Origin of the sequence: Enterobacter cloacae complex sp. 309I3, from assembly GCF_050031595.1 — a bacterium.
Lineage (GTDB): Bacteria > Pseudomonadota > Gammaproteobacteria > Enterobacterales > Enterobacteriaceae > Enterobacter > Enterobacter cloacae.
The window spans coordinates 55,522-112,250 of sequence record NZ_JBLGWI010000002.1 but is presented as its reverse complement, the minus strand read 5'-3'; the positions used below and the strand labels follow the sequence as shown (position 1 = coordinate 112,250).

52 protein-coding genes and 15 pseudogenes (2 of these 67 only partly in view) are annotated in these 56,729 nt (G+C 51.0%); 35 read left to right on the top strand and 32 right to left on the bottom strand.

The features are described from left to right. Positions 1-250, bottom strand: a pseudogene (gene aadA1, locus ACQG22_RS24330) (ANT(3'')-Ia family aminoglycoside nucleotidyltransferase AadA1); it reaches 589 nt to the left of the window's first position. 145 nt (positions 251-395) lie between these two features. On the opposite strand from aadA1, the gene intI1 (ACQG22_RS24325) reads away from it, so the two are divergent. From intI1 (ACQG22_RS24325) to ACQG22_RS24310, 4 genes and pseudogenes are all read left to right on the top strand, one after another. After that, positions 396-1,409, top strand: coding sequence for a class 1 integron integrase IntI1 (gene intI1 / locus ACQG22_RS24325; protein WP_426711618.1), 1,014 nt, complete (start codon positions 396-398; stop codon positions 1,407-1,409). Between the two features lie 70 nt (positions 1,410-1,479). Beyond that, complete coding sequence (locus ACQG22_RS24320) at positions 1,480-2,184, top strand: IS6-like element IS26 family transposase (protein ID WP_001067855.1); 705 nt, start codon at positions 1,480-1,482, stop codon at positions 2,182-2,184. 51 nt (positions 2,185-2,235) lie between these two features. Beyond that, a pseudogene (locus tag ACQG22_RS24315) lies at positions 2,236-4,002 on the top strand (Tn3 family transposase); the annotation flags it as partial. 78 nt (positions 4,003-4,080) lie between these two features. Next, positions 4,081-5,085, top strand: coding sequence for an IS110-like element IS5075 family transposase (locus tag ACQG22_RS24310; RefSeq protein ID WP_000427619.1), 1,005 nt, complete (start codon positions 4,081-4,083; stop codon positions 5,083-5,085). A gap of 253 nt (positions 5,086-5,338) precedes the next feature. Here the strand turns inward: ACQG22_RS24310 and ACQG22_RS24305 are convergent. Beyond that, positions 5,339-5,443: pseudogene (locus ACQG22_RS24305) on the bottom strand (Arm DNA-binding domain-containing protein); the annotation flags it as partial. 329 nt (positions 5,444-5,772) lie between these two features. Between ACQG22_RS24305 and sul2 the strand changes: the two are divergent. The 3 genes from sul2 to ACQG22_RS24290 are packed head-to-tail and all read left to right on the top strand — an operon-like array spanning position 5,773 to position 8,288. Next, on the top strand, positions 5,773-6,588 hold the full coding sequence (gene sul2 / locus ACQG22_RS24300; protein ID WP_001043260.1) for a sulfonamide-resistant dihydropteroate synthase Sul2: 816 nt from the start codon (positions 5,773-5,775) through the stop codon (positions 6,586-6,588). A gap of 60 nt (positions 6,589-6,648) precedes the next feature. After that, a complete protein-coding gene (gene aph(3'')-Ib, locus ACQG22_RS24295) occupies positions 6,649-7,452 on the top strand; it encodes an aminoglycoside O-phosphotransferase APH(3'')-Ib (RefSeq protein ID WP_001082319.1) in 804 nt (267 codons plus the stop codon). Continuing rightward, positions 7,452-8,288, top strand: coding sequence for an aminoglycoside O-phosphotransferase APH(6)-Id (locus ACQG22_RS24290; protein WP_000480968.1), 837 nt, complete (start codon positions 7,452-7,454; stop codon positions 8,286-8,288). Before aph(3'')-Ib ends, ACQG22_RS24290 begins: the two co-directional genes overlap by 1 nt. 106 nt (positions 8,289-8,394) lie before the next feature. Here ACQG22_RS24290 and ACQG22_RS24285 read toward each other — a convergent pair. From ACQG22_RS24285 to ACQG22_RS24275, 3 genes and pseudogenes are all read right to left on the bottom strand, one after another. Continuing rightward, positions 8,395-8,799: pseudogene (locus ACQG22_RS24285) on the bottom strand (IS91 family transposase); the annotation flags it as partial. Between the two features lie 209 nt (positions 8,800-9,008). Beyond that, entirely contained in the window at positions 9,009-9,869 is an 861-nt protein-coding gene (locus ACQG22_RS24280; protein WP_000027057.1) for a broad-spectrum class A beta-lactamase TEM-1, read from the bottom strand. 182 nt (positions 9,870-10,051) lie between these two features. Then, on the bottom strand, positions 10,052-10,609 hold the full coding sequence (locus ACQG22_RS24275) for a recombinase family protein (RefSeq protein ID WP_001235713.1): 558 nt from the start codon (positions 10,607-10,609) through the stop codon (positions 10,052-10,054). A 163-nt stretch (positions 10,610-10,772) separates the two neighbouring features. On the opposite strand from ACQG22_RS24275, the pseudogene ACQG22_RS24270 reads away from it, so the two are divergent. From ACQG22_RS24270 to ACQG22_RS24260, 3 genes and pseudogenes are all read left to right on the top strand, one after another. Beyond that, a pseudogene (locus tag ACQG22_RS24270) lies at positions 10,773-10,979 on the top strand (DUF4158 domain-containing protein); the annotation flags it as partial. Between the two features lie 193 nt (positions 10,980-11,172). Then, entirely contained in the window at positions 11,173-12,435 is a 1,263-nt protein-coding gene (locus tag ACQG22_RS24265; protein WP_000608644.1) for an IS1380-like element ISEcp1 family transposase, read from the top strand. Positions 12,436-12,690: 255 nt separating this feature from the next. Next, positions 12,691-13,566, top strand: coding sequence for an extended-spectrum class A beta-lactamase CTX-M-15 (locus ACQG22_RS24260; RefSeq protein ID WP_000239590.1), 876 nt, complete (start codon positions 12,691-12,693; stop codon positions 13,564-13,566). 46 nt (positions 13,567-13,612) lie between these two features. On the opposite strand, the gene ACQG22_RS24255 is transcribed toward ACQG22_RS24260, so the two are convergent. After that, on the bottom strand, positions 13,613-13,906 hold the full coding sequence (locus ACQG22_RS24255; protein WP_116961751.1) for a WbuC family cupin fold metalloprotein: 294 nt from the start codon (positions 13,904-13,906) through the stop codon (positions 13,613-13,615). A gap of 64 nt (positions 13,907-13,970) precedes the next feature. Here ACQG22_RS24255 and ACQG22_RS24250 point away from each other — a divergent pair. Both ACQG22_RS24250 and ACQG22_RS24245 read left to right on the top strand, forming a co-directional pair. Beyond that, positions 13,971-16,199: pseudogene (locus tag ACQG22_RS24250) on the top strand (Tn3-like element Tn3 family transposase); the annotation flags it as partial. Between the two features lie 67 nt (positions 16,200-16,266). Continuing rightward, positions 16,267-16,971, top strand: a complete 705-nt coding sequence (locus ACQG22_RS24245) for an IS6-like element IS26 family transposase (RefSeq protein WP_001067855.1) — start codon at positions 16,267-16,269, stop codon at positions 16,969-16,971. On the opposite strand, the gene ACQG22_RS24240 is transcribed toward ACQG22_RS24245, so the two are convergent. The 3 genes from ACQG22_RS24240 to aac(3)-IIe form a co-directional block, all read right to left on the bottom strand. Beyond that, a protein-coding gene (locus ACQG22_RS24240) for an IS3 family transposase (protein ID WP_369700724.1) occupies positions 16,917-18,073 on the bottom strand; the annotation gives its coding sequence in 2 pieces (ribosomal slippage) (positions 16,917-17,806 and positions 17,806-18,073; 1,158 coding nt in all). The two genes, ACQG22_RS24245 and ACQG22_RS24240, sit on opposite strands and share 55 nt — an antisense overlap. Positions 18,074-18,164: 91 nt before the next feature. Continuing rightward, positions 18,165-18,707 (bottom strand): AAA family ATPase, encoded by a 543-nt coding sequence (locus ACQG22_RS24235; protein ID WP_002063889.1) that lies wholly within the window; start codon positions 18,705-18,707, stop codon positions 18,165-18,167. Positions 18,708-18,719: 12 nt separating this feature from the next. After that, positions 18,720-19,580 (bottom strand): aminoglycoside N-acetyltransferase AAC(3)-IIe, encoded by an 861-nt coding sequence (gene aac(3)-IIe / locus ACQG22_RS24230; RefSeq protein ID WP_000557452.1) that lies wholly within the window; start codon positions 19,578-19,580, stop codon positions 18,720-18,722. Positions 19,581-19,686: 106 nt separating this feature from the next. On the opposite strand from aac(3)-IIe, the gene ACQG22_RS24225 reads away from it, so the two are divergent. Further along, a complete protein-coding gene (locus tag ACQG22_RS24225; protein WP_001067855.1) occupies positions 19,687-20,391 on the top strand; it encodes an IS6-like element IS26 family transposase in 705 nt (234 codons plus the stop codon). Positions 20,392-20,444: 53 nt separating this feature from the next. Here ACQG22_RS24225 and ACQG22_RS24220 read toward each other — a convergent pair. The 5 genes and pseudogenes from ACQG22_RS24220 to ACQG22_RS24200 form a co-directional block, all read right to left on the bottom strand. Continuing rightward, positions 20,445-20,885: pseudogene (locus tag ACQG22_RS24220) on the bottom strand (CatB-related O-acetyltransferase); the annotation flags it as partial. A 137-nt stretch (positions 20,886-21,022) separates the two neighbouring features. Then, positions 21,023-21,853: an oxacillin-hydrolyzing class D beta-lactamase OXA-1 gene (locus tag ACQG22_RS24215; protein ID WP_001334766.1), complete on the bottom strand. Its 831-nt coding sequence runs from the start codon at positions 21,851-21,853 to the stop codon at positions 21,023-21,025. 130 nt (positions 21,854-21,983) lie between these two features. Further along, positions 21,984-22,538, bottom strand: a complete 555-nt coding sequence (locus tag ACQG22_RS24210) for a fluoroquinolone-acetylating aminoglycoside 6'-N-acetyltransferase AAC(6')-Ib-cr5 (RefSeq protein WP_063840321.1) — start codon at positions 22,536-22,538, stop codon at positions 21,984-21,986. A 143-nt stretch (positions 22,539-22,681) separates the two neighbouring features. Then, positions 22,682-23,386, bottom strand: coding sequence for an IS6-like element IS26 family transposase (locus ACQG22_RS24205; RefSeq protein ID WP_001067855.1), 705 nt, complete (start codon positions 23,384-23,386; stop codon positions 22,682-22,684). A gap of 35 nt (positions 23,387-23,421) precedes the next feature. After that, positions 23,422-23,637 (bottom strand): annotated as a pseudogene (locus ACQG22_RS24200) (NAD(P)-dependent dehydrogenase); the annotation flags it as partial. Between the two features lie 248 nt (positions 23,638-23,885). On the opposite strand from ACQG22_RS24200, the gene ACQG22_RS24195 reads away from it, so the two are divergent. From ACQG22_RS24195 to ACQG22_RS24180, 4 genes and pseudogenes are all read left to right on the top strand, one after another. Continuing rightward, entirely contained in the window at positions 23,886-24,239 is a 354-nt protein-coding gene (locus ACQG22_RS24195) for a hypothetical protein (protein ID WP_022631167.1), read from the top strand. Positions 24,240-24,264: 25 nt separating this feature from the next. After that, the gene (locus tag ACQG22_RS24190) at positions 24,265-27,282 is read left to right on the top strand and encodes a Tn3-like element IS3000 family transposase (protein WP_004199413.1); all 3,018 of its coding nucleotides are present in this window, start codon (positions 24,265-24,267) and stop codon (positions 27,280-27,282) included. A 75-nt stretch (positions 27,283-27,357) separates the two neighbouring features. After that, positions 27,358-27,759 (top strand): annotated as a pseudogene (locus tag ACQG22_RS24185) (helix-turn-helix domain-containing protein); the annotation flags it as partial. Positions 27,760-27,854: 95 nt separating this feature from the next. Further along, entirely contained in the window at positions 27,855-28,499 is a 645-nt protein-coding gene (locus ACQG22_RS24180) for a quinolone resistance pentapeptide repeat protein QnrB1 (protein WP_014386481.1), read from the top strand. A gap of 91 nt (positions 28,500-28,590) precedes the next feature. Here the strand turns inward: ACQG22_RS24180 and ACQG22_RS24175 are convergent. The 4 genes and pseudogenes from ACQG22_RS24175 to ACQG22_RS24160 all read right to left on the bottom strand — a co-directional run. Next, a pseudogene (locus ACQG22_RS24175) lies at positions 28,591-29,322 on the bottom strand (SDR family oxidoreductase); the annotation flags it as partial. A 49-nt stretch (positions 29,323-29,371) separates the two neighbouring features. After that, positions 29,372-30,076, bottom strand: a complete 705-nt coding sequence (locus ACQG22_RS24170) for an IS6-like element IS26 family transposase (protein WP_001067855.1) — start codon at positions 30,074-30,076, stop codon at positions 29,372-29,374. A gap of 48 nt (positions 30,077-30,124) precedes the next feature. Then, positions 30,125-31,972 (bottom strand): annotated as a pseudogene (locus ACQG22_RS24165) (Tn3 family transposase); the annotation flags it as partial. A gap of 54 nt (positions 31,973-32,026) precedes the next feature. Next, a complete protein-coding gene (locus tag ACQG22_RS24160) occupies positions 32,027-32,731 on the bottom strand; it encodes an IS6-like element IS26 family transposase (protein ID WP_001067855.1) in 705 nt (234 codons plus the stop codon). A gap of 254 nt (positions 32,732-32,985) precedes the next feature. Here ACQG22_RS24160 and ACQG22_RS24155 point away from each other — a divergent pair. Further along, positions 32,986-33,162, top strand: a pseudogene (locus ACQG22_RS24155) (DDE-type integrase/transposase/recombinase); the annotation flags it as partial. Between the two features lie 390 nt (positions 33,163-33,552). Here ACQG22_RS24155 and tetR read toward each other — a convergent pair. After that, a complete protein-coding gene (gene tetR, locus ACQG22_RS24150; RefSeq protein ID WP_013851373.1) occupies positions 33,553-34,194 on the bottom strand; it encodes a tetracycline resistance transcriptional repressor TetR in 642 nt (213 codons plus the stop codon). A gap of 127 nt (positions 34,195-34,321) precedes the next feature. Here tetR and tet(A) point away from each other — a divergent pair, with 127 nt between their 5' ends. The 5 genes from tet(A) (at position 34,322) to ACQG22_RS24125 (ending at position 38,017) form a co-directional block, all read left to right on the top strand. Next, positions 34,322-35,521 carry a tetracycline efflux MFS transporter Tet(A) gene (gene tet(A) / locus ACQG22_RS24145; protein ID WP_031942321.1) on the top strand — a complete coding sequence of 400 codons (1,200 nt, stop codon included), beginning with the start codon at positions 34,322-34,324 and terminating at the stop codon, positions 35,519-35,521. 514 nt (positions 35,522-36,035) lie between these two features. Further along, positions 36,036-36,539: a shikimate dehydrogenase family protein gene (locus ACQG22_RS24140; RefSeq protein WP_013851371.1), complete on the top strand. Its 504-nt coding sequence runs from the start codon at positions 36,036-36,038 to the stop codon at positions 36,537-36,539. A 36-nt stretch (positions 36,540-36,575) separates the two neighbouring features. Further along, the gene (locus ACQG22_RS24135; protein WP_001067855.1) at positions 36,576-37,280 is read left to right on the top strand and encodes an IS6-like element IS26 family transposase; all 705 of its coding nucleotides are present in this window, start codon (positions 36,576-36,578) and stop codon (positions 37,278-37,280) included. Between the two features lie 88 nt (positions 37,281-37,368). Continuing rightward, positions 37,369-37,806 carry a restriction endonuclease gene (locus ACQG22_RS24130; RefSeq protein ID WP_020325134.1) on the top strand — a complete coding sequence of 146 codons (438 nt, stop codon included), beginning with the start codon at positions 37,369-37,371 and terminating at the stop codon, positions 37,804-37,806. A gap of 4 nt (positions 37,807-37,810) precedes the next feature. Beyond that, entirely contained in the window at positions 37,811-38,017 is a 207-nt protein-coding gene (locus ACQG22_RS24125; protein WP_001749967.1) for a hypothetical protein, read from the top strand. Between the two features lie 10 nt (positions 38,018-38,027). Here ACQG22_RS24125 and ACQG22_RS24120 read toward each other — a convergent pair. Next, positions 38,028-38,300, bottom strand: a pseudogene (locus ACQG22_RS24120) (IS1 family transposase); the annotation flags it as partial. A 98-nt stretch (positions 38,301-38,398) separates the two neighbouring features. Between ACQG22_RS24120 and ACQG22_RS24115 the strand changes: the two are divergent. Next, entirely contained in the window at positions 38,399-39,832 is a 1,434-nt protein-coding gene (locus ACQG22_RS24115) for a DNA cytosine methyltransferase (RefSeq protein ID WP_001288432.1), read from the top strand. 33 nt (positions 39,833-39,865) lie between these two features. On the opposite strand, the gene ACQG22_RS24110 is transcribed toward ACQG22_RS24115, so the two are convergent. The 4 genes from ACQG22_RS24110 to dfrA14 all read right to left on the bottom strand — a co-directional run bounded on the left by ACQG22_RS24110 (position 39,866) and on the right by dfrA14 (position 43,208). After that, a complete protein-coding gene (locus ACQG22_RS24110; protein WP_001749969.1) occupies positions 39,866-41,074 on the bottom strand; it encodes a type II site-specific deoxyribonuclease in 1,209 nt (402 codons plus the stop codon). Positions 41,075-41,340: 266 nt separating this feature from the next. Then, a complete protein-coding gene (locus tag ACQG22_RS24105) occupies positions 41,341-42,105 on the bottom strand; it encodes an IS6-like element IS6100 family transposase (protein ID WP_001389365.1) in 765 nt (254 codons plus the stop codon). Between the two features lie 142 nt (positions 42,106-42,247). Next, positions 42,248-42,514, bottom strand: coding sequence for a plasmid mobilization relaxosome protein MobC (gene mobC / locus ACQG22_RS24100; protein WP_001144737.1), 267 nt, complete (start codon positions 42,512-42,514; stop codon positions 42,248-42,250). Between the two features lie 220 nt (positions 42,515-42,734). Then, positions 42,735-43,208, bottom strand: a complete 474-nt coding sequence (dfrA14, locus tag ACQG22_RS24095) for a trimethoprim-resistant dihydrofolate reductase DfrA14 (protein ID WP_004201280.1) — start codon at positions 43,206-43,208, stop codon at positions 42,735-42,737. 155 nt (positions 43,209-43,363) lie between these two features. Here dfrA14 and intI1 (ACQG22_RS24090) point away from each other — a divergent pair, with 155 nt between their 5' ends. From intI1 (ACQG22_RS24090) to ACQG22_RS24080, 3 genes and pseudogenes are all read left to right on the top strand, one after another. Further along, positions 43,364-44,377 (top strand): class 1 integron integrase IntI1, encoded by a 1,014-nt coding sequence (gene intI1 / locus ACQG22_RS24090; protein WP_000845048.1) that lies wholly within the window; start codon positions 43,364-43,366, stop codon positions 44,375-44,377. A 545-nt stretch (positions 44,378-44,922) separates the two neighbouring features. Further along, positions 44,923-45,627, top strand: coding sequence for an IS6-like element IS26 family transposase (locus ACQG22_RS24085; protein ID WP_001067855.1), 705 nt, complete (start codon positions 44,923-44,925; stop codon positions 45,625-45,627). Positions 45,628-45,666: 39 nt separating this feature from the next. Further along, a pseudogene (locus tag ACQG22_RS24080) lies at positions 45,667-46,748 on the top strand (Tn3 family transposase); the annotation flags it as partial. Positions 46,749-46,784: 36 nt separating this feature from the next. Here ACQG22_RS24080 and ACQG22_RS24075 read toward each other — a convergent pair. After that, a pseudogene (locus tag ACQG22_RS24075) lies at positions 46,785-46,955 on the bottom strand (TnsA endonuclease N-terminal domain-containing protein); the annotation flags it as partial. Positions 46,956-47,709: 754 nt separating this feature from the next. Here ACQG22_RS24075 and ACQG22_RS24070 point away from each other — a divergent pair. The 8 genes from ACQG22_RS24070 to ACQG22_RS24035 all read left to right on the top strand — a co-directional run bounded on the left by ACQG22_RS24070 (position 47,710) and on the right by ACQG22_RS24035 (position 51,706). Further along, positions 47,710-48,090 carry a hypothetical protein gene (locus ACQG22_RS24070; RefSeq protein WP_001371925.1) on the top strand — a complete coding sequence of 127 codons (381 nt, stop codon included), beginning with the start codon at positions 47,710-47,712 and terminating at the stop codon, positions 48,088-48,090. A 57-nt stretch (positions 48,091-48,147) separates the two neighbouring features. Further along, positions 48,148-48,771, top strand: coding sequence for a hypothetical protein (locus tag ACQG22_RS24065; RefSeq protein WP_000490639.1), 624 nt, complete (start codon positions 48,148-48,150; stop codon positions 48,769-48,771). Positions 48,772-48,816: 45 nt separating this feature from the next. After that, complete coding sequence (locus ACQG22_RS24060) at positions 48,817-49,797, top strand: IS5-like element ISKpn26 family transposase (protein ID WP_000019450.1); 981 nt, start codon at positions 48,817-48,819, stop codon at positions 49,795-49,797. Continuing rightward, positions 49,779-49,997: a hypothetical protein gene (locus ACQG22_RS24055; RefSeq protein WP_306307795.1), complete on the top strand. Its 219-nt coding sequence runs from the start codon at positions 49,779-49,781 to the stop codon at positions 49,995-49,997. Before ACQG22_RS24060 ends, ACQG22_RS24055 begins: the two co-directional genes overlap by 19 nt. A gap of 75 nt (positions 49,998-50,072) precedes the next feature. Beyond that, complete coding sequence (locus ACQG22_RS24050) at positions 50,073-50,528, top strand: hypothetical protein (RefSeq protein ID WP_000916941.1); 456 nt, start codon at positions 50,073-50,075, stop codon at positions 50,526-50,528. Beyond that, the gene (locus ACQG22_RS24045; protein ID WP_223152485.1) at positions 50,500-50,805 is read left to right on the top strand and encodes a hypothetical protein; all 306 of its coding nucleotides are present in this window, start codon (positions 50,500-50,502) and stop codon (positions 50,803-50,805) included. Before ACQG22_RS24050 ends, ACQG22_RS24045 begins: the two co-directional genes overlap by 29 nt. A gap of 25 nt (positions 50,806-50,830) precedes the next feature. After that, positions 50,831-51,124: a hypothetical protein gene (locus ACQG22_RS24040; RefSeq protein WP_001100635.1), complete on the top strand. Its 294-nt coding sequence runs from the start codon at positions 50,831-50,833 to the stop codon at positions 51,122-51,124. Between the two features lie 177 nt (positions 51,125-51,301). After that, the gene (locus ACQG22_RS24035; protein WP_001287391.1) at positions 51,302-51,706 is read left to right on the top strand and encodes an H-NS family nucleoid-associated regulatory protein; all 405 of its coding nucleotides are present in this window, start codon (positions 51,302-51,304) and stop codon (positions 51,704-51,706) included. Positions 51,707-52,312: 606 nt separating this feature from the next. Here ACQG22_RS24035 and ACQG22_RS24030 read toward each other — a convergent pair. From ACQG22_RS24030 to ACQG22_RS24000, 7 genes are all read right to left on the bottom strand, one after another. After that, positions 52,313-53,170: an HNH endonuclease signature motif containing protein gene (locus ACQG22_RS24030; protein WP_000784387.1), complete on the bottom strand. Its 858-nt coding sequence runs from the start codon at positions 53,168-53,170 to the stop codon at positions 52,313-52,315. Between the two features lie 15 nt (positions 53,171-53,185). Further along, positions 53,186-53,494 (bottom strand): hypothetical protein, encoded by a 309-nt coding sequence (locus tag ACQG22_RS24025; protein WP_001224686.1) that lies wholly within the window; start codon positions 53,492-53,494, stop codon positions 53,186-53,188. 548 nt (positions 53,495-54,042) lie between these two features. After that, a complete protein-coding gene (locus ACQG22_RS24020) occupies positions 54,043-54,468 on the bottom strand; it encodes a hypothetical protein (protein ID WP_000278471.1) in 426 nt (141 codons plus the stop codon). Between the two features lie 252 nt (positions 54,469-54,720). After that, entirely contained in the window at positions 54,721-55,536 is an 816-nt protein-coding gene (locus tag ACQG22_RS24015) for an HNH endonuclease signature motif containing protein (protein ID WP_001641519.1), read from the bottom strand. Positions 55,537-55,548: 12 nt separating this feature from the next. Then, complete coding sequence (locus tag ACQG22_RS24010; RefSeq protein WP_000985909.1) at positions 55,549-55,959, bottom strand: hypothetical protein; 411 nt, start codon at positions 55,957-55,959, stop codon at positions 55,549-55,551. Between the two features lie 100 nt (positions 55,960-56,059). Next, positions 56,060-56,266, bottom strand: coding sequence for a hypothetical protein (locus ACQG22_RS24005; RefSeq protein ID WP_000134171.1), 207 nt, complete (start codon positions 56,264-56,266; stop codon positions 56,060-56,062). Positions 56,267-56,326: 60 nt separating this feature from the next. Continuing rightward, a protein-coding gene (locus tag ACQG22_RS24000) for a type II toxin-antitoxin system HipA family toxin (RefSeq protein WP_000088044.1) crosses the window boundary here: on the bottom strand, positions 56,327-56,729 show its final stretch. Its footprint extends 923 nt past the window's final position; 403 of the gene's 1,326 nt are visible here — the last part of the coding sequence; its start codon lies off the right edge, out of view; its stop codon occupies positions 56,327-56,329.

Genomic DNA, 56,729 nt, shown 5'->3' with positions numbered 1-56,729 from the left:
GGAGAATCTCGCTCTCTCCAGGGGAAGCCGAAGTTTCCAAAAGGTCGTTGATCAAAGCTCGCCGCGTTGTTTCATCAAGCCTTACGGTCACCGTAACCAGCAAATCAATATCACTGTGTGGCTTCAGGCCGCCATCCACTGCGGAGCCGTACAAATGTACGGCCAGCAACGTCGGTTCGAGATGGCGCTCGATGACGCCAACTACCTCTGATAGTTGAGTCGATACTTCGGCGATCATCGCTTCCCTCATGATGTTTAACTTTGTTTTAGGGCGACTGCCCTGCTGCGTAACATCGTTGCTGCTCCATAACATCAAACATCGACCCACGGCGTAACGCGCTTGCTGCTTGGATGCCCGAGGCATAGACTGTACAAAAAAACAGTCATAACAAGCCATGAAAACCGCCACTGCGCCGTTACCACCGCTGCGTTCGGTCAAGGTTCTGGACCAGTTGCGTGAGCGCATACGCTACTTTCATTACAGCTTACCAACCGAACAGGCTTATGTCCACTGGGTTCGTGCCTTCATCCGTTTCCACGGTGTGCGTCACCCGGCAACCTTGGGCAGCAGCGAAGTCGAGGCATTTCTGTCCTGGCTGGCGAACGAGCGCAAGGTTTCGGTCTCCACGCATCGTCAGGCATTGGCGGCCTTGCTGTTCTTCTACGGCAAGGTGCTGTGCACGGATCTGCCCTGGCTTCAGGAGATCGGAAGACCTCGGCCGTCGCGGCGCTTGCCGGTGGTGCTGACCCCGGATGAAGTGGTTCGCATCCTCGGTTTTCTGGAAGGCGAGCATCGTTTGTTCGCCCAGCTTCTGTATGGAACGGGCATGCGGATCAGTGAGGGTTTGCAACTGCGGGTCAAGGATCTGGATTTCGATCACGGCACGATCATCGTGCGGGAGGGCAAGGGCTCCAAGGATCGGGCCTTGATGTTACCCGAGAGCTTGGCACCCAGCCTGCGCGAGCAGCTGTCGCGTGCACGGGCATGGTGGCTGAAGGACCAGGCCGAGGGCCGCAGCGGCGTTGCGCTTCCCGACGCCCTTGAGCGGAAGTATCCGCGCGCCGGGCATTCCTGGCCGTGGTTCTGGGTTTTTGCGCAGCACACGCATTCGACCGATCCACGGAGCGGTGTCGTGCGTCGCCATCACATGTATGACCAGACCTTTCAGCGCGCCTTCAAACGTGCCGTAGAACAAGCAGGCATCACGAAGCCCGCCACACCGCACACCCTCCGCCACTCGTTCGCGACGGCCTTGCTCCGCAGCGGTTACGACATTCGAACCGTGCAGGATCTGCTCGGCCATTCCGACGTCTCTACGACGATGATTTACACGCATGTGCTGAAAGTTGGCGGTGCCGGAGTGCGCTCACCGCTTGATGCGCTGCCGCCCCTCACTAGTGAGAGGTAGGGCAGCGGGCACTGTTGCAAATAGTCGGTGGTGATAAACTTATCATCCCCTTTTGCTGATGGAGCTGCACATGAACCCATTCAAAGGCCGGCATTTTCAGCGTGACATCATTCTGTGGGCCGTACGCTGGTACTGCAAATACGGCATCAGTTACCGTGAGCTGCAGGAGATGCTGGCTGAACGCGGAGTGAATGTCGATCACTCCACGATTTACCGCTGGGTTCAGCGTTATGCGCCTGAAATGGAAAAACGGCTGCGCTGGTACTGGCGTAACCCTTCCGATCTTTGCCCGTGGCACATGGATGAAACCTACGTGAAGGTCAATGGCCGCTGGGCGTATCTGTACCGGGCCGTCGACAGCCGGGGCCGCACTGTCGATTTTTATCTCTCCTCCCGTCGTAACAGCAAAGCTGCATACCGGTTTCTGGGTAAAATCCTCAACAACGTGAAGAAGTGGCAGATCCCGCGATTCATCAACACGGATAAAGCGCCCGCCTATGGTCGCGCGCTTGCTCTGCTCAAACGCGAAGGCCGGTGCCCGTCTGACGTTGAACACCGACAGATTAAGTACCGGAACAACGTGATTGAATGCGATCATGGCAAACTGAAACGGATAATCGGCGCCACGCTGGGATTTAAATCCATGAAGACGGCTTACGCCACCATCAAAGGTATTGAGGTGATGCGTGCACTACGCAAAGGCCAGGCCTCAGCATTTTATTATGGTGATCCCCTGGGCGAAATGCGCCTGGTAAGCAGAGTTTTTGAAATGTAAGGCCTTTGAATAAGACAAAAGGCTGCCTCATCGCTAACTTTGCAACAGTGCCAGCTGCGGGCCGCTCCCGCCGCGAAGGACGTGCTCGACGCCATCGAGGTGCTGCGCGGCATGAACAGCGACAACGCCCGCAAGGTGCCCGCCGACGCGCCGACCGAGTTCATCAAGCCGCGCTGGCAGAAGCTGGTCATGACCGACACCGGCATCGACCGGCGCTACTACGAACTGTGCGCGCTGTCGGAGATGAAGAACGCGTTGCGTTCCGGCGACATCTGGGTGCAGGGGTCGCGCCAGTTCAAGGACTTCGAGGACTACCTGGTGCCGCCCGCGAAATTCGCCAGCCTCAAGCAGGCCAGCGAATTGCCGCTGGCCGTGGCCACCGACTGCAACCGGTACCTGAACGACCGGCTGACGCTGCTGGAAACACAGCTTGCCACCGTCAACCGTATGGCGACGGCCAACGAGCTGCCGGACGCCATCATCACCGAGTCAGGCTTGAAGATCACGCCGCTCGACGCGGCGGTACCCGACACCGCCCAAGCGCTGATCGACCAGACGGCAATGATCCTGCCGCACGTCAAGATCACCGAACTGCTGCTGGAGGTGGACGAATGGACGGGCTTCACTCGGCATTTCGCGCATCTGAAATCGGGCGACCCGGCCAAAGACAAGAACCTGTTGCTGACCACGATCCTCGCCGACGCGATCAACCTGGGCCTGACCAAGATGGCGGAGTCTTGCCCCGGCACGACCTACGCCAAGCTGGCTTGGCTGCAAGCCTGGCACATCCGCGACGAAACCTACGGGGCGGCGCTGGCCGATCTGGTCAACGCACAGTTCCGCCATCCCTTCGCCGAGCACTGGGGCGACGGCACCACCTCATCGTCGGACGGCCAGAACTTCCGCACCGGCAGCAAGGCCGAGAGCACCGGCCACATCAACCCGAAATACGGGAGCAGCCCAGGGCGGACGTTCTACACCCACATTTCTGACCAGTACGCGCCATTTCACACCAAGGTCGTGAACGTCGGCGTGCGCGATTCGACCTACGTGCTCGACGGCCTGCTGTACCACGAGTCCGACTTGCGGATCGAGGAGCATTACACCGACACGGCGGGCTTCACCGATCACGTCTTCGCCCTGATGCACCTCCTGGGCTTCCGCTTCGCGCCGCGCATCCGCGACCTGGGCGACACCAAGCTCTACATCCCGAAGGGCGACGCCGCCTATGACGCGCTGAAACCCATGATCGGCGGCACGCTCAACATCAAGCACGTCCGCGCCCATTGGGACGAAATCCTGCGGCTGGCCACCTCGATCAAGCAGGGCACGGTGACGGCCTCCCTGATGCTCCGAAAGCTCGGCAGCTACCCACGCCAGAACGGCCTGGCCGTGGCGCTCCGCGAGCTGGGCCGCATCGAGCGCACGCTGTTCATCCTGGACTGGCTGCAAAGCGTGGAACTGCGCCGCCGCGTGCATGCCGGCCTGAACAAGGGCGAGGCGCGCAATGCGCTGGCCAGGGCAGTGTTTTTCAACCGCCTGGGTGAAATCCGCGACCGCAGTTTCGAGCAGCAGCGCTACCGGGCTAGCGGCCTCAATCTGGTAACGGCTGCCGTCGTGTTGTGGAACACGGTCTATCTGGAACGGGCTGCGCACGCGCTGCGTGGCAACGGCCATGCCGTTGATGACGCGCTGTTGCAGTACCTGTCGCCGCTCGGTTGGGAGCACATCAACCTCACCGGCGATTACCTCTGGCGCAGCAGCGCCAAGATCGGCGCGGGCAAGTTCAGGCCGCTACGACCGCTGCAACCGGCTTAGCGTGCTTTATTTAATGAGATGGTCACTCCCTCCTTCCCAGTACTATGCTGAGGACAGGCTTTCATTCGGAGAACCATCATGGAAAACATTGCGCTTATTGGTATCGATCTGGGTAAGAACTCTTTCCATATTCATTGTCAGGATCATCGTGGGAAGGCCGTTTACCGTAAAAAATTCACCCGACCAAAGCTAATCGAATTTCTGGCGACATGCCCGGCAACAACCATCGCGATGGAAGCCTGTGGCGGTTCTCACTTTATGGCACGCAAGCTGGAAGAGTTAGGGCATTTTCCAAAGCTGATATCACCGCAATTTGTCCGCCCATTCGTTAAAAGCAACAAAAATGACTTCGTTGATGCTGAAGCTATCTGTGAAGCAGCATCACGTCCATCTATGCGTTTCGTGCAGCCCAGAACCGAATCTCAGCAGGCAATGCGAGCTCTGCATCGTGTCCGTGAATCCCTGGTTCAGGATAAGGTGAAAACAACTAATCAGATGCATGCTTTTCTGCTGGAATTTGGTATCAGCGTTCCGCGAGGTGCTGCCGTTATTAGTCGACTGAGTACCCTTCTTGAGGACAGTAGTTTGCCTCTTTATCTCAGCCAGTTACTGCTGAAATTACAACAGCATTATCACTATCTTGTTGAGCAGATTAAAGATCTGGAATCTCAGTTGAAACGAAAGTTGGACGAAGATGAGGTTGGACAGCGCTTGCTGAGTATTCCCTGCGTTGGAACGCTGACTGCCAGTACTATTTCAACTGAGATTGGCGACGGGAAGCAGTACGCCAGCAGCCGTGACTTTGCGGCGGCAACAGGGCTGGTACCCCGACAGTACAGCACGGGAGGTCGGACGACATTGTTAGGGATTAGCAAGCGGGGCAACAAAAAGATCCGAACTTTGTTGGTTCAGTGTGCCAGGGTATTCATACAAAAACTGGAACACCAGTCTGGCAAGTTGGCCGACTGGGTCAGGGAGTTGTTGTGTCGGAAAAGCAACTTTGTCGTCACCTGTGCTCTGGCAAACAAGCTGGCCAGAATAGCCTGGGCACTGACGGCGCGACAGCAAACTTACGAAGCATAAAGGCAGAAATACACCAGTTTAAACAATCATTCATCTGGTTTTGCGAATACTGATATTGATGATACTAACGGCCCACCGGCCTGTTGAGGAACCTGTAAAACGGAAAGGCTCATTGAAGCCGTATATTTTCTGGAGGTTCATCAGGCGCGGAACTCATCGAGGCGCGGGAATAAAATCCCATTCAGACGCCGGATAGATTCAAGCAAGCCAACTTGTCGTCAAAATCGGTGTTGCAAAAACGGGAGTGACCATAGATTCCGTTTTCTGAGGCGACCCCCACATAGAGACCTTCCCGGTCATTCACTTTGTAGAGTTTGTCCCTGGGCTTGAGATTGCGCAGCTTGGTATCGGTCAGCATGTACCTTGTCCTTCTTCGTCTCCGATACCCACTCTATTGTAAACAAGACATTTTTATCTTTTATATTCAATGGCTTATTTTCCTGCTAATTGGTAATACCATGAAAAATACCATGCTCAGAAAAGGCTTAACAATATTTTGAAAAATTGCCTACTGAGCGCTGCCGCACAGCTCCATAGGCCGCTTTCCTGGCTTTGCTTCCAGATGTATGCTATTCTGCTCCTGCAGCTAATGGAGCACCGCAAACAGGTTACTCGCCTGGGGATTCCCTTTCGACCCGAGCATCCGTATGAGACTCATGCTCGATTATTATTATTATAGAAGCCCCCATGAATAAATCGCTCATCATTTTCGGCATCGTCAACATAACCTCGGACAGTTTCTCCGATGGAGGCCGGTATCTGGCGCCAGACGCAGCCATTGCGCAGGCGCGTAAGCTGATGGCCGAGGGGGCAGATGTGATCGACCTCGGTCCGGCATCCAGCAATCCCGACGCCGCGCCTGTTTCGTCCGACACAGAAATCGCGCGTATCGCGCCGGTGCTGGACGCGCTCAAGGCAGATGGCATTCCCGTCTCGCTCGACAGTTATCAACCCGCGACGCAAGCCTATGCCTTGTCGCGTGGTGTGGCCTATCTCAATGATATTCGCGGTTTTCCAGACGCTGCGTTCTATCCGCAATTGGCGAAATCATCTGCCAAACTCGTCGTTATGCATTCGGTGCAAGACGGGCAGGCAGATCGGCGCGAGGCACCCGCTGGCGACATCATGGATCACATTGCGGCGTTCTTTGACGCGCGCATCGCGGCGCTGACGGGTGCCGGTATCAAACGCAACCGCCTTGTCCTTGATCCCGGCATGGGGTTTTTTCTGGGGGCTGCTCCCGAAACCTCGCTCTCGGTGCTGGCGCGGTTCGATGAATTGCGGCTGCGCTTCGATTTGCCGGTGCTTCTGTCTGTTTCGCGCAAATCCTTTCTGCGCGCGCTCACAGGCCGTGGTCCGGGGGATGTCGGGGCCGCGACACTCGCTGCAGAGCTTGCCGCCGCCGCAGGTGGAGCTGACTTCATCCGCACACACGAGCCGCGCCCCTTGCGCGACGGGCTGGCGGTATTGGCGGCGCTGAAAGAAACCGCAAGAATTCGTTAACTGCACATTCGGGATATTTCTCTATATTCGCGCTTCATCAGAAAACTGAAGGAACCTCCATTGAATCGAACTAATATTTTTTTTGGTGAATCGCATTCTGACTGGTTGCCTGTCAGAGGCGGAGAATCTGGTGATTTTGTTTTTCGACGTGGTGACGGGCATGCCTTCGCGAAAATCGCACCTGCTTCCCGCCGCGGTGAGCTCGCTGGAGAGCGTGACCGCCTCATTTGGCTCAAAGGTCGAGGTGTGGCTTGCCCCGAGGTCATCAACTGGCAGGAGGAACAGGAGGGTGCATGCTTGGTGATAACGGCAATTCCGGGAGTACCGGCGGCTGATCTGTCTGGAGCGGATTTGCTCAAAGCGTGGCCGTCAATGGGGCAGCAACTTGGCGCTGTTCACAGCCTATCGGTTGATCAATGTCCGTTTGAGCGCAGGCTGTCGCGAATGTTCGGACGCGCCGTTGATGTGGTGTCCCGCAATGCCGTCAATCCCGACTTCTTACCGGACGAGGACAAGAGTACGCCGCAGCTCGATCTTTTGGCTCGTGTCGAACGAGAGCTACCGGTGCGGCTCGACCAAGAGCGCACCGATATGGTTGTTTGCCATGGTGATCCCTGCATGCCGAACTTCATGGTGGACCCTAAAACTCTTCAATGCACGGGTCTGATCGACCTTGGGCGGCTCGGAACAGCAGATCGCTATGCCGATTTGGCACTCATGATTGCTAACGCCGAAGAGAACTGGGCAGCGCCAGATGAAGCAGAGCGCGCCTTCGCTGTCCTATTCAATGTATTGGGGATCGAAGCCCCCGACCGCGAACGCCTTGCCTTCTATCTGCGATTGGACCCTCTGACTTGGGGTTGATGTTCATGCCGCCTGTTTTTCCTGCTCATTGGCACGTTTCGCAACCTGTTCTCATTGCGGACACCTTTTCCAGCCTCGTTTGGAAAGTTTCATTGCCAGACGGGACTCCTGCAATCGTCAAGGGATTGAAACCTATAGAAGACATTGCTGATGAACTGCGCGGGGCCGACTATCTGGTATGGCGCAATGGGAGGGGAGCAGTCCGGTTGCTCGGTCGTGAGAACAATCTGATGTTGCTCGAATATGCCGGGGAGCGAATGCTCTCTCACATCGTTGCCGAGCACGGCGACTACCAGGCGACCGAAATTGCAGCGGAACTAATGGCGAAGCTGTATGCCGCATCTGAGGAACCCCTGCCTTCTGCCCTTCTCCCGATCCGGGATCGCTTTGCAGCTTTGTTTCAGCGGGCGCGCGATGATCAAAACGCAGGTTGTCAAACTGACTACGTCCACGCGGCGATTATAGCCGATCAAATGATGAGCAATGCCTCGGAACTGCGTGGGCTACATGGCGATCTGCATCATGAAAACATCATGTTCTCCAGTCGCGGCTGGCTGGTGATAGATCCCGTCGGTCTGGTCGGTGAAGTGGGCTTTGGCGCCGCCAATATGTTCTACGATCCGGCTGACAGAGACGACCTTTGTCTCGATCCTAGACGCATTGCACAGATGGCGGACGCATTCTCTCGTGCGCTGGACGTCGATCCGCGTCGCCTGCTCGACCAGGCGTACGCTTATGGGTGCCTTTCCGCAGCTTGGAACGCGGATGGAGAAGAGGAGCAACGCGATCTAGCTATCGCGGCCGCGATCAAGCAGGTGCGACAGACGTCATACTAGATATCAAGCGACTTCTCCTATCCCCTGGGAACACATCAATCTCACCGGAGAATATCGCTGGCCAAAGCCTTAGCGTAGGATTCCGCCCCTTCCCGCAAACGACCCCAAACAGGAAACGCAGCTGAAACGGGAAGCTCAACACCCACTGACGCATGGGTTGTTCAGGCAGTACTTCATCAACCAGCAAGGCGGCACTTTCGGCCATCCGCCGCGCCCCACAGCTCGGGCAGAAACCGCGACGCTTACAGCTGAAAGCGACCAGGTGCTCGGCGTGGCAAGACTCGCAGCGAACCCGTAGAAAGCCATGCTCCAGCCGCCCGCATTGGAGAAATTCTTCAAATTCCCGTTGCACATAGCCCGGCAATTCCTTTCCCTGCTCTGCCATAAGCGCAGCGAATGCCGGGTAATACTCGTCAACGATCTGATAGAGAAGGGTTTGCTCGGGTCGGTGGCTCTGGTAACGACCAGTATCCCGATCCCGGCTGGCCGTCCTGGCCGCCACATGAGGCATGTTCCGCGTCCTTGCAATACTGTGTTTACATACAGTCTATCGCTTAGCGGAAAGTTCTTTTAGGGGTCTGACGCTCAGTGGAACGAAAACTCACGTTAAGGGATTTTGGTCATGAGATTATCAAAAAGGATCTTCACCTAGATCCTTTTAAATTAAAAATGAAGTTTTAAATCAATCTAAAGTATATATGAGTAAACTTGGTCTGACAGTTACCAATGCTTAATCAGTGAGGCACCTATCTCAGCGATCTGTCTATTTCGTTCATCCATAGTTGCCTGACTCCCCGTCGTGTAGATAACTACGATACGGGAGGGCTTACCATCTGGCCCCAGTGCTGCAATGATACCGCGAGACCCACGCTCACCGGCTCCAGATTTATCAGCAATAAACCAGCCAGCCGGAAGGGCCGAGCGCAGAAGTGGTCCTGCAACTTTATCCGCCTCCATCCAGTCTATTAATTGTTGCCGGGAAGCTAGAGTAAGTAGTTCGCCAGTTAATAGTTTGCGCAACGTTGTTGCCATTGCTGCAGGCATCGTGGTGTCACGCTCGTCGTTTGGTATGGCTTCATTCAGCTCCGGTTCCCAACGATCAAGGCGAGTTACATGATCCCCCATGTTGTGCAAAAAAGCGGTTAGCTCCTTCGGTCCTCCGATCGTTGTCAGAAGTAAGTTGGCAGCAGTGTTATCACTCATGGTTATGGCAGCACTGCATAATTCTCTTACTGTCATGCCATCCGTAAGATGCTTTTCTGTGACTGGTGAGTACTCAACCAAGTCATTCTGAGAATAGTGTATGCGGCGACCGAGTTGCTCTTGCCCGGCGTCAACACGGGATAATACCGCACCACATAGCAGAACTTTAAAAGTGCTCATCATTGGAAAACGTTCTTCGGGGCGAAAACTCTCAAGGATCTTACCGCTGTTGAGATCCAGTTCGATGTAACCCACTCGTGCACCCAACTGATCTTCAGCATCTTTTACTTTCACCAGCGTTTCTGGGTGAGCAAAAACAGGAAGGCAAAATGCCGCAAAAAAGGGAATAAGGGCGACACGAAAATGTTGAATACTCATACTCTTCCTTTTTCAATATTATTGAAGCATTTACCAGGGTTATTGTCTCATGAGCGGATACATATTTGAATGTATTTAGAAAAATAAACAAATAGGGGTTCCGCGCACATTTCCCCGAAAAGTGCCACCTGACGTCTAAGAAACCATTATTATCATGACATTAACCTATAAAAATAGGCGTATCACGAGGCCCTTTCGTCTTCAAGAATTTTATAAACCGTGGAGCGGGCAATACTGAGCTGATGAGCAATTTCCGTTGCACCAGTGCCCTTCTGATGAAGCGTCAGCACGACGTTCCTGTCCACGGTACGCCTGCGGCCAAATTTGATTCCTTTCAGCTTTGCTTCCTGTCGGCCCTCATTCGTGCGTTCTAGGATCCTCCGGCGTTCAGCCTGTGCCACAGCCGACAGGATGGTGACCACCATTTGCCCCATATCACCGTCGGTACTGATCCCGTCATCAATGAACCGGACTGCCACGCCCTGAGCGTCAAATTCCTTTATCAGTTGGATCATATCGGCAGTGTCGCGGCCAAGACGGTCGAGCTTCTTAACCAGAATGACATCACCTTCCTCCACCTTCATCCTCAGCAAATCCAGCCCTTCCCGGTCTGTTGAACTGCCGGATGCCTTATCGGTAAATATACGGTTTGCTTTCACACCTGCGTCTTTGAGTGCTCTGACCTGAAGATCAAGAGACTGCTGACTGGTTGAGACCCGAGCGTAACCAAAAAGTCGCATAAAAATGTACCTTAAATCGAATATCGGACAACTCATGTCTATTATTACAAATTTACGATTTAATAGACATATTAATGTAACAGTTTTACGATGTCCGATAATTTATAACATTTCGTACGGTTGGAAAAATGTTACTAAATGCCCGTCAGGCAGGGAGGCCGATATGCCCGTTGACTTTCTGACCACTGAGCAGACTGAAAGCTATGGCAGATTCACCGGTGAACCGGATGAGCTTCAGCTGGCACGATATTTTCACCTTGATGAAGCAGACAAGGAATTTATCGGAAAAAGCAGAGGTGATCACAACCGTCTGGGCATTGCCCTGCAAATTGGATGTGTCCGTTTTCTGGGCACCTTCCTCACCGATATGAATCATACCTAGATTCTACGTCAGTACTTCAAAAAGCATAATCAAAGCCTTGATAAATATGCATTCCTTCGAAATTCAGCTTTCACCCATTGGGTGAAAGAAAAGTGCTCAAAAATATGTTAAATTATCAGCTTTTATGACTCGATATATGGTAAAATAATAGTAAGAAAAGTAGTAAAAAGGGGTTCTAATTATGATTAATAAAATTGATTTCAAAGCTAAGAATCTAACATCAAATGCAGGTCTTTTTCTGCTCCTTGAGAATGCAAAAAGCAATGGGATTTTTGATTTTATTGAAAATGACCTCGTATTTGATAATGACTCAACAAATAAAATCAAGATGAATCATATAAAGACCATGCTCTGCGGTCACTTCATTGGCATTGATAAGTTAGAACGTCTAAAGCTACTTCAAAATGATCCCCTCGTCAACGAGTTTGATATTTCCGTAAAAGAACCTGAAACAGTGTCACGGTTTCTAGGAAACTTCAACTTCAAGACAACCCAAATGTTTAGAGACATTAATTTTAAAGTCTTTAAAAAACTGCTCACTAAAAGTAAATTGACATCCATTACGATTGATATTGATAGTAGTGTAATTAACGTAGAAGGTCATCAAGAAGGTGCGTCAAAAGGATATAATCCTAAGAAACTGGGAAACCGATGCTACAATATCCAATTTGCATTTTGCGACGAATTAAAAGCATATGTTACCGGATTTGTAAGAAGTGGCAATACTTACACTGCAAACGGTGCTGCGGAAATGATCAAAGAAATTGTTGCTAACATCAAATCAGACGATTTAGAAATTTTATTTCGAATGGATAGTGGCTACTTTGATGAAAAAATTATCGAAACGATAGAATCTCTTGGATGCAAATATTTAATTAAAGCCAAAAGTTATTCTACACTCACCTCACAAGCAACGAATTCATCAATTGTATTCGTTAAAGGAGAAGAAGGTAGAGAAACTACAGAACTGTATACAAAATTAGTTAAATGGGAAAAAGACAGAAGATTTGTCGTATCTCGCGTACTGAAACCAGAAAAAGAAAGAGCACAATTATCACTTTTAGAAGGTTCCGAATACGACTACTTTTTCTTTGTAACAAATACTACCTTGCTTTCTGAAAAAGTAGTTATATACTATGAAAAGCGTGGTAATGCTGAAAACTATATCAAAGAAGCCAAATACGACATGGCGGTGGGTCATCTCTTGCTAAAGTCATTTTGGGCGAATGAAGCCGTGTTTCAAATGATGATGCTTTCATATAACCTATTTTTGTTGTTCAAGTTTGATTCCTTGGACTCTTCAGAATACAGACAGCAAATAAAGACCTTTCGTTTGAAGTATGTATTTCTTGCAGCAAAAATAATCAAAACCGCAAGATATGTAATCATGAAGTTGTCGGAAAACTATCCGTACAAGGGAGTGTATGAAAAATGTCTGGTATAATAAGAATATCATCAATAAAATTGAGTGTTGCTCTGTGGATAACTTGCAGAGTTTATTAAGTATCATTGCAGCAAAGATGAAATCAATGATTTATCAAAAATGATTGAAAGGTGGTTGTAAATAATGTTACAATGTGTGAGAAGCAGTCTAAATTCTTCGTGAAATAGTGATTTTTGAAGCTAATAAAAAACACACGTGGAATTTAGGGACTATTCATGTTGTTGTTATTTCGTATCTTCCAGAATAAGGAATCCCATGGTTAAAAAATCACTGCGCCAGTTCACGCTGATGGCGACGGCAACCGTCACGCTGTTGTTAGGAAGTGTGCCGCTGTATGCGCAAACGGCGGACGTACAGCAAAAACTTGCCGAATTAGAGCGGCAGTCGGGAGGCAGACTGGGTGTGGCATTGATTAACACAGCAGATAATTCGCAAATACTTTATCGTGCTGATGAGCGCTTTGCGATGTGCAGCACCAGTAAAGTGATGGCCGCGGCCGCGGTGCTGAAGAAAAGTGAAAGCGAACCGAATCTGTTAAATCAGCGAGTTGAGATCAAAAAATCTGACCTTGTTAACTATAATCCGATTGCGGAAAAGCACGTCAATGGGACGATGTCACTGGCTGAGCTTAGCGCGGCCGCGCTACAGTACAGCGATAACGTGGCGATGAATAAGCTGATTGCTCACGTTGGCGGCCCGGCTAGCGTCACCGCGTTCGCCCGACAGCTGGGAGACGAAACGTTCCGTCTCGACCGTACCGAGCCGACGTTAAACACCGCCATTCCGGGCGATCCGCGTGATACCACTTCACCTCGGGCAATGGCGCAAACTCTGCGGAATCTGACGCTGGGTAAAGCATTGGGCGACAGCCAACGGGCGCAGCTGGTGACATGGATGAAAGGCAATACCACCGGTGCAGCGAGCATTCAGGCTGGACTGCCTGCTTCCTGGGTTGTGGGGGATAAAACCGGCAGCGGTGGCTATGGCACCACCAACGATATCGCGGTGATCTGGCCAAAAGATCGTGCGCCGCTGATTCTGGTCACTTACTTCACCCAGCCTCAACCTAAGGCAGAAAGCCGTCGCGATGTATTAGCGTCGGCGGCTAAAATCGTCACCGACGGTTTGTAATAGCGGAAACGGAATGGGGAAACTCATTCCGTTTTTGTTTATCGCCTTAGACGGCAAAAGTGCTGTCGCCCACCTGCGCTTGCGCATACCAGGCCATAAGCTCCGTGGTTCCTGGTTCTCCTTCCGCTGGAGCCCAGTGCGCATAGTCATCGGCAGCCACGGGTTGATAGCCACCGTGTTTTACTTCAAAAATTATGCCACCGGTATCCAGCGACAGCACGGCATGCCAGGTTCCTGCGGCCATCTCCAGCACCGTACAGGTTTCCCCCAATATCGCCCGATGGGTGACGGTACCCCGATCGTCAAAATTCAGCACCACGAAACGACCCCTTAATGGCAACAGTAGCTCGAAGGTGTGAGGGTGTCGGTGCGGGCGCACGTAGGTCCCAGGTCATATTCCTTCCGGCGTCCGGCATTTTACCGCCAGACAGCTCGGGATTCGTGATATCACCGTTCTTGCAGAATACGGTCAGAGGGAAAATACCCGCCGTGAGCATGCAGCGCTGATACGTCAGCACTATCAGTATCGTGAATTTGCCTGGCCCTGGACATTTCGCCTTACCCGTCTTTTATATACCCGGAGCTGGATAAGCAACGAACGTCCTGGCCTGCTTTTCGATCTGGCGACAGGGTGGCTTATGCAACATCGTATTATTCTCCCCGGAGCCACTACGCTGACCCGGTTGATTTCAGAGGTAAGGGAAAAGGCGACGTTGCGCCTGTGGAACAAACTGGCACTGATACCGTCAGCCGAACAGCGTTCACAGCTGGAGATGCTGCTGGGGCCAACTGATTGCAGCCGCCTGTCTTTACTGGAATCACTGAAAAAGGGCCCTGTGACCATCAGTGGTCCGGCGTTTAATGAAGCAATTGAACGCTGGAAAACTCTGAACGATTTTGGCCTGCATGCTGAAAACCTGAGTACACTCCCGGCTGTGCGCCTGAAAAATCTCGCACGTTATGCTGGTATGACTTCGGTGTTCAATATTGCCAGGATGTCACCGCAGAAAAGGATGGCGGTTCTGGTTGCCTTTGTCCTTGCATGGGAAACGCTGGCGCTGGATGATGCATTGGACGTTCTGGACGCCATGCTGGCCGTTATCATCCGTGACGCCAGAAAGATTGGGCAGAAAAAACGGCTCCGCTCGCTGAAGGATCTGGATAAATCTGCATTGGCGCTCGCCAGCGCATGTTCGTACCTGCTGAAAGAAGAAACACCGGACGAATCGATTCGTGCTGAGGTGTTCAGCTACATCCCAAGGCAAAAGCTGGCTGAAATCATCACGCTTGTCCGTGAAATTGCCCGGCCCTCAGACGATAATTTTCATGAAGAAATGGTGGAGCAGTACGGGCGCGTTCGTCGTTTCCTGCCCCATCTGCTGAATACCGTTAAATTTTCATCCGCACCTGCCGGGGTTACCACTCTGAATGCCTGTGACTACCTCAGCCGGGAGTTCAGCTCACGGCGGCAGTTTTTTGACGACGCACCAACGGAAATTATCAGTCGGTCATGGAAACGGCTGGTGATTAACAAGGAAAAACATATCACCCGCAGGGGATACACGCTCTGCTTTCTCAGTAAACTGCAGGATAGTCTGAGGCGGAGGGATGTCTACGTTACCGGCAGTAACCGGTGGGGAGATCCTCGTGCAAGATTACTACAGGGTGCTGACTGGCAGGCAAACCGGATTAAGGTTTATCGTTCTTTGGGGCACCCGACAGACCCGCAGGAAGCAATAAAATCTCTGGGTCATCAGCTTGATAGTCGTTACAGACAGGTTGCTGCACGTCTTTGCGAAAATGAGGCTGTCGAACTCGATGTTTCTGGCCCGAAGCCCCGGTTGACAATTTCTCCCCTCGCCAGTCTTGATGAGCCGGACAGTCTGAAACGACTGAGCAAAATGATCAGTGATCTACTCCCTCCGGTGGATTTAACGGAGTTGCTGCTCGAAATTAACGCCCATACCGGATTTGCTGATGAGTTTTTCCATGCTAGTGAAGCCAGTGCCAGAGTTGATGATCTGCCCGTCAGCATCAGCGCCGTGCTGATGGCTGAAGCCTGCAATATCGGTCTGGAACCACTGATCAGATCAAATGTTCCTGCACTGACCCGACACCGGCTGAACTGGACAAAAGCGAACTATCTGCGGGCTGAAACTATCACCAGCGCTAATGCCAGACTGGTTGATTTTCAGGCAACGCTGCCACTGGCACAGATATGGGGTGGAGGAGAAGTGGCATCTGCAGATGGAATGCGCTTTGTTACGCCAGTCAGAACAATCAATGCCGGACCGAACCGCAAATACTTTGGTAATAACAGAGGGATCACCTGGTACAACTTTGTGTCCGATCAGTATTCCGGCTTTCATGGCATCGTTATACCGGGGACGCTGAGGGACTCTATCTTTGTGCTGGAAGGTCTTCTGGAACAGGAGACCGGGCTGAATCCAACCGAAATTATGACCGATACAGCAGGTGCCAGCGAACTTGTCTTTGGCCTTTTCTGGCTGCTGGGATACCAGTTTTCTCCACGCCTGGCTGATGCCGGTGCTTCGGTTTTCTGGCGAATGGACCATGATGCCGACTATGGCGTGCTGAATGATATTGCCAGAGGGCAATCAGATCCCCGAAAAATAGGGCACTGTTGCAAATAGTCGGTGGTGATAAACTTATCATCCCCTTTTGCTGATGGAGCTGCACATGAACCCATTCAAAGGCCGGCATTTTCAGCGTGACATCATTCTGTGGGCCGTACGCTGGTACTGCAAATACGGCATCAGTTACCGTGAGCTGCAGGAGATGCTGGCTGAACGCGGAGTGAATGTCGATCACTCCACGATTTACCGCTGGGTTCAGCGTTATGCGCCTGAAATGGAAAAACGGCTGCGCTGGTACTGGCGTAACCCTTCCGATCTTTGCCCGTGGCACATGGATGAAACCTACGTGAAGGTCAATGGCCGCTGGGCGTATCTGTACCGGGCCGTCGACAGCCGGGGCCGCACTGTCGATTTTTATCTCTCCTCCCGTCGTAACAGCAAAGCTGCATACCGGTTTCTGGGTAAAATCCTCAACAACGTGAAGAAGTGGCAGATCCCGCGATTCATCAACACGGATAAAGCGCCCGCCTATGGTCGCGCGCTTGCTCTGCTCAAACGCGAAGGCCGGTGCCCGTCTGACGTTGAACACCGACAGATTAAGTACCGGAACAACGTGATTGAATGCGATCATGGCAAACTGAAACGGATAATCGGCGCCACGCTGGGATTTAAATCCATGAAGACGGCTTACGCCACCATCAAAGGTATTGAGGTGATGCGTGCACTACGCAAAGGCCAGGCCTCAGCATTTTATTATGGTGATCCCCTGGGCGAAATGCGCCTGGTAAGCAGAGTTTTTGAAATGTAAGGCCTTTGAATAAGACAAAAGGCTGCCTCATCGCTAACTTTGCAACAGTGCCAATGTGGGCGTCTGGTGTTGTAGAAGTTCAGATATCGGGCGATGCCAGCGCGTGCCTCGGACACAGTCTTGTAGGCATGGAGGTAGACTTCCTCGTATTTGATCGAACGCCAGAGCCGCTCGACGAAGACATTGTCTCGCCACGCACCCTTGCCATCCATCGAGATGGCAATCTGTGACCTCTTCAGCACGGCGGTGAAGTCGATGGAGGTGAACTGCGATCCCTGGTCGGTATTGAAGATTTCCGGCCTGCCATGACGGGCAAGTGCCTCCTCCACCGCCTCGATGCAGAAGGCTGCTTCCATCGTGATCGACAACCGCCATGACAAGACCTTCCGGCTGAACCAGTCCACGACGGCGCACAGATAGACAAATCCCCGCGCCATGGGGATGTAGGTCAGGTCCATTGCCCACACCTGATTGGGCCGGGTGACTGCCAGCTTTCGTATGTGCCCTGGCGCTGGTTTCGAGGTGTTCGGGCGGCGGTAGATCGCCTTGATGCCCATCTTCTTCATCAGCGTGGCGACGTGTCGCCGCCCGGTCTCCAGACCTTCTCCTCTCAAGAGCCCTTGCAACATCCGACTTCCGGCAAAGGGGTAGTCGAGATGCAATTCGTCAATCCGGCGCATAAGGGCCAGATCGCCGTCAGACACCGGACGAGGCAGATAGTAGACGCTGCCACGGCTGAAGCCGAGAAGCTTCGCCTGGCGCACGACGGATAGCTTGTGCTCGCGGTCGATCATTTCTTTCCGCCCAGCAATCCCGCCTTGCCGAGCGCACCGGATAAAAAATCGTTCTCCAGTGTCAGTTCGCCGATTTTCGCGTGCAGCGTTTTGACATCGATGGTCGGACCCGACGGCTCCGCTTTCGTTTCATCGCCGAACACACCTGTCGCCCCCTCAAGGAGCTGGTCTTTCCATTGCTTGATCTGGTTGGCGTGCACATCGAACTGCTGGGACAACTCCACCAGCGTCTGCTCACCTCGGATGGCGGCAAGTGCCACCTTCGCCTTGAAAGCCGGGCTATGGTTCCGGCGCGGTCGTCTCGTCATGGTCTCTCCTGTTCCCGGCATCTAAGCCGAAGTCAGGCAGAAACTCCACTTATCCCCGCTGTGCAGATTTCCCGAGCCAGCTCTAAGGCGATCAGGTGCGCTGATCGAGTCTGTCGAGCACCATCGCTGCAAGTTCATCGCTGGTGTGTGCACCACTATCGAGAACACGGGTTGTGGACGGAAGCCGTTCCCTTGCGGCCAAGCATCGGGCGACATTCGCTAATCGCCACTCTCGAATCTCCGCATTCCGATTCGGGTCAGGATGCATGGTCTGGTTCGAGATCCGGTGACGCAATAGGTCCTCGTTAAGCATCAGAAAGATGTGCAGCAGCTGATCGTCGATCTGCCTTAACCCGTCGAGTATCTCAGTCAGATAGTCCGGGTGCACGAGCGTCATTGGGATGATGATGTCCTGCGAGTAATTCCTGCGAATCTCGCTGACCGCAGCGATCGTAAGTCCCCTCCACAAGGGGAGATCCTGATAGTCTCCGCTCGCTGGTATGGGGACCGTTTCTTTCACCACGAACCCGATTTCCTCAGGGTCAAAGATCAGCGATTTCGGACGCCGATCGCGCAGCCGCTCAGCGAGAGTCGTCTTTCCGGCGCCGAAAGGTCCGTTGATCCAGATTATCATTGTCGACGGCCTCTAACCGGAAGGCTCGCAAGAGCGCTGGGCGGCTTCGTGTGCTGGCACGATCGGAGTGGCTCCGAAGTGCTTCTCAAGATAGGTGACGCCGAACGTCACGATGTCCTGCGCGTCGAACAGGTAGCACTGAGCAAAGCCCACGACACCTTCTCGATGGCGACCGAGCTTCACGTAAGCATTTGCTATAGTTTCGACCGCATCCGGCTTTCCTTCGATAGCAAAGCAATCGAGAATGCCGTTTGAATCGTATTCTGATGCCGTTTTCCAGGCGACTTCACCGTTTCTTCCAAGCATCGGCATCTCATACGTCACCCATCGTTTGTTGGGGATATCCGCAACCGCCTCGGCGTAGTGCAATGCGGTAACGGAGTTTAGCGGCGCACCCAACAGCAGGGCCTTCCCGCCAAGGCGGACGAACCGCTCGACGGGCGACCCTTCCCCCAAGGCGTGACCGAGTTCGTGAGGCTCCGTCAGCGTTTCAGCTAGCGGACCAACCGCGACCATCGATGCATCGGGGTGCGCGCTGCGCCGCGCGCCGGGGGCTTGAACCAGAAATTGATTCAGCAGGCCGAACCCACGGTAAGTCCCGGCCGTTGCGGGATCGAACGGCGGCCAGGTACGGCGGGCTTTGTCATCCAACCGAGCGCCATTCAGAGTCTCCTCGTAGGGTGATCGGTCCCACGACGCGTATCCCATCACAGTGCCAGTCGGCCCAACCGCGGAGCGTAACGCGGCAACGACCGTCTCCGCTCCTCCTTCGACCGGACCAATCGCTTTAAGTGAGGCATGCACCATCAACAGGTCACCGGTTTGGACTCCTAATTTTCGAATTGCCTCCGTTATTGCCTTCCGCGTATGCATCGCGATATCTCCTCTAAACTGCAAAACACTATACCTATCGAGAGGCACTGTTGCAAATAGTCGGTGGTGATAAACTTATCATCCCCTTTTGCTGATGGAGCTGCACATGAACCCATTCAAAGGCCGGCATTTTCAGCGTGACATCATTCTGTGGGCCGTACGCTGGTACTGCAAATACGGCATCAGTTACCGTGAGCTGCAGGAGATGCTGGCTGAACGCGGAGTGAATGTCGATCACTCCACGATTTACCGCTGGGTTCAGCGTTATGCGCCTGAAATGGAAAAACGGCTGCGCTGGTACTGGCGTAACCCTTCCGATCTTTGCCCGTGGCACATGGATGAAACCTACGTGAAGGTCAATGGCCGCTGGGCGTATCTGTACCGGGCCGTCGACAGCCGGGGCCGCACTGTCGATTTTTATCTCTCCTCCCGTCGTAACAGCAAAGCTGCATACCGGTTTCTGGGTAAAATCCTCAACAACGTGAAGAAGTGGCAGATCCCGCGATTCATCAACACGGATAAAGCGCCCGCCTATGGTCGCGCGCTTGCTCTGCTCAAACGCGAAGGCCGGTGCCCGTCTGACGTTGAACACCGACAGATTAAGTACCGGAACAACGTGATTGAATGCGATCATGGCAAACTGAAACGGATAATCGGCGCCACGCTGGGATTTAAATCCATGAAGACGGCTTACGCCACCATCAAAGGTATTGAGGTGATGCGTGCACTACGCAAAGGCCAGGCCTCAGCATTTTATTATGGTGATCCCCTGGGCGAAATGCGCCTGGTAAGCAGAGTTTTTGAAATGTAAGGCCTTTGAATAAGACAAAAGGCTGCCTCATCGCTAACTTTGCAACAGTGCCCCACATCTTTTGTCACCAACGAGCGGCTGCCTATCACCGCACCGTGCCCGATCTTGATTCCGGGCATGACCATTGCCTCAGAGCCGATCCAAACGTCATTGCCAATGACAGTATTACCTGCTTTTTGGAAGGCATCGAGTGCGCTTGAGAATGCAGGTTCTTCCTGCATATAAAAGAACGGGAAAGATGATGCCCAGTCGTACCGATGCCCCTGATTGCCAGCCATGATAAAGGAAGCCCCACTCCCGATAGAGCAGAAACTACCGATGATCAACTTATCAACGTCATCACGGTCCGGAAACAGATACCGTGCGCAGTCATCGAATGAGTGCCCATGATAGTAGCCAGAGTAATAGCTGTACCGCCCAACTTTGATATTGGGGTTCTTCACTTGCTCAGAAAGCAGCTTGCCTTTGAAGGGGCTATCAAAGTAGTTGGTCATAAGAGATCCCGCGGTCTGTGACTTTGCCGTCTAACGTTTGAAATAAGGGGCGCCGAGCGCCAGCGAGGGGAGCCAAAAGCTTGCTTTTGGCCGTCCCGACTTGATTGAAGGGTTGGGCGATTTTGCCATTAGATTTTTTATAAATTTAGTGTGTTTAGAATGGTGATCGCATTTTTCTTGGCTTTTATGCTTGATGTTAAATTCGACCCCAAGTTTCCTGTAAGTGCGGACACAAAAACATATTTATGTCCTGATTTGCTTATAATAAACCCTTCAAACCATCCGTTTTGTAAGGTTCTATTTGCTGTGAATCCTGCACCAGTTTTCCCATACAGTTTTGTACTATTATCCAGATCTTGTAGATACATGTTCTCTATGGTGTTTTCTATGGCTGAGTTTTTAACTGGGAGATTGTGATTAATAATTTTACGCAGGAATTGAATTTGTTCTTCTGGTGAAATTTTTAAGCTACTTTCGAGCCATGCTTCTGTTAATCCGTTGTTTCTTTCTTTATCTCCAGAGAAGTCTTGATTTCCATAATCAAAATCTTTGAGATAATTCTTGATTTTATTTAATCCAATTTTTTGGGTTATTTCTTGCGAAACCCAAACAACAGAAAATTGCATCCACGTCTTTGGTGTATGATTGCTGTTCCAGATCTCCATTCCTTTGGGGGTTTTATCCCATTTGAATATGGTTTTCTGATCTATTATTTCCGCATCAAATGCCATAAGTGATAATGCGATCTTGAAAGTTGAATCTGGTGCCATTTGCGTTGCACACTTTGCTTTATTGAATTGAGCAATTTCAGCGTTTGTGGATGCATCGTAAAGTAAAAAACAACCTTCAGTTCCTTCAAATAATGGAGATGCAACAGTAGAGATATCTGTTGATGCACTGGCGCTGCTGTAGATAATATTTGCAATTATTAAAAAAATAGCGAAGTTGATATGTATTGTGTTTTTCATAATAAGTATTGGTTTGGTAAAGGGCTTAATTTTAACGGCTAACAATTAATGAGGCTCCGGGTTCGCCCAACGTTTGACATGAGGGGCGGCCAAGGGCGCCAGCCCTTGGACGTCCCCCTCGATGGAAGGGTTAGGCATCACTGCGTGTTCGCTCGAATGCCTGGCGTGTTTGAACCATGTACACGGCTGGACCATATGGGGTGGTTACGGTACCTTGCCTCTCAAACCCCGCTTTCTCGTAGCATCGGATCGCTCGCAAGTTGCTCGGCGACGGGTCCGTTTGGATCTTGGTGACCTCGGGATCATTGAACAGCAACTCAACCAGAGCTCGAACCAGCTTGGTTCCCAAGCCTTTGCCCAGTTGTGATGCATTCGCCAGTAACTGGTCTATTCCGCGTACTCCTGGATCGGTTTCTTCTTCCCACCGTCCGTCCCCGCTTCCAAGAGCAACGTACGACTGGGCATACCCAATCGGCTCTCCATTCAGCATTGCAATGTATGGAGTGACGGACTCTTGCGCTAAAACGCTTGGCAAGTACTGTTCCTGTACGTCAGCAAGTGTCGGGCGTGCTTCTTCTCCGCCCCACCACTCGACGATATGAGATCGATTTAGCCACTCATAGAGCATCGCAAGGTCATGCTCAGTCATGAGGCGCAGTGTGACGGAATCGTTGCTGTTGGTCACGATGCTGTACTTTGTGATGCCTAACTTTGTTTTTGCGTTGCTCATGATGTCTAACTCCCAATTTGTGTAGGGCTTATTATGCACGCTTAAAGGCACTGTTGCAAAGTTAGCGATGAGGCAGCCTTTTGTCTTATTCAAAGGCCTTACATTTCAAAAACTCTGCTTACCAGGCGCATTTCGCCCAGGGGATCACCATAATAAAATGCTGAGGCCTGGCCTTTGCGTAGTGCACGCATCACCTCAATACCTTTGATGGTGGCGTAAGCCGTCTTCATGGATTTAAATCCCAGCGTGGCGCCGATTATCCGTTTCAGTTTGCCATGATCGCATTCAATCACGTTGTTCCGGTACTTAATCTGTCGGTGTTCAACGTCAGACGGGCACCGGCCTTCGCGTTTGAGCAGAGCAAGCGCGCGACCATAGGCGGGCGCTTTATCCGTGTTGATGAATCGCGGGATCTGCCACTTCTTCACGTTGTTGAGGATTTTACCCAGAAACCGGTATGCAGCTTTGCTGTTACGACGGGAGGAGAGATAAAAATCGACAGTGCGGCCCCGGCTGTCGACGGCCCGGTACAGATACGCCCAGCGGCCATTGACCTTCACGTAGGTTTCATCCATGTGCCACGGGCAAAGATCGGAAGGGTTACGCCAGTACCAGCGCAGCCGTTTTTCCATTTCAGGCGCATAACGCTGAACCCAGCGGTAAATCGTGGAGTGATCGACATTCACTCCGCGTTCAGCCAGCATCTCCTGCAGCTCACGGTAACTGATGCCGTATTTGCAGTACCAGCGTACGGCCCACAGAATGATGTCACGCTGAAAATGCCGGCCTTTGAATGGGTTCATGTGCAGCTCCATCAGCAAAAGGGGATGATAAGTTTATCACCACCGACTATTTGCAACAGTGCCGTAATTAATACCTTGCGCCCATTCAGGCGACCGCTTCCCTGATAGCTGTCTTCTCCATGATCGGGGCGCGGTTGCATTTTCCCCGCCAGCCCGGGAAAGGGCTGCTGCTGCTGTTGAAAAGGCGGCGCCGGAAAACGCGCAGAATTGGTTTTATTGATGGTCTTTTTTTCCTTGTTTAAGCCAGCCATTCAATTACCTCTCATTATTTATCACAAAGACTAATAAGCGTAGACCAAAATGAATGGCATGACCTATATTATCCAGCTACACTTAATTTTCTCGGAATATTACCCCCCCTACTTTCCTCTACCGTTGCGCTTATATCCCCACCAACGTTAGATTTAATTTAAACAATATTATTTGAGACTTATCCAGTTCGCAGTGTTAATAAATAGCAACCACACTTAACATTTCAACCTTGGCAAAAGGAGAACATATGAAATTATCCATAACGCCATTATTATGTTGTTTTTTATTGTCGCCAGCGCTTGCTGATGATAACGGCGGGTTGAAAAATGATACAGCTCCACCGCCAGCCCACGCTCTGGATGAAGGTTATCGTGGGACTGAAGATGCAAGAATCATGACTGTCGAACAGGCCAAAACGATGCATGACGGTGCGACCATTTCTCTGCGAGGTAATCTCATCGAGGATCAAGACGGAGACAAATTTGGGGTTCTAGGGATTTTCCGTCCAAAAACGACAAAGTGCTCTGGAGGCCCCGCCGTCTGTGGCCTCCAGAGGGGTATTACTTTTTTCGAGATCCCTATTTGGGCTCTGTTTGAGTAAGATTTAGTCTTTTTGGGCTAAATCCATGGCATTCGAAGAACGTGTCCAAATCTTGTCCGAGGCAGAACAAGATGAGTTATATGGACCCCCCGCTTTCACCTCCGCCGACCAACGCTTCTTTTTCTCGCTGAACGATAAGGAACTGGCGATCGCTAAAAGCCTCCGTCATCGGGGCCAGCGTTACATGCTGGTGGTACTGCTGGGCTATTTCAAAGCCAAGCCGGTGGTGCTGAATCCCGGCTTTCATCAGATCAAGCAGGACCTCAAATACGTTTATCAAACCGTTCTACCAGGCCCAGGCTGTAGACCCTTTAATCTCACGCCAAAAGAGAACGAACGGATTTACCAACGTGTTTTCCAGCTCTGCAACTACCAGCGCTGGAATGTCAAAGACCATGGAGCGGCGTTGAGAGATTACTTATCCCAGCAAGCCAGAGCCTGGACAGCGCCTAGGCACCTCTTCGATGCGGCCAATGAATATTGTTCGGGGCAGAAGATCGCAATCCCTGCCTACAGCACGCTGCAAAAGATCATCAGTCAGGTGGTGGGAGACGAACAGGAACACATGGCCGCGCACCTTGAGCGTGCAATGTCACGCGGTCTTAAGCAAGCACTGGCGGAGCTCGTGAACGGCACAGGTCCACTGCCGTTCCGACAGTTGCGACAATCGGCTCGTAACTTCACCGGAACCGAGTTGGAGAAAGAACTGATTGTCTATCGCCATATCCAGCATTGGATGCCGGAAGTGGATCTGCTGTTGAGCACGCTATCACTGTCGCAGAAAAATCTGCAACACCTGGCAGAGAAAGTCGACTACTACGGTGCCAAACTGAAACGTCAAACCGTAGGCAGCCAATGGCTGTATTTATTGTGCTATCTTCAAACGCGATGGCAGCAAGCGCTGGAACGTATTGCCGATGGCTTTGTGCATCATGTCAGACAGACCAAACAGAAGGCAAAGGATTATGCGCAGGAAGCGGTGTTTAAGGATTGGCAAAAAGCAGCTAAAAATGTCAGCAAGGCAGCTGAAGTACTGCACCTGTTCATTGATGACAGCATTGATCTGCAACTACCGTTTGCAACAGTAAGACAGCAAGCACTGAGCCTGCTGACCAAAAGGGATCTGGAATCTGTATGTCTCTTCCTGAACGAGCAGCGACGATCGGTCGATGAAGCCATGTGGCAGTACTGCGACGAGAAAGAAAGTCTGCGGAAAGGTTTGCTGCGAGAGTTGTTCCTATGTCTGCGCTTCGAAGGCTGCGACGGCACCCAGCACTTAGCGGCCGCCTTGGCGAAAACACAAAACGAACTCAACGGCCAGGACGCTCAGTTGCAAACTGCCGACACCAGACTCCTTTCCAAAAAATCACGTGAATTCCTGCTGGATGGTGAAGGGAATATCCTGATCGATCGTTATGAGTGGTTCCTCTATCAACAGATTCCTGATCGCCTGAATGGCCAGCTGACGCTGCCTGATATCACTAAATACCGGGCACTCGACGCCGACCTGATCGACGGGGAACATTGGCGAAAAAACAAATATACGCTGCTTCAACAGAGCCATTTTACAAAATTAGCGGAGGAGCCTGAAAAGCTGATCAAACAGATGGCCATGGAATTGGATACCCGTTTGTACGAAGTCGGCGAATATCTTGAACAGGAAGACAACCGGAATATCATCTTGCGTAATCCGCAGGGTAAACGCTTCTGGCGCCTGCCTTCGGCCAGCAAACATCATCTGGTCAACAATCCCTTCTTCCAGCAAATTCCCACAACGGGGATTGCGGATGTACTGCGCATGGTTGATCGTGACACCGGTTTCATTGACTGCTTCGCTCATGTGCTGGGTTCCCAATCCAGAAGCCGTTCCCATGAATATGACCTGTTGGCAATTCTGGTCGGCAATGCAACCAATCAAGGCATTTACGGCATGGCACAGATCTCTGATCGTACCTATGATCAGCTCAGCACTATCCAGGCGAACTATCTTCGCCTGGAAACATTGAATGCTGCTAACGACAACATCAATAACGCGACAGCCAAGCTACCCATCTTCCGGTACTACAACATCCAGGAAGATGTGATCCACGCCAGTGCCGATGGTCAAAAGTTCGAAGCCCGGCGCGAGACCTTCAAAACCCGTTATTCGTCGAAGTACTTTGGCACTCAAAAAGGTGTTTCTGCCATGACCTTGATCGCCAATCACGCTGCGATCAACGCCAGAGTGATCGGCGCCAACGAACATGAATCGCACTACATCTTTGATTTGTTGATGAGCAATACGTCAGACATCATTCCGGATGTGCTCTCAACCGATACCCATGGGGTGAACCATGTGAACTTCGCGTTACTGGATCTGTTCGGATACCAGTTTGCCCCACGCTATGCCCAGGTTGGCAAAGTGATCAATGACATGTTTGATGTCAAGGAAGACAAAGAACACCGAATTCAGCTGTGCTTAAAAAAGCCAATCAATACCCATCGTATTGCGCAGCACTGGGATACCATCCAACGGATTGCAGTATCACTTAAGCAGCGGAAAACAACGCAAGCCACCTTGGTGAGAAAGCTCTCGGAGTACAAGCGCAATCACCCGCTGCTGGAAGCCCTGACGGAATACAATCGCCTGGTGAAAGCGAATTATCTACTGTGCTACATCGATGATGCCAGTTTAAGAAACTATGTTCAGCGCGCGCTGAACCGGGGAGAGGCCTATCACCAACTGCGTCGGGCCGTGAGCAGCGTCAATGGGGATCAGTTCCGGGGCAGTTCAGACGAAGAAATCCAGCTATGGAATGAGTGCGCTCGCCTGGTCACCAATGCCATCGTTTACTTCAACTCCAGGATACTCAGCCAGCTGTTGACCAGCTTCGAATACCAAGGAGATACCAAGAGAATAGATATCGTCAAACAGGCATCCCCTGTGGCCTGGCACAACATTAACCTCAAGGGGACTTACCACTTCGAATTGAGCGAAAAATTGCCAGATCTGGAGGAGCTTATGCGCTCAATCGAGGGATATTTACCCGTCAGCGAAAAGTAATACCCCTCTGGAGGCCACGGACGGCGCGGCCTCCAGAGCACTTTGTCGTTTTTGGACGGAAAATCCCTAGAACCCCATTTTGCCATTCAGATGTGCCGCGAGATCGGATTACCTCTGTTTCCGGGTTTTAGTGCCGAGGCCAGAGAAACTCTCCTCCACTACCGTTGGCCGGGCAATATTCGTGAACTGAAAAACGTCGTGGAGCGATCCGTTTACCGGCATGGAACCAGTGATTACCCGCTGGATGAGATAATCATTGACCCCTTCCGCCGCCACACTACTCAGCCGCAGGCGCCGGAAACTAAACCGATGTCTGTAGGGTTACCGCTGGATCTGCGTGAATTCCAGCAGCAGCAAGAGAAAGACTTTCTACAAACCAGCTTACAGCAGGCAAAATTTAACCAGAAAAAAGCCGCTGAATTACTGGGTCTGACTTACCATCAGCTTCGCGCTTTGCTGAAAAAACACCAGATTTAACGCACATTTGCAGATGTCATATTGGCGGATTTGACGCATAACCTCATCAGGGTTTACCATGACGCCATTACTGTATAAAAAAAACAGGTACAAATATGGCTCTGGCACTCGTTGGCGAAAAAATTGACAGAAACCGTTTCACCGGTGAGAAAATTGAAAATAGTACATTTTTTAACTGTGATTTTTCAGGTGCCGACCTGAGCGGCACTGAATTTATCGGCTGTCAGTTCTATGATCGTGAAAGCCAGAAAGGGTGCAATTTTAGTCGTGCGATGCTGAAAGATGCCATTTTTAAAAGCTGTGATTTATCCATGGCGGATTTTCGCAATTCCAGTGCGCTGGGCATTGAAATTCGCCACTGCCGCGCACAAGGCGCAGATTTCCGCGGCGCAAGCTTTATGAATATGATCACCACGCGCACCTGGTTTTGTAGCGCATATATCACGAATACCAATCTAAGCTACGCCAATTTTTCGAAAGTCGTGTTGGAAAAGTGTGAGCTGTGGGAAAACCGTTGGATAGGTGCCCAGGTACTGGGCGCGACGTTCAGTGGTTCAGATCTCTCCGGCGGCGAGTTTTCGACTTTCGACTGGCGAGCAGCAAACTTCACACATTGCGATCTGACCAATTCGGAGTTGGGTGACTTAGATATTCGGGGCGTTGATTTACAAGGCGTTAAGTTGGACAACTACCAGGCATCGTTGCTCATGGAGCGACTTGGCATCGCGGTGATTGGTTAGCATTCACGGAGCGGTAAGTACCGCTCCCGCCCTTATACAATAGTGTCCGCCCTTGCCTTAAAAGTCACTTTCGACGCACAGATCGTAAACGTTAGAGGGTTCCGGTCCCCCCATCAGAACACCAGACCTGACCAGACGTATAGCTGTTCTCCCGAGCGGCCAGGGTGACATAAAGCGGCGCGATTTCCACCGGTTGACCAGGGCGTCCCAGCGGCGCATTTGCCCCAAATTTCTCCACCTTTTCCTGCGGTTGACCACCACAGCACTGCAGTACAGTCCAGTATGGACCCGGCGCGACGGCATTGACACGGATCCCTTTCGGGGCCAGCTGTTTCGCCAGCGATTTAGTAAATGCCACGATAGCTGCTTTAGTCTGAGCATAATCAAGCAAGATTTCACTTGGCTCATAAGCCTGTACGGAGGAGGTATTAATTATCACGCTGTCTGGTGAAAGATGGGGTATGGCCGCTTTGGTGATCCAAAACATAGCGTAAACATTGGTTTTGAATGTTGCGTCGAAGTCTTCTGTGGTGAGTTCCTCAATTGACTCACAAAATTGCTGACGACCCGCATTATTGACGAGGATATCCAACCCTCCCAGTCCTTTTACCGCCTGTGTTACCAGATGACCGCAAAAAGCCTCATCACGGATATCTCCGGGGATGGCCAAAACATTTCTGCCTGCTTTTTTTATCAGATCGACCACTTCACGCGCATCGTCTTCTTCTTCAGGTAAATAGTTAATCGCAACATCAGCGCCTTCACGAGCATAGGCAATAGCAACAGCACGACCAATCCCTGAATCCCCACCGGTAATTAAGGCACTGTTGCAAAGTTAGCGATGAGGCAGCCTTTTGTCTTATTCAAAGGCCTTACATTTCAAAAACTCTGCTTACCAGGCGCATTTCGCCCAGGGGATCACCATAATAAAATGCTGAGGCCTGGCCTTTGCGTAGTGCACGCATCACCTCAATACCTTTGATGGTGGCGTAAGCCGTCTTCATGGATTTAAATCCCAGCGTGGCGCCGATTATCCGTTTCAGTTTGCCATGATCGCATTCAATCACGTTGTTCCGGTACTTAATCTGTCGGTGTTCAACGTCAGACGGGCACCGGCCTTCGCGTTTGAGCAGAGCAAGCGCGCGACCATAGGCGGGCGCTTTATCCGTGTTGATGAATCGCGGGATCTGCCACTTCTTCACGTTGTTGAGGATTTTACCCAGAAACCGGTATGCAGCTTTGCTGTTACGACGGGAGGAGAGATAAAAATCGACAGTGCGGCCCCGGCTGTCGACGGCCCGGTACAGATACGCCCAGCGGCCATTGACCTTCACGTAGGTTTCATCCATGTGCCACGGGCAAAGATCGGAAGGGTTACGCCAGTACCAGCGCAGCCGTTTTTCCATTTCAGGCGCATAACGCTGAACCCAGCGGTAAATCGTGGAGTGATCGACATTCACTCCGCGTTCAGCCAGCATCTCCTGCAGCTCACGGTAACTGATGCCGTATTTGCAGTACCAGCGTACGGCCCACAGAATGATGTCACGCTGAAAATGCCGGCCTTTGAATGGGTTCATGTGCAGCTCCATCAGCAAAAGGGGATGATAAGTTTATCACCACCGACTATTTGCAACAGTGCCGCTCAGACGATGGCGAGTCAGTGCAGGGATATTGTGCTTGATCAGCGGCTCATGTCCGATATTGCAGGCCTCAGCCAGCATCACCGCACACAGGCTTATATGCAGATCCTGCGCACGGGCACCTGACTCGCTGACATGGCTGAATTCACGGGTGAAGCCAGTTCTGGCGTCAATCTCGAGCAACAGTTCTGTCAGGTCAACGGGTGGAAGCAATTGTCTGACTCGGCTGCTCAGTTGTATCAGCGCCGGTGGTTCATCCAATTTATCCAGGCTGCTGATGGTCAGCGAAGGATGTTTACCTTCATTGCAGATGTCCACGGCGGTATTGCGATCAAAACGTGATGCCACCGTTTTCCAGGTTTCATCTAACTGAGCGGCCAATTGCTCCGATGCTTTACTGCCATTAGTGGGGTGACCCAATGCCCGGCAGACTGGAACCCGCTGCGCCTGCCATTCCTCCCCCTGAAGAAGTTTTTGGCGCGGATCACCCCAACGATCGCTGTTTTCCAACCAGATGTCACGACGGCGTAGCGCATCCTGAAGTCGCTCCAGCAGACACAACGAGTAACCTGCTCGCTGTATCCGACCGTCAGCATCGTACACCAGGCGTTTCCAAGGGCCTGAAATGATATGTTCAGGTGCATCGTCCAGGATCCGTTTTTTCGAGCCGTTTAGCTCTGCCAGGTAATGGATGGCAGCCAAGGTATGTTCACCGTCTGGGGCCGCACGGAAGTGCAGATCGCGCAGTAGTGCGGGCAAAAAACGCCTTACCCGTCCGTATTGCTCCACCATTTCATCCTGAAAGTTTGTATCCTGGGGGCGGGCCAGTTCATTCACTTTTTCCACGGACTCTGCCAGTCTGGCGACAGACACACTGCTGAATATGGTCTTTCGCAGCAAATCATCGGCGGTATCTTCATCAAGTAAAAGTGCGCATGCCCGCGCCAGCAGCAACGCCGCGCGGTCAAGATCCTTGAGCGTCCTAAGTCGCTTTTTCTGCCCGGTTTTCTTCGCCTCCCGGGTAATATTGAGGATCAGCATATCCAGCACGTCAACGGCCTCGTCCAGCGCCGAGATTTCTTGCGCTTTCACGAATGCGGTAAGGATCGCCAGCCGCCGTTCTTCTGGCATTCTGCTGATATATTTCACCGATGCCATTCCGGCATAGCGTGCCAGATTGCGGAGCTGTATGGCGGGCAGCCCAGTGAAATTCAGACAGGAAAACTCCAGGCTGCGCAGGCGAGTGTAACGTTCAAGTGCTTCAGTGAACGCGGGGCCGCTGATAGTGACAGGGCCTCTTTTTAGGTGCTCCATCACTGAGAGTCGCTGTCCTTCGGGGATTTCAAGTAACCCAGCCAGTTGTGCGGTCTGCCAACGGTTTGGCAGCGCGGCCAATTTTCGCCACAAGCGGCGGGTCGCACGCTCACGGATTTCACCAATGACTCTCGTCAGGGTGGATGCGGCTGGCAACAACACTTTATTTTGAAGCAACCACGCGGTGGCAAAATCGAACATCAGTCCGGGGCGTTCATTACTGAGCCATGCACGGGTATACAGCAATCGCTTCAGTCTGAACGACCACGGGAAATCACCGAAATCATGATAGCTATAGTGCTGCCTGATAAGCCCGTGGTGCTCCCAACGTGTGTTTTCCCTTTGAGCATAGCGGGAAATGATCTCTGGATAGCGGATGTTAAGTTGCCTTGCGACATAAAACTGGACACCGGGCGGTATTTGCATGAGATCGGACAAGAAGGTTCCCAGAAAGCGGGCAGTTGTGAGTTGAAGGGCAATTCCCAACCGGTTATGCCTGCCCCTACGCAGGTTGATGAAAGGGCACTGTTGCAAAGTTAGCGATGAGGCAGCCTTTTGTCTTATTCAAAGGCCTTACATTTCAAAAACTCTGCTTACCAGGCGCATTTCGCCCAGGGGATCACCATAATAAAATGCTGAGGCCTGGCCTTTGCGTAGTGCACGCATCACCTCAATACCTTTGATGGTGGCGTAAGCCGTCTTCATGGATTTAAATCCCAGCGTGGCGCCGATTATCCGTTTCAGTTTGCCATGATCGCATTCAATCACGTTGTTCCGGTACTTAATCTGTCGGTGTTCAACGTCAGACGGGCACCGGCCTTCGCGTTTGAGCAGAGCAAGCGCGCGACCATAGGCGGGCGCTTTATCCGTGTTGATGAATCGCGGGATCTGCCACTTCTTCACGTTGTTGAGGATTTTACCCAGAAACCGGTATGCAGCTTTGCTGTTACGACGGGAGGAGAGATAAAAATCGACAGTGCGGCCCCGGCTGTCGACGGCCCGGTACAGATACGCCCAGCGGCCATTGACCTTCACGTAGGTTTCATCCATGTGCCACGGGCAAAGATCGGAAGGGTTACGCCAGTACCAGCGCAGCCGTTTTTCCATTTCAGGCGCATAACGCTGAACCCAGCGGTAAATCGTGGAGTGATCGACATTCACTCCGCGTTCAGCCAGCATCTCCTGCAGCTCACGGTAACTGATGCCGTATTTGCAGTACCAGCGTACGGCCCACAGAATGATGTCACGCTGAAAATGCCGGCCTTTGAATGGGTTCATGTGCAGCTCCATCAGCAAAAGGGGATGATAAGTTTATCACCACCGACTATTTGCAACAGTGCCGGCCGAATGTCTGCAGCTCGGTGAATCGGACTTTACGCATGGAGATCTCCTCAGAGGACATAATTAGTATGTCGGAGGATCTCTAAAAGTGAATGGTTCGTTTTGCAGGGATACTTACATGGGGAAACAAGATGAAACTTGAATATATACAGATAAATTAGTGGTCTGGGCGTTCTCGTCAGAAGCAAACAGCCTGCTTGCAAAAACAAGCGCTGGCAATGGCTTGGCAGGGCCGAGGTTGCCCGGGAGGTATAATTTTCCATTCGGACCAGGGAACCCAATATTGCAGCCTGCCGTACCGGATTCTGGCCGCTCAATATGGAATGATGCTCAGCATGAGCCGCAGCGGGAACTGCTGGGATAATGCTTTGCAGAATGACTGTTCCGCAGTCTGAAATCGGAGTGGATACCACGGGGTGGTTATCGGGACAGGACTGAAGCTGCTGGCGATATTGTTCAGTATCAAGGGGTGAGTCCCGAGAGGCGAGACAAGTCAAGGGCGCAGGCTGCGATGCGCAGCACGACATAGCCGGTATTTCCCTGCGGTGCCCCACAAGTATCAATGAAAGCCTCCAACGCGAGCCATTCGCGAGAGCCTTGAGTCCACGCTAAATCTATCTTATCTGCGCAGGGCAGAATGTGAAGACGGCCGCCCTGGCTCTTGCCCGCCAGGCGCACGAGGCGGTGGAAAGGGGGAGGGGATGTTGTCTATATGGCTCTGCTGTAGTGAGCGGGTTGCGCTCCGACAGCGGTCCTGATCAATCGTCACCCTTTCTCGGCCCTTGAATGTTCCTCGCAACGAGCCTCCTTTTCGCCAATCCATCGACAATCACCGCGAGCCCCAGCTCGAACACTGCGTCCGGACCGGCTTCGTCGAAGGTGTCTATCACGGCCCGCAACAACGGAGCCTGTTCAATGGTGCCGCCGCGCTCACCGGCATCGCTGTCGCCGGCCTGCTCCTCAAGCACGGCCCCAACAGTGAAGTAGCTGATTGTCATCAGCGCATTGACGGCGTCCCAAGCCGAAAAACCCGCCTCGCAGAGGAAGCGAAGCTGCGCGTCGACCACTTCCATCTGCGGTGCGCCCGGTCTCGTGCCAGCATGGATACGCGCGCCATCGCGATAAGCGAGCAGCGCCTGCCTGAAGCTGCGGGCATTCCCGATCAGAAATGAGCGCCAGTCGTCGTCGACTCTCGGCACCGAATGCGTATGATTCTCCGCCAGCATGGCTTCGGCCAGTGCGTCGAGCAGCGCCCGTTTGTTCCTGAAGTGCCAGTATAACGCCGGCTGCTGAACCCCCAACCGTTTAGCCAGTTTGCGTGTCGTCAGAGCCTCTACGCCGACCTCATTCAACAGGTCCAGGGCGACACGGATAACTGTATTAGGCTGCAACTTTATCATGCTTGACACTTTATCACTGATAAACATAATATGTCCACCAACTTATCAGTGATAAAGGATCCGTGAGTTCTATCGGACCAGCGGAGGCTGGTCCGGAGGCCAGCGGAGGCTGGTCCGGAGGCCAGACGTGAAACCCAACAGACCCCTGATCGTAATACTGTGCACTGTCGCGCTCGACGCTGTCGGCATCGGCCTGATTATGCCGGTGCTGCCGGGCCTCCTGCGAGATCTGGTTCACTCGAACGACGTCACCGCCCACTATGGCATTTTGCTGGCGCTGTATGCGTTGATGCAATTTGCCTGCGCGCCTGTGCTGGGTGCGCTATCGGATCGTTTCGGCCGGCGGCCGGTCTTGCTCGTCTCGCTGTCCGGCGCCGCTATCGACTACGCCATCATGGCGACGGCGCCTTTCCTTTGGGTTCTCTATATCGGGCGCATCGTGGCCGGCATCACCGGGGCGACTGGTGCGGTAGCCGGCGCCTATATTGCCGATATCACAGATGGGGATGAGCGCGCGCGGTACTTCGGCTTCATGAGCGCCTGTTTCGGGTTCGGGATGGTCGCGGGACCTGTGCTCGGTGGGCTGATGAGCAGTTTCTCCCCCCATGCTCCGTTCTTCGCCGCAGCAGCCTTGAATGGCCTCAATTTCCTGATGGGCATTTTCCTTTTGCCGGAGTCGCACAAAGGCGAACGTCGACCATTACGCCGGGAGGCTCTCAACCCGCTCGCTTCGTTCCGGTGGGTCCGGGGCATGACCGTCATCGCCGCCCTGATGGCTGTCTTCTTCATCATGCAACTCGTCGGACAGGCGCCGGCCACGCTTTGGGTCATCTTCGGCGAGGATCGCTTTCATTGGGACACGAGCTTGATCGGCATTTCGCTTGCCGCATTTGGTATTCTACATTCACTCGCCCAGGCAATGATCACCGGCCCTGTAACCACCAGGCTCGGCGAAAGGCGGGCACTCATGCTCGGAATGATTGCCGACGGCGCAGGCTACATCCTGCTTGCCTTGGCGACAAGGGGATGGATGGCGTTCCCGATTATGGTCCTGCTTGCTTCGGGTGGCATCGGAATGCCGGCGCTGCAAGCAGTGTTGTCCAGGCAGGTAGATGAGGAACGTCAGGGGCAGCTTCAAGGATCTCTTGCGGCGCTCACCAGCCTGACCTCGATCGTCGGGCCCCTCCTCTTCACGGCGATCTATGCGGCCTCTATAACAACGTGGAACGGGTGGGCATGGATTGCAGGTGCCGCCCTCTACTTGCTCTGCCTGCCGGCGCTGCGTCGCGGGTTTTGGAGCGGCGTAGGGCAACGAGCCGATCGCTGATCGTGGGAACGATAGGCCTATGCCATGCGGGTCAAGGCGACTTCCGGCTACCCGTCTTTCAATCACAACAAGTACAGCAATATTAGGACTGCTTTTCGCTCACAGCGGACCTCTAACCCAGCCATCTTGTCCGCTTCGTTCTAAGAACAGACATCCCTCACTTCAGAATGTGTAGTCAACGGGGGACAGGACAATACGAATGTTCCACTAAAAAATACAGATGAGATAATTATTTACACCAAATTTTGGAGATTTATCGTTGTATCAGGTATTAAAAGTACAATTTAAATCTATTATATCTCGCAATAAGCCTGACATGTAGGTTTCTACAAATTCTCTAATTACGTTATTGACATATGAGCATTTGAAGGCGTAACCTTCAATCACTGTATGTAGATGTGTCTTCCCCTGTTGAGGTGGCTGATACAGCATTTCTACTTGCCATTAAACCAGTCTTTCATGTAATCCTATGTAAAATAGTCTGGTTAATTTATTTTACATACGGGTATCAGTGATGAATGAACTCAGTATTGTTAGTGGTAAATTGCAACTGTTGTCGATCATAGGTGACCCGATCGCTCAGGTCAGCGCTCCACTCATGATAAATGCCGCCATCCTTGAAAAACAAATCCCCGACACTTTGATGGTCCCTCTCCATATAAACTCTGTAGGTCTGCAAACCGCTGTCAATGGTCTGAAATGTATTCAGAATTTTCGTGGTGCCATTATAACGATGCCTCACAAACAACATGCGCTTTCATTAATTGATTCAGCCAGTGAATCTGCTATGGCAATCGGAGGATGCAACGTCATCAGGAGGAATGCTCAGGGCCAACTACATGGGGATATGCTCGATGGTGAAGGTTTCGTATCGAGCCTTTTGAAAAGAGGCTTCGATGTGACAGGTAAAAGAGTCTATCTAGCTGGAACAGGCGGTGCTGGCTCAGCTATTGCTTATGCTATGGCCGCCAAACAGGTTGGAGAATTAATTGGCACTGTTGCAAATAGTCGGTGGTGATAAACTTATCATCCCCTTTTGCTGATGGAGCTGTACATGAACCCATTCAAAGGCCGGCATTTTCAGCGTGACATCATTCTGTGGGCCGTACGCTGGTACTGCAAATACGGCATCAGTTACCGTGAGCTGCAGGAGATGCTGGCTGAACGCGGAGTGAATGTCGATCACTCCACGATTTACCGCTGGGTTCAGCGTTATGCGCCTGAAATGGAAAAACGGCTGCGCTGGTACTGGCGTAACCCTTCCGATCTTTGCCCGTGGCACATGGATGAAACCTACGTGAAGGTCAATGGCCGCTGGGCGTATCTGTACCGGGCCGTCGACAGCCGGGGCCGCACTGTCGATTTTTATCTCTCCTCCCGTCGTAACAGCAAAGCTGCATACCGGTTTCTGGGTAAAATCCTCAACAACGTGAAGAAGTGGCAGATCCCGCGATTCATCAACACGGATAAAGCGCCCGCCTATGGTCGCGCGCTTGCTCTGCTCAAACGCGAAGGCCGGTGCCCGTCTGACGTTGAACACCGACAGATTAAGTACCGGAACAACGTGATTGAATGCGATCATGGCAAACTGAAACGGATAATCGGCGCCACGCTGGGATTTAAATCCATGAAGACGGCTTACGCCACCATCAAAGGTATTGAGGTGATGCGTGCACTACGCAAAGGCCAGGCCTCAGCATTTTATTATGGTGATCCCCTGGGCGAAATGCGCCTGGTAAGCAGAGTTTTTGAAATGTAAGGCCTTTGAATAAGACAAAAGGCTGCCTCATCGCTAACTTTGCAACAGTGCCCAAAAAATTAACTACCTGAGGAAAATTGATCCTTTTGTGTTTGAAGAACTGTTGCTGGAAGGATTTGAAGCGCATGGCTTCAGAACCATCAGAAACAAACGCTATACCGGCGATGGAGGCATTGACGGCCAGGTAATAATAGGAAAATATCGCTATCTTATTCAGGCTAAACGCTATCGCGGCCATATTGCTTTACAGCACGTACAGGAGTTCGAGAAGTTGCTTAAACGTCATAACTGTCGCGGTCTGTTTTGCCATACCGGGAAAACCGGCGCAGGTTCAAAATCTGTCAGTATTGCCAGTGAACGGATGGAGATTATCAGCGGCCAGCGCCTGATAGATTTGCTCACGCCCGGCAGCTCCTTCACTATCGCAACCGCCCCGCAGACGATGATGAAGCGTACCGCAGCAACACTAGAAACGAGCACCATTGTTAAAGATGCCGGTAAAGAAAATCGATACCATGAGAGTTAATTAAATGAAGTCAGTAACTATAGAAGCAAAAACATTTGCTGAAATGTTAGGAATAACAGAAGGTGAGTTAATCTTTGCCATTAAGAAAACTGGCACATTCAAAAACAAGACCATCCCACAACCTCATGAGCCACATAAATCAAATAATAGATTTTTATATTCAGACGTAATGAGGTTTATAGAATCACTAAAAGACAAAGAGAACCGGTAATGACTCCAACTTACTGATAGTGTTTTATGTTCAGATAATGCCCGATGACCTTGTCATGCAGCTCCACCGATTTTGAGAACGACAGTGACTTCCGTCCCAGCCTTGCCAGATGTTGTCTCAGATTCAGGTTATGTCGCTCAATGCGCTGAGTGTAACGCTTGCTGATAACGTGCAGCTTTCCCTTCAGGCGGGGTTCATACAGCGGCCAGCCATCCGTCATCCATACCACGACCTCAAAGGCCGACAGCAGGCCCAGAAGACGCTCCAGCGTGGCCAACGTGCGTTACCTAACAATAAACCTGTTTAAATATCCAGATAAAAACATTCAATCTGGGTCAAATGAGTGATACAGTTTCACCCATAAGACCCAATGGAGGCAATATGTCTGAATTTGAATTACTGGCGCAGGATCTGCTTGAGAAAGCAGAAGCGGAAGAACAACTGCGACAGGAAAATGATAAAAAGCTGCTCGGGCAGGTGCTGGAAATCTATGACCAGAAGTACGTGGCTGAACTGCTTAGAAAAGTTGGTAAAAATGAGTGGAGTCGCGAGACTCTTAATCGCTGGATTAATGGTAAGTGCTCACCTAAGACGCTGACGTTAGCCGAAGAGGAACTTCTACGAAAAATGCTTCCGGAAGCGCCTGCACATCACCCTGACTATGCCTTCCGGTTTATTGACCTGTTTGCTGGGATTGGAGGTATACGGAAGGGCTTCGAAACCATCGGTGGCCAGTGCGTTTTTACCAGTGAATGGAATAAAGAGGCTGTGCGCACATATAAAGCTAACTGGTTTAACGATGCTCAGGAACACACTTTCAATCTCGATATTCGTGAAGTCACGCTCAGTGATAAACCTGAAGTACCTGAAAACGATGCCTATGCTTACATTAATGAGCATGTGCCGGATCATGATGTACTTCTAGCAGGTTTCCCCTGTCAACCGTTTAGCCTTGCGGGCGTAAGCAAGAAAAACTCGCTCGGGCGCGCGCATGGTTTCGAATGTGAGGCTCAGGGAACGCTTTTCTTCGATGTGGCGCGTATTATCCGCGCAAAAAAACCTGCCATCTTTGTTCTTGAAAACGTTAAAAACCTGAAGAGCCATGACAAGGGTAAAACCTTTAAAGTCATCATGGATACCCTCGACGAACTGGGCTATGAAGTTGCGGATGCAGCTGAGATGGGCAAAAACGATCCTAAAGTTATCGACGGAAAGCACTTTTTACCTCAGCACCGAGAACGTATCGTTTTGGTCGGTTTCCGCCGTGATCTGAACATTCACCAGGGCTTTACCCTGCGCGATATTAGTCGTTTTTATCCGGAACAGCGTCCGTCATTTGGCGAACTGCTGGAACCCGTGGTTGACAGCAAATATATACTGACGCCGAAACTCTGGGAGTATCTCTATAACTACGCCAAAAAGCACGCAGCTAAGGGTAACGGATTCGGTTTTGGCCTCGTTAATCCTGAAAATAAAGAAAGCATTGCCCGTACGCTTTCTGCTCGCTATCACAAAGACGGGTCTGAAATTCTGATAGACCGTGGCTGGGATATGGCCACAGGTGAAACAGACTTCGCGAACGAAGAAAATCAGGCGCATCGGCCCCGCAGGCTGACTCCGCGAGAGTGCGCGCGCCTTATGGGTTTTGAAAAAGTAGATGGCAGGCCTTTTCGCATTCCTGTGTCAGACACTCAGTCGTACAGGCAGTTCGGTAACTCCGTAGTGGTGCCCGTGTTTGAAGCCGTAGCCAAACTGCTTGAACCTTATATCCTGAAAGCGGTTAATGCCGATTCGTGCAAGGTTGAACGAATCTGATCGCTCCTCCCGGTATTTATGCCGGGAGATAATCTATGGAATATCTGCGTAAAGCCCTGTCAGCTCAGCAATAAACGCACCTAGCGTCATTAGCTCAGCTCTCACCGCCTCCGGGTATTTTTTGTGCAGAGATGATGGCACGACCAATCTGACACCCGACTCCCGCATCTCCCGATATTGAGCCAGAGAAACTCCCTCCTGGAGTGTAAACAGATGCACCTGATGAATTTTATCGGCCTCATTCAGTATCTGACGCCAGCGATCCTTACAGGTAGTCTTGACTGCCAGCATGCGCAGATTTTCTACGGGAAACTCAGTATCGTGGTAAGCCCCTGCGGAAGGGAAAAGGAAATCGGGTTTTTTATTACCTTCTGTGATGGCCTGCGTCGCAAAGTGTCGCAGGCCGTGCTCAATGAATAGATGCTCCAGGTGCAGTTCCAGCGACTTCCCGGCTCTGGATTTACGGCGATTGCTGACAGAATTGGCCAGCGCAATAAATTCATCCACAGAGCCAAATCCTTTCCGGATGATATCCAGAACATGCAGTTCCTCAACCAATAGAAATATGTCGTACTCCACGCGCCGGCGGTCAAGAAGTTGCTCATCCGGATCAAGGGAATTTTTCACATAATGGCTGGCTGCATACTGAATAATTTCACTTCCCGACGGAAAGCGCAGGTGCCAGTCTTCAGGTAGAATATATTTATGATTTACTGGCGCTTGCTGTAGAGATAGTCCGCCTAGAATCTGTCCTGCGGGGCCGGATATAAGCGCTCCGGGTATAACTTCACCAATAGCGGTCTCAATGACGTCCTCTTCATCAGTGCTGGCGCATACCCAAATATTTACTTCCTTACAGTCCCCCCCTTGCTCATCAAGCTTGAAAGCCAGGAGCGTCAGAGCCCCTGTATTTTCAGGATCCTGAAGTGGGCTGCCTCTACCCCAGCGGGTAATCCTTTTTTCATTCCGGGTTTTACCAAAATGACGGCTGTTATAATAAATTGCCCTGGCTTCGCTGTCAGGGCAATCATGCGATGACACATGTGCGGTGAGAAAAACCGAAGGGTTCAGTTCACGGGTATGGTTGATAGACGGAAAGAGTTTTTCAACGATACCTGAAGGGATATAAAGCCCTACCTGGTGACCACCTGTTGCGCCGGTATCGTTGGCGGAAAGGCGTTTGATGTAGACGAAGTAATTCTCACATGCGATCTCAAGTAGCCAGTTGTGGAAAACCGACATAAGCATCCCCTGTTACCCTGAAACTCTACTCACCATTTTTTCATGATTATATACAAACAGTGTCATTTTCAGAAGACGACTGCACCAGTTGATTGGGCGTAATGGCTGTTGTGCAGCCAGCTCCTGACAGTTCAATATCAGAAGTGATCTGCACCAATCTCGACTATGCTCAATACTCGTGTGCACCAAAGCGAGGTGAGCATGGCGACGGAGGCTCTGTTGCAAAGATTGGCGGCAGTCAGAGGTAGGCTGTCGCTCTGCGCCGATCAGGCGGCTGCTGCGAAATGGTGGTTGAGCATGCCCATGGCCTCCGTCAGCGCCGAGGGCCCAATGCCAAAAGCTCTCTCCACAAGGCGCACCTCGCCCCTGATGCCGGGCTGCAGGCACCAGGGGCGAGCCTGTCCTTTGCGCAGGGCTCGCATGACTTCGAATCCCTTGATCGTGGCATAGGCCGTGGGGATCGATTTGAAACCGCGCACCGGCTTGATCAGTATCTTGAGCTTTCCGTGATCGGCCTCGATCACGTTATTGAGATACTTCACCTGCCGGTGGGCCGTCTCCCGGTCCAGCTTTCCTTCGCGCTTCAATTCGGTGATCGCTGCACCATAGCTCGGCGCTTTGTCGGTATTGAGCGTGGCAGGCTTTTCCCAGTGCTTCAGGCCTCGCAGGGCCTTGCCCAGGAACCGCTTCGCTGCCTTGGCGCTGCGGGTCGGCGACAGGTAGAAATCGATCGTGTCGCCCCGCTTGTCGACTGCCCGGTACAGGTAGGTCCACTTGCCCCGCACCTTGACGTAGGTTTCATCCAGGCGCCAGCTCGGATCAAAGCCACGCCGCCAGAACCAGCGCAGCCGCTTCTCCATCTCCGGGGCGTAGCACTGGACCCAGCGATAGATCGTCGTATGGTCGACCGAAATGCCGCGTTCCGCCAGCATTTCCTCAAGGTCGCGATAGCTGATCGGATAGCGACAATACCAGCGCACCGCCCACAGGATCACATCACCCTGGAAATGGCGCCACTTGAAATCCGTCATCGTTCCGTCCGTCCAATCTCCGCCAAGCATGCTCAAGCTTCACGATTTTTGCAACAGAGCCCACACGAGTATTGAGCATAGTCGAGATTGGTGCAGATCACTTCTGATATTGAACTGTCAGGAGCTGGCTGCACAACAGCCATTACGCCCAATCAACTGGTGCAGTCGTCTTCTGAAAATGACAATCGTGCCACCGGCTCCAGGTCTTATCGAACAGCTCAGACACATGGTCCAAATGCTGGTCGATCCGTTCGGCCAGTTTTTCGATGGCCTCTTGCTTGAGCTTGTCACTTTCCCTGAACTCGATGTTCAAGGCCCTGGCCACCTGGTTGAGGTTCCGGCCGATAGCTCCAAGCTGCCGGCACGATTCCCGTACGGTGTTCACTTCTTCATCAGTGAGGACCGGCATCCGGTTCAACGACCGCAGTCATTTCTGTACCTAAACAGTCCTGCGAATATGTGAGTTTTGACCTAATGAGCCACAAAAACTCATTTTCGCCCACGATAATTTTTCTACTTCCTTTCTTTGGAATGCTCATTTCAATATTCACATAACGTCGCTATCAATCGCGGAAAAGGCGTAGTGCGCGAAGCGAACGAAGCTTTTTGCCGTCGATTGCATAGCTTTGTTAACCCTTTTTCCAAATTTGATAGCAATAGTTAATGTTTGAAGTAAAGTGTTGCTCAAAAACAACTTCGAAGGTATTTGGAATACTCGGGAAGAAAACATCCCCCTCTGGCTCGATGTCGATCGTCGATAAGTGGAGCGTAGAGGCCATGGGTAATGTTTCTCGGTAAATTTCTCCGCCACCAGACACTATAACGTGACCGGTGAATTCAGCTAGCCTGTCCATGGCCTCTTCGATTGACTGAAATACAACTACATTGTCATCATTTGATGTCCAACCTGAGCGGGTAACGACCGCGTATTTCCTATTGGGGAGTGCGCCCATAGATTCAAACGTCTTGCGACCCACCAGAAGCCACTGATTGTAGGTCAATGCTTTAAAAAGTAGCTGCTCCCCTTTCGCGGACCAGGGTATGTCTGGACCGCAACCAATCACGCCGTTTTTCGCTTTCGCAGCCATCAATGATACTTTCAAGGTTCTCATCCTGGGTTAACTTTGTTTTAGGGCGACTGCCCTGCTGCGTAACATCGTTGCTGCTCCATAACATCAAACATCGACCCACGGCGTAACGCGCTTGCTGCTTGGATGCCCGAGGCATAGACTGTACAAAAAAACAGTCATAACAAGCCATGAAAACCGCCACTGCGCCGTTACCACCGCTGCGTTCGGTCAAGGTTCTGGACCAGTTGCGTGAGCGCATACGCTACTTGCATTACAGTTTACGAACCGAACAGGCTTATGTCCACTGGGTTCGTGCCTTCATCCGTTTCCACGGTGTGCGTCACCCGGCAACCTTGGGCAGCAGCGAAGTCGAGGCATTTCTGTCCTGGCTGGCGAACGAGCGCAAGGTTTCGGTCTCCACGCATCGTCAGGCATTGGCGGCCTTGCTGTTCTTCTACGGCAAGGTGCTGTGCACGGATCTGCCCTGGCTTCAGGAGATCGGAAGACCTCGGCCGTCGCGGCGCTTGCCGGTGGTGCTGACCCCGGATGAAGTGGTTCGCATCCTCGGTTTTCTGGAAGGCGAGCATCGTTTGTTCGCCCAGCTTCTGTATGGAACGGGCATGCGGATCAGTGAGGGTTTGCAACTGCGGGTCAAGGATCTGGATTTCGATCACGGCACGATCATCGTGCGGGAGGGCAAGGGCTCCAAGGATCGGGCCTTGATGTTACCCGAGAGCTTGGCACCCAGCCTGCGCGAGCAGCTGTCGCGTGCACGGGCATGGTGGCTGAAGGACCAGGCCGAGGGCCGCAGCGGCGTTGCGCTTCCCGACGCCCTTGAGCGGAAGTATCCGCGCGCCGGGCATTCCTGGCCGTGGTTCTGGGTTTTTGCGCAGCACACGCATTCGACCGATCCACGGAGCGGTGTCGTGCGTCGCCATCACATGTATGACCAGACCTTTCAGCGCGCCTTCAAACGTGCCGTAGAACAAGCAGGCATCACGAAGCCCGCCACACCGCACACCCTCCGCCACTCGTTCGCGACGGCCTTGCTCCGCAGCGGTTACGACATTCGAACCGTGCAGGATCTGCTCGGCCATTCCGACGTCTCTACGACGATGATTTACACGCATGTGCTGAAAGTTGGCGGTGCCGGAGTGCGCTCACCGCTTGATGCGCTGCCGCCCCTCACTAGTGAGAGGTAGGGCAGCGCAAGTCAATCCTGGCGGATTCACTACCCCTGCGCGAAGGCCATCGGTGCCGCATCGAACGGCCGGTTGCGGAAAGTCCTCCCTGCGTCCGCTGATGGCCGGCAGCAGCCCGTCGTTGCCTGATGGATCCAACCCCTCCGCTGCTATAGTGCAGTCGGCTTCTGACGTTCAGTGCAGCCGTCTTCTGAAAACGACAAACAGCCAGAAAGGCTGTTACAGGCGATTTGATCTGCAACCTATTGGTTAAATTAATGTATCAAAAACGATGGTTTTTGTGACAGTCTTGAAAAGTCCTGACTTCTCCCGAAAAATGACTCCCCTCATGTAACAAAACTCGTTACTGTATCAACATAACAATAACCCCATAACTAATTAGCGAGAAAAGAATGAAAATCGGCTATGCACGTAAATCTACGCATCTTCAGGATGTGGCGCACCAGGTTGACGAACTAACAAAAGCTGGATGTGAGCAAATCGGCACTGTTGCAAATAGTCGGTGGTGATAAACTTATCATCCCCTTTTGCTGATGGAGCTGCACATGAACCCATTCAAAGGCCGGCATTTTCAGCGTGACATCATTCTGTGGGCCGTACGCTGGTACTGCAAATACGGCATCAGTTACCGTGAGCTGCAGGAGATGCTGGCTGAACGCGGAGTGAATGTCGATCACTCCACGATTTACCGCTGGGTTCAGCGTTATGCGCCTGAAATGGAAAAACGGCTGCGCTGGTACTGGCGTAACCCTTCCGATCTTTGCCCGTGGCACATGGATGAAACCTACGTGAAGGTCAATGGCCGCTGGGCGTATCTGTACCGGGCCGTCGACAGCCGGGGCCGCACTGTCGATTTTTATCTCTCCTCCCGTCGTAACAGCAAAGCTGCATACCGGTTTCTGGGTAAAATCCTCAACAACGTGAAGAAGTGGCAGATCCCGCGATTCATCAACACGGATAAAGCGCCCGCCTATGGTCGCGCGCTTGCTCTGCTCAAACGCGAAGGCCGGTGCCCGTCTGACGTTGAACACCGACAGATTAAGTACCGGAACAACGTGATTGAATGCGATCATGGCAAACTGAAACGGATAATCGGCGCCACGCTGGGATTTAAATCCATGAAGACGGCTTACGCCACCATCAAAGGTATTGAGGTGATGCGTGCACTACGCAAAGGCCAGGCCTCAGCATTTTATTATGGTGATCCCCTGGGCGAAATGCGCCTGGTAAGCAGAGTTTTTGAAATGTAAGGCCTTTGAATAAGACAAAAGGCTGCCTCATCGCTAACTTTGCAACAGTGCCGTCTGAGCTGGGTGAAACAGAACTACATCCGAGCAGAAACGCTGGTTAGCGCCAATGCGCGGCTGGTTGATTTTCAGTCCTCGTTAGCGTTGGCAGGATACTGGGGGGCGGGGAGGTAGCCTCCGCTGATGGTATGCGTTTTGTCACGCCAGTGAAAACGGTGAATTCTGGCCCCAACAGAAAATACTTTGGTTCAGGGCGCGGCATCACCTGGTACAACTTTGTCTCTGACCAATATTCGGGTTTTCATGGCATAGTGATTCCTGGAACACTGCGGGATTCCATCTTTGTGCTGGAAGGGCTACTTGAGCAACAAACGGGACTAAACCCGGTTGAAATCATGACGGACACAGCAGGTACCAGTGACATTATCTTTGGCCTGTTCTGGCTACTGGGATACCAATTTTCACCTCGTCTGGCGGATGCGGGTGAGGCTGTGTTCTGGCGGGCCGACAAAGCAGCGAATTACGGGGCGTTGGACAAACTGGCGCGGGGTTGTGTTGACCTTTCTAAAATCGAAAGCCACTGGGATGAGATGATGCGGGTTGCCGGTTCGCTGAAGCTGGGCACTATTCATGCGTCAGAACTCATTCGATCGCTATTGAGAAGTACCCGACCGTCAGGGCTTGCTCAGGCAATAATGGAGGTCGGAAGAGTTAACAAGACACTGTATCTTCTCAACTATATTGATGATGAGGACTATCGTCGCCGGATCCTAACACAGTTGAACCGGGGTGAAGGCCGCCATGCCGTTGCAAGAGCCATCTGCTACGGTCAGCGTGGCGAGATCAGAAAACGTTACCGCGAGGGGCAGGAAGATCAGTTGGGTGCGCTGGGTCTGGTGACAAACGCAGTGGTGCTGTGGAATACGCTTTATATGCAGGAAGCCTTGTCGCACCTGCGCAGCATCGGGGAAGGGCCAGAGGATGAACATATCGCGCGGCTTTCGCCTCTGATGCACGGTCATATCAACATGCTGGGACATTATACGTTCACACTACCGGAGGATATTATGAAGGGGGAATTGAGGCCGTTAAATCTCAATTTAAACAATGAATTATCTCCTTAGCGTGGTTTTTTACATCATTGGCCCTCAAACCCCATGATGATGGTTTCGAAACGTCTTAAGGCCAAAGACTATCGAACGGTTTCCACGGGATTTAACGTCCTGAGCTCTAAGCCAGGGCTGATAACTTTGGCCATAGCCCACTCCTATGCCGTCACCTAGCGCATTTTCATAATCCAAATAGGATTTGAGACGCCTACCCCTACCCATGATCGTACCCAAAAAACGACATTGATACGTACCTATATGTGCATTTTATAGTCTCCAACCCTATAACCACACATTCAGTAAGCATACAACATTAGCGTCGTTTTTTGAGAATGGTTACAACTTTAGTGCTTTGTGTACAACTTTATTGTCTTCGGACAGTAGGACCCTCTAAAACCAATAGAATTTACGTAGAAACGCGTTTAGTAAAGGCTTTACTAATTACTAATGACTAACATATTAGCACTTTCAGATCTGTCAGCAATAACCCCGGGCGGCGAAATAATGAGAAGAGTTCTTCCGGAGAGCCTTTTCTTTCTATCTGATTGATTTTTAACACTTTTAAATGTCAGCTTTATGTAAACCTGTGGGATTTACTCCTAATTAAATCCCATAGTATGAAAATTAGGCATTTGCAAACCTTAATGACGTGACGTTGTCACGTAAATCAATGGAATTTAGTCTCTAGTAAAGAGTTAACTAGTGACTAACTGCCTGATCGGTGTGCTTGAACGGTGCACTTCAGGCCGGATATAAAAATTGATGAGAGATATACAGAAAATGATGGACCGGCTTAATAAGCCAGCCTTTCTTGGGATGATTGATGATGTTGAACACGCTATAAAGCGAAAATGCCCCTTTTTAACCTATAGGTTGGGCACTATGAGTAAGATACAATCAAATCGCCAGTCAGATGGCTAATTTCATTTTGACCAAAGCGGGCTATTTCAAGCGTTATCGCTGAGACGAGGCTTCAATGACAAGTACACTTGACCCATCACACAAGCAAATTGAAATGTGGCGCAGAGCTACCGGTTCCGAAGGTGGACTCAACGAATACCGCAACTGGGTTCTGGAAAATAGTATGAGATTTACAGCATACGGTATCCATACCGTTATCGTCGAAGGTGAGGCGAAGCATATAACAGCGCTTGATGATGTTACCCTCTGTAACGAGTGGGCGAAGCTTAAAAGAGAAAACAATAGGCTTTACGCAGCAAATGAAAAAATTTGCTCTGGCTGGCGTGGTTTTGTGTTGCGTTTGTTAGGAATAACACTGTCATGCAGAAAACCGGTCATCTTACTGGGGGCAGACGCGAAGAATCAAAATGATGCCGTGAAAGGGGCTGATTTGTAATTTTCAGGCGAGCCCACCGTTCTTAGAAAGCTGTTCTATGGGTATGTAAGGAAGATAATGTTCTCTGAACGCTCAGTACACTTAATCACTTCCTGTACAAAGGGCAAGAATCATCAGGGCCACGTCTGGCCGACATTGGACATAGATCCAAAACAAACCCCGGACGACGCAGCATATGCCTGGAGTAACATTGTAGACGACGCCAGAAGTAATCAGGCGGTACCGGCATTGTCCTTGTATTCAGGTAATCACTGGTCTACGGCAAAGGAAATTTTAAACTCAACCAGAAATCTGGAGTTGTGGATAATCTCTGCCGGGATGGGGTTTTTAAATAGTCGAGATCGGGTGCCCTCTTACGAGGCGACATTTCATCAAGTACCATTCAGGCATGATCTCTGGTGGAAAGCCATCACAAAATCACTAGGAAAGCATAACCGTTGCGCAACTATAAGCCAGTTAATGCAGTCCAGTCCGAATGATGAATATTTGATTGCGGCTTCGCCTGTTTATATTGCTGCTGTCCAGAATGACATCCTGAAGGGCATTGAGAGTTTGACTCATCCTCTTACGCAACTAACGATCGTGACATCAGGGGCATATGCTGGCCCACTTGAAGAATACTTAATTAAGAGTTCTTCTAGGATGATGAAAGAGCTAGGGAAGGTGCGAACAAGTTCCTGATATGAGATCATCATATTCATCCGGAGCGCATCCCAGAGGGACATCATGAGCCATCAACTCACCTTCGCCGATAGTGAATTCAGCACTAAGCGCCGTCAGACCCGAAAAGAGATTTTCCTCTCCCGCATGGAGCAGATTCTGCCATGGCAGAATATGACCGCTGTCATCGAGCCGTTTTATCCCAAGGCGGGCAATGGCCGACGGCCCTATCCGCTGGAGACCATGCTGCGTATTCACTGCATGCAGCATTGGTACAACCTGAGCGACGGTGCCATGGAAGATGCCCTGTACGAAATCGCCTCCATGCGCCTGTTTGCCCGATTATCCCTGGATAGCGCCCTGCCGGATCGCACCACCATCATGAATTTCCGCCACCTGCTCGAGCAGCATCAACTGGCCCGTCAATTGTTCAAGACCATCAATCGCTGGCTGGCCGAAGCAGGCGTCATGATGACCCAAGGCACTTTGGTGGATGCCACCATCATTGAGGCACCCAGCTCTACCAAGAACAAAGAGCAGCAACGCGATCCGGAGATGCATCAGACCAAGAAAGGCAATCAGTGGCACTTTGGCATGAAGGCCCACATTGGTGTCGATGCCAAGAGTGGCCTGACCCACAGCCTGGTCACCACCGCGGCCAACGAGCATGACCTCAATCAGCTGGGTAATCTGCTTCATGGAGAGGAGCAATTTGTCTCAGCCGATGCCGGCTACCAAGGAGCGCCACAGCGCGAGGAGCTGGCCGAGGTGGATGTGGACTGGCTGATCGCCGAGCGTCCCGGCAGGGTAAAAACCTTGAAGCAGCATCCGCGCAAGAACAAAACGGCCATCAACATCGAATACATGAAAGCCAGCATCCGTGCCAGGGTGGAGCACCCGTTTCGCATCATCAAGCGGCAGTTCGGCTTCGTGAAAGCCAGATACAAGGGGCTGCTGAAAAACGATAACCAACTGGCGATGTTATTCACCCTGGCCAACCTGTTTCGGGTGGACCAAATGATACGTCAGTGGGAGAGATCTCAGTAAAAACCGGAAATAACGCCAGAAATGGTGGAAAAAATAGCCTAAATAGGCTGATTCGATGTGTTTGCGGGAAAAAAATCGGCCCAGATCCGCGAAATTTTAATCAGCGAGTCAGCTTGGGAAGAAATGACCTGCTTATTCGCACCTTCCCTAGAGTGCAATATGGTGTGCCTGAATATAAAACTGGCTCAATACATACTTAAAAGTGGTAGTCGTTAGAACTAGACTGTTAATGATACAATTCTCCTGTTATTTTATTTTTATAAAAGGTCTCAAATATGCTCAAAAACAGATTTTCTTTATTGTGTCTTGCTGTGGCATCGTCACTTACTCTTACTGCTTGCGATGTAGTTGATGCTGCCTATGACGAGACTTTAAATGATAATGCACCCGAAATTGTAATAGCTGGAGGATTCAAAATTGATATCCAAGGTAATGCAGTTCCGGTTGAGGGATATGATAATTGCTCTTTGAATACTCTTCAGGGAAGCGTTGATACGGATAAATCAAATTGTATTGTTCTGGATAGAACACGTAAAAAAGTACCGGTTCTAGTTCATTTGTCATCCGGTCCCGTCAAAGAAGAATGGAAGATCGAGCACCAGGTTGAAAAAACCAAATCCGGCAAAAATTTCATCCAAACTCGTATGATTAGACCTGACGGTAACTTTGTAGTGCCTGCATCCTCAGAACGAGGGATCTTTAGTGGCAAACATTACAGTCAAGCCAGCTAAGTCAAGTCTATCCGTTCAAACAGAAAAAGGTTTCTTAAAAATGACGTTATCCGCTGCATTGCAAGGCACTTTTAAAGAGATGAGGAAAGACAATACAGTAGGCATCACAGTTCAAACTTGTTCAGATATTTTTGACAGCAATGTTCCTCCGGCTTATGTTTTCTGGCTTTATCGTCTCAAAGCGGGAGAAACTTTGCCGCGCGGAAGGTTCTTCAGAAAAAGAAAGCCAATCATCAATGTTATGGCAGTTGTTCATGATGCTGCATTCGAAAAATAACTGCGCTATCAGGAAAGTTACTTTTATGAACGTAATTGCAGCTGGAATTTTTTGCTTTATTTTTTACCCTACAGCTTTCGCTTATGCTTGTTATAAAAAGAGATGGCTAGAGTGGATTTTTCTTACTTTAATTATAATTTTTGCTTCTGCCATTTCGATTCAACAATACAATGAAGCGAATTTTGTAAGTGAGTTAAATTACCCTATGTTTATCTCCGCCATATATGGCCTGTCACTGGCATGGTTTCCTTTTCCGATTGCTTATGTTGTTCTGCGCTTCCTTCTTGATGATTTACAGCATGAGTACCCTAAACAGTGAGCAGATTTTAAGACTCATGAACAACATCGAAAGCACGAAACAGTCTGCACAAGGAAGATAAGGAGTATTCTTAGCAAGATATCTTTGTACCTGAAGACATAAAGCTGGCATCTTTTTCCTTATAGAGTGTATTATGATTAAGTAAATCCTTATCAAAGAATTAGAAAGTGAGGTCGTATGTCTGAAGCACTCAAATCGTTAAACAATATTCGTACTCTTCGCGCCCAGGGCCGCGAGCTGCCTTTAGAAGTACTTGAGGAAATCCTCGAAAAGCTTAATGTCATTGTTGATGAGCGTCGTCAGGAAGAATCATCCAAAGCTGCCGAACTGCAAGCTCGTCAGGAGAAACTTGACGCCCTGCGTAAGTTAATGGAAGAAGATGGTATCAACCCGGAAGAGCTGCTTGGCTCATTCCAGGCCAAATCTACGGCTACCAAGAAAAGCCGTGAACCACGCCCGGCCAAATACTCATTTACTGATGAAAATGGCGAAACAAAAACGTGGACTGGACAGGGCCGTACCCCCAAAGCTCTGGCAGAACAAATTGCAGCCGGTAAAAGTCTTGATGATTTCCTGATCTAACTTTTGCCACCAGTTTTGATAGAGGCCACTTCGGTGGCCTTTTCTCATACGGAATCAATTTCAGGTACAGAACATATGAAAAATTCAGAACCTAAGAGCTGTGATCCCTATGTGGACAGTTTGATTAGAAATGCAGATGCAAAGGAAGCCAGGTCATTTCTCAAAATATTGAAGCCCTTACCATTCCTTATCGTTATCATCGCTGTATTCTTTTTTTGGGTATCGTTTTCCCGTTTATTATCCCAGGTCGCGTAAAACCTTTTTAAAGACTCTTCTTTACCAGATATGCTCCCTCACCGGGATGGTTTCAACCTCTTCAGTTTCCCATATTGGCAAAACCTTCAGGAAATAAGACGATACCCTCCACGCTTTCCATTAAAGCGGGATGACGACGCCCAGTTCTTACGACCAGACTCCACGTTTTCGATTAGGATGCCTTTGGGCCCTTCTAACGAGGCCACCTCAACAACTCGCACTTTCCGGATCAGTCTTGGATCCACTTCTTCCCAGATCTGGCCAACTGTAATATCTTTTTGGGTTTGCATTTAATCTCTCGCTGTCATTTAGTGAACAAGACTAATCCTCGCCGTGGTTCAGCTTATGGCTTTATTTACGCTGACGATCCTTAGCCTTAAATTTTTGCCATCGTATCCGAAGGTTTTCGATGTTAACCGGAACCTGCATGCGTGTCGTCTCTATCTCATTCCCATGCCATTTCAGGAGATCATCATCCAACTCCCGGGCCTCCCGGCTGAAGTAAATTTTCATAGTGTCAGGGTTTATGGCGCAATGGTCATTGTCGAACAGTGTATGGATATCACGGCGAAGTAAAATTCCGTTCGTTACGTCGGGAATGCCTTCTTCATGACGTGGCGTTAAGTGCGCGGCCTCAGTACGCCAGGGGGACCTTACGCCGGTGACAACACATCGCCCGTAGCAATTCAACCTAACATCCCGGGCGAAAGGACCTTGGTCAGGACTGGTGACAGAAGTACATTCCTGGCCCTCTTTGTAGATACGCTTCGGGAAGTCGATAGTGGTTTGAGCTGTTTGGGAAAGTGACACATACGTAACCCCTTTGTATCTCTTTATCCCACCATTAAAAGTGGTAGGAATCGAGCTGGTTATGGCCACCAGTTTCACATCGCCCATTTCGACGATCTTAAGGCTCTTATTAGCGGCTACATGTAACTGGATGAATTTACCTACGTACACATCATGGTTCTCATCTTGTCTTTCAACACACAGAACGACATGGTCGAAGGTTCTCTTGTCAGAGATTACCCAGTTGCCGGTTTTCACACGGCCTGCTTCACTCACCCCTGCGGTAAGATCGGGTATGAGCGTCCCCTGCATGCCGTCAGTTCGAATTGAAAGAATTTCACCCGATAAACCCAGCTCTGCAAGCTCACTAATAAACGGTCTTTTCATCCGGCTTACCGGTTTTGGCTTCGTCATTTTCATCTTTGCTGTAACACCTCAGTACCCCATTGCTCGTTCCTGGCGGGACAGCCGTTCATCAGCAGCCTGAAGACGCTCATCACGCCGCCGTGCTGCCAGAACCCGTCGTTCTGAAAAAGACATAGCCGCTACGTTTGGTACGCTGAGCTTACCGTCACCGGCACAAACGTCACAGCGAACATCAAATGCTCCGGCAAAATACTTTTCACGCATTTCTGGCTCCCACTCAGCCATTTCTGATTGGGTGAATCCATTTTCAAAGGCCGGGTTTTCCATGGTCCCGTGGCCTTCGCACTGGTGACAGATTATGTACTTAAATTTGCGCATGTAACGCTCCTGTATATGATGGATGAACCACTCTCGTTCAGGGTTATGGCGAAATGTTTATCGCCGCAGCGAGAGATTCAGTCTTGCTATCAATATTCCTGAAGGTTGTCCGCCTGATTTCAGGGAAAGCATTCATTCACTGGCCGGTTCTACCTTATTATTCATACAGATTAAAGTAGTTGTGCCTACTACTGCGGTCACCTTCCTTGACAAAGTAAGCAAAGTTTGAAAAATTTAACACCGACGAAAGGCCATACCTTCGTTAGTGTGCGAAAGCCGCTTGCGAGCGACGGAATAGGTGAAAGCTTTAGTCAGGGTTAATTACCCTGTCTGCGGTGATGGGATGGCTCAGGCGTATATCATCACTCCTTCCAAAGTCCGTACACACTCTTTCAGCCTTTGCAGAAATGCAGGGGCTGTTTCATATCAGACAAGCGCAATGAAATTTTCAAATGCTTTCCAGAAATTCAAAGGCCTTAAGCTTTATCTGTATCTTACGGTCCCCGCACGGAAAGTAACTTTCCTGAACAGGAACCGCCTTGCCAGCCTTAACTTTCTAAACGGTTAAAGTTACACCAGGCTGTAAATGGTGAAACAGTTTTTGAAGCCCATGAAACACCGCTGTCGGAAAGATAACTAGCCCCAAGACGTCTAACTTCTTTTTGATGTAGAGCTAATTCTTTCGGATCGGCAATATCTTCCACCACGCTCATCATGGCAATCTGAACTCCGGGAGATGCCATTTTATAAGCTGTCGAGCTTGCAACTGAATTTTTCAGGATTGCCAATCTTTCTTTTTCTGGTCGCCCGTTGTCAGACGTATTCGCGTACGTTGTACCCGCAACTAACAATGGAAGACTGGCGTTGGCACAGAACTGCATAACGCGTTTTTGCTGGAGCTGTAATTCAGTGGCTGCAAATGCTTTACTGCATCCGAGGATCCCGATAATCATCACTAATGCTGTTTTATACATAAAATTGAAACCGTCCTTATTGAACTTTAAATGTTGCGGTTAACACTGTGTGGAGATGTATGGACTGGATAATACCCACATGCCTGCGCCTGCCAGTATACCGGCTCAGGTATTAAACCTAAGAGATCTGGTGCACCGGATTTTACCTTTTCATTTCGGTTTTATCTTGAGCCTGGCTCTTGAGTTTAAATTTAAAGGTATGGCGCATGCAGGTTTCACTGACGGGTTTTCACACATCCCGGCTGTAACCCATCATTGTTCATGAGCCAGGCCCTGGTATCCTGCCCAGCGTACGGCCAGCCGCTCTAAGTCCAGATCGTACACCAGCGGTGTGATTTTACGGCCTTCAAACAGCTCGCCCAGCTCAATGCCTGGCTTAAAATGAACGGTCAGGGTGGCCGGATCTATGCCCATAAGATCGGCATCAAACAGAGCATGCATTGTTGGAGTCATCAGGATGCCATTAGACGGATTGTACCGGGTTCCATGTTCAATGTGTGCCGCATCCAGGACACCGCCATTAACCCAACCGGTTACCGCACAACGGCCCGCGAAATTCTCGATGAGCAGAGCTTTAAATTTACCCTGTGCCACGCCACTACGTTGCGTCACTACGCGCTCGCAGTGCTCACCCTGGATATCTACGTCAGGTTTCCGCTTTGGTTCGCTGGTGGCCGTCTCAGCTTGTTTTAGGGTGGAACGTGGATAGGCCAGGTTATATGCTGCGCCTGTGGTCATTTGCTCGATGACCGCAGGTGCATAACCTTCTGCTTCCAGCTTACGATATGCAGCCCGGTAGTCTCTTTGGGTTTTCAGCGGGTATATCTTTCCGCCTTTACCATCGAAAGCGATAAACCAGAAATCGTCCGTGCCAGTTTCCAGATTTCTGCAACGTTTCAGATGCCATCCGCCTTCTCTCGCCCAGATGGTACGGTTATTTCTGGCATTCGTTTTGTCATAACCGTTCTCGTCAAGCCAGCTATCAAAGCTGGTCAGCCCCAGATCCTGAACCTCCAGAGAAGGCACTCGAATGACCTGCAAGGTATGGCGGGGTCTTGGCTCTCTCATCTTGATCTCTTCCTAGCGCTGGTCTGGGAAATACGGATATTGCGGGCCATATTCATAGTCATGCGGGCCTGGCTCAACTTCCCAGAATGGACGGCCGCTAATTGTCTTTGGACCGCGCTCGTTTACGATGTCTTCTACATCCTGAATATTAAATGGCATCGTTGCCAGTAACAGCTGATCTTCGGGTGTCAGCGTCACAGTTGCACCGTCGATACGGCTGTAAAGGTCGGCAAACTGTTTACCTGCACCGTGCAACCGGTGCTCCGCTACACTTCTGATTGCGTGTAAGTCCAGCTCCGCCGCTTCCATGCGATCCACGTATAGTTTCATTTCTTTACGCAAAGCGCTCAGCTCACGGGCTTTAATAAACCCGCAGGCGTACCCACCCAGGGCGATAACTGCAATGATTGCTAAAATTGCCATTTTTTTCTCTCACGTGATTGCGGCCGTTACTCTAGTCTTAATGTGAAGTCTGGGAATTCGCTGGATGTTAAGTACGTTTTCATCCCCAGACTGACAGATGCTAAGGCGCGATCCCAACACTCCATTTGTAAGTATCAGGCCCATCTTCTCCGCTGGTGGCATCTGCTACAATCTGTGCATAACGTTCTCCAGCAAGTTCTCTTACCATCTGATCCACGACCCATTGCAGATGATGCATTTCATCGGTTCCGCCGTAACGACAAGCCAACTCAATAGCCCGCTCTATTCTTTTTTGTTCTTCAGTCATACTGAATCCTCACGCTTACATCAGCTATTCTGAAAACATGCACACTATAAATTGCGGCTGTCATTTCTCAGCCAGGCGCCTGCATTGCTGCCTCATTCCATCAAAAATACTTTCCGCAAGCTGCTGGGGGAACTGGTCCGGAAGAAGCCCGCTAACACGTTCAATGACACCCGGGGTTCTGGCGATGATTTCCTCTATCATCGCCTCTGTCTGCTGTTTACTCAGGCCGGTTATCTCACCATGCCTGATCCAGTGGCGTCGTTGTATTCGATATATCTGGTAATAGTTGCTACTGCCACGTACGGCCATCGCCAGTTTGCACTTCTGCCAGGATATCTGATTGTTCCCATGACCGATCACCGGCCATGCCGACAACACATCATAGAGTGGTGTAAGGTGATAACGTCCCTGTGGCCCAATAGAAATACTGAAATTTTTAGCGTGGCCATCTGTTGCGGCCATC

Bases quoted from the DNA above. Each gene is read 5' to 3' on its own strand.
- ACQG22_RS24320 (WP_001067855.1), top strand. From the start codon at position 1,480: ATGAACCCATTCAAAGGCCGGCATTTTCAGCGTGACATCATTCTGTGG.
- ACQG22_RS24040 (WP_001100635.1), top strand. From the start codon at position 50,831: ATGAACGTAATTGCAGCTGGAATTTTTTGCTTTATTTTTTACCCTACA.
- ACQG22_RS24060 (WP_000019450.1), top strand. From the start codon at position 48,817: ATGAGCCATCAACTCACCTTCGCCGATAGTGAATTCAGCACTAAGCGC.
- intI1 (WP_000845048.1), top strand. From the start codon at position 43,364: ATGAAAACCGCCACTGCGCCGTTACCACCGCTGCGTTCGGTCAAGGTT.
- ACQG22_RS24215 (WP_001334766.1), bottom strand. From the start codon at position 21,853: ATGAAAAACACAATACATATCAACTTCGCTATTTTTTTAATAATTGCA.
- ACQG22_RS24190 (WP_004199413.1), top strand. From the start codon at position 24,265: ATGGCATTCGAAGAACGTGTCCAAATCTTGTCCGAGGCAGAACAAGAT.
- ACQG22_RS24195 (WP_022631167.1), top strand. From the start codon at position 23,886: ATGAAATTATCCATAACGCCATTATTATGTTGTTTTTTATTGTCGCCA.
- ACQG22_RS24050 (WP_000916941.1), top strand. From the start codon at position 50,073: ATGCTCAAAAACAGATTTTCTTTATTGTGTCTTGCTGTGGCATCGTCA.
- ACQG22_RS24105 (WP_001389365.1), bottom strand. From the start codon at position 42,105: ATGACGGATTTCAAGTGGCGCCATTTCCAGGGTGATGTGATCCTGTGG.
- ACQG22_RS24170 (WP_001067855.1), bottom strand. From the start codon at position 30,076: ATGAACCCATTCAAAGGCCGGCATTTTCAGCGTGACATCATTCTGTGG.
- ACQG22_RS24160 (WP_001067855.1), bottom strand. From the start codon at position 32,731: ATGAACCCATTCAAAGGCCGGCATTTTCAGCGTGACATCATTCTGTGG.
- ACQG22_RS24125 (WP_001749967.1), top strand. From the start codon at position 37,811: ATGAAGTCAGTAACTATAGAAGCAAAAACATTTGCTGAAATGTTAGGA.
- ACQG22_RS24030 (WP_000784387.1), bottom strand. From the start codon at position 53,170: ATGAAAATGACGAAGCCAAAACCGGTAAGCCGGATGAAAAGACCGTTT.
- ACQG22_RS24260 (WP_000239590.1), top strand. From the start codon at position 12,691: ATGGTTAAAAAATCACTGCGCCAGTTCACGCTGATGGCGACGGCAACC.
- ACQG22_RS24310 (WP_000427619.1), top strand. From the start codon at position 4,081: ATGGAAAACATTGCGCTTATTGGTATCGATCTGGGTAAGAACTCTTTC.
- ACQG22_RS24225 (WP_001067855.1), top strand. From the start codon at position 19,687: ATGAACCCATTCAAAGGCCGGCATTTTCAGCGTGACATCATTCTGTGG.
- ACQG22_RS24025 (WP_001224686.1), bottom strand. From the start codon at position 53,494: ATGCGCAAATTTAAGTACATAATCTGTCACCAGTGCGAAGGCCACGGG.
- ACQG22_RS24070 (WP_001371925.1), top strand. From the start codon at position 47,710: ATGACAAGTACACTTGACCCATCACACAAGCAAATTGAAATGTGGCGC.
- ACQG22_RS24015 (WP_001641519.1), bottom strand. From the start codon at position 55,536: ATGAGAGAGCCAAGACCCCGCCATACCTTGCAGGTCATTCGAGTGCCT.
- ACQG22_RS24135 (WP_001067855.1), top strand. From the start codon at position 36,576: ATGAACCCATTCAAAGGCCGGCATTTTCAGCGTGACATCATTCTGTGG.
- ACQG22_RS24245 (WP_001067855.1), top strand. From the start codon at position 16,267: ATGAACCCATTCAAAGGCCGGCATTTTCAGCGTGACATCATTCTGTGG.
- mobC (WP_001144737.1), bottom strand. From the start codon at position 42,514: ATGCCGGTCCTCACTGATGAAGAAGTGAACACCGTACGGGAATCGTGC.
- ACQG22_RS24205 (WP_001067855.1), bottom strand. From the start codon at position 23,386: ATGAACCCATTCAAAGGCCGGCATTTTCAGCGTGACATCATTCTGTGG.
- ACQG22_RS24020 (WP_000278471.1), bottom strand. From the start codon at position 54,468: ATGTATAAAACAGCATTAGTGATGATTATCGGGATCCTCGGATGCAGT.
- ACQG22_RS24140 (WP_013851371.1), top strand. From the start codon at position 36,036: ATGAATGAACTCAGTATTGTTAGTGGTAAATTGCAACTGTTGTCGATC.
- ACQG22_RS24010 (WP_000985909.1), bottom strand. From the start codon at position 55,959: ATGGCAATTTTAGCAATCATTGCAGTTATCGCCCTGGGTGGGTACGCC.
- ACQG22_RS24065 (WP_000490639.1), top strand. From the start codon at position 48,148: ATGTTCTCTGAACGCTCAGTACACTTAATCACTTCCTGTACAAAGGGC.
- ACQG22_RS24180 (WP_014386481.1), top strand. From the start codon at position 27,855: ATGGCTCTGGCACTCGTTGGCGAAAAAATTGACAGAAACCGTTTCACC.
- sul2 (WP_001043260.1), top strand. From the start codon at position 5,773: ATGAATAAATCGCTCATCATTTTCGGCATCGTCAACATAACCTCGGAC.
- ACQG22_RS24005 (WP_000134171.1), bottom strand. From the start codon at position 56,266: ATGACTGAAGAACAAAAAAGAATAGAGCGGGCTATTGAGTTGGCTTGT.
- ACQG22_RS24280 (WP_000027057.1), bottom strand. From the start codon at position 9,869: ATGAGTATTCAACATTTTCGTGTCGCCCTTATTCCCTTTTTTGCGGCA.
- ACQG22_RS24235 (WP_002063889.1), bottom strand. From the start codon at position 18,707: ATGATAATCTGGATCAACGGACCTTTCGGCGCCGGAAAGACGACTCTC.
- intI1 (WP_426711618.1), top strand. From the start codon at position 396: ATGAAAACCGCCACTGCGCCGTTACCACCGCTGCGTTCGGTCAAGGTT.
- ACQG22_RS24275 (WP_001235713.1), bottom strand. From the start codon at position 10,609: ATGCGACTTTTTGGTTACGCTCGGGTCTCAACCAGTCAGCAGTCTCTT.
- ACQG22_RS24110 (WP_001749969.1), bottom strand. From the start codon at position 41,074: ATGTCGGTTTTCCACAACTGGCTACTTGAGATCGCATGTGAGAATTAC.
- ACQG22_RS24265 (WP_000608644.1), top strand. From the start codon at position 11,173: ATGATTAATAAAATTGATTTCAAAGCTAAGAATCTAACATCAAATGCA.
- ACQG22_RS24290 (WP_000480968.1), top strand. From the start codon at position 7,452: ATGTTCATGCCGCCTGTTTTTCCTGCTCATTGGCACGTTTCGCAACCT.
- ACQG22_RS24085 (WP_001067855.1), top strand. From the start codon at position 44,923: ATGAACCCATTCAAAGGCCGGCATTTTCAGCGTGACATCATTCTGTGG.
- ACQG22_RS24115 (WP_001288432.1), top strand. From the start codon at position 38,399: ATGTCTGAATTTGAATTACTGGCGCAGGATCTGCTTGAGAAAGCAGAA.
- ACQG22_RS24035 (WP_001287391.1), top strand. From the start codon at position 51,302: ATGTCTGAAGCACTCAAATCGTTAAACAATATTCGTACTCTTCGCGCC.
- tetR (WP_013851373.1), bottom strand. From the start codon at position 34,194: ATGATAAAGTTGCAGCCTAATACAGTTATCCGTGTCGCCCTGGACCTG.